The following is a 55,326-nucleotide window of genomic DNA, read 5'->3' as shown; positions in this document are numbered from 1 at the left end:
CAAGCTATGAGAAGAGACGGATCAACAAGCTCGCCCGCCGCGATCATTTCCCTGACATGGGACTTCTTAACGCGCCGACCTGCTACTCGTTCCCAAGGGTCGTCTAGAGCAGCCAGGCCTTCCTCGGCGACTTTGGCGAGAAACAAATAAACCGGCCAAGCTGACCGTCCAGGATTTGGGAAGAAGTGTTGAAGGGCCACTATGGAATCAATGCTTAGTCCGAGCTCTTCCTGCACTTCACGGCGCGCGGCAATCTCAGGAAGTTCTCCTTCCTCGCCGGCACCTCCCGGTAAGTCAAAAATCCAGGCGTTTAGAGGGAAGCGGTACTGGCGGGTCAAAAGTATTTCATCGTCTTGCTCGATCAGCACGGCCACGGCAAAGGGCATGCTCTCGTCAACTTCGTAATGGCCCAACTCGCCGCTGGGCAGGCGAACGAGGTAGTCGGTCAACTTCACGCGACCTGCGTACGCCCTGGTCGCCTCCAGCCGGTCCCAGTGAGCTTCATTCATAGGTCTTCTTCTTTCATCAGGGCGTCGACGCGGAGGAACGTTTCTTGGGGGGTCTCGACCGACACAACATGCGCTGCGGAGTTGCGGATGGGCTCGTCGTTACCTCCAGGCCCGAAGTCATCACCCATATAGGTCAGGTCTTCAAGGGCAATGCCCCATCTCGTCGCCAGCCATTCCAACGCTCGCAATTTATTCCAATTGTCGGCTACGACAGAGACCGACCGCTGTCCCGCCCGGTAGACGTTAACTCCAAGGTTGGCCCGGCCTGCAAGAAGAAAATATGCGTCGCGTGCTTGGCCCTCGCGCGATTGTTGCGCCGCGGTCTCGGATGTGAAGGACACGAGAAGCTGACTTCCGGACATCGAGAGCATTGGGTTTGGAAGGCCGAGCTCGCGGGCAACCGAGTTAGCGAGGGCCGTTAGGGAATCAACGGAGCTAGCAGATGGTCCGGGGGGCTCGGGCGAGGGCTGCCCCTCCGGAATCCGAGAAGTTCCCCCGTCAGGCAAAAGAATCAGATTATCGGAACATGCAAACGTCCATAAAACCGACGGGATGCGTTTCCGAAGGTCTTTCGCGGGCGCGCTCGTGATGATGCCCATGCACGTTCTTCCGACGGAAAGAATCAGGCCAAGCCGATCGGAGATGTCCTTCCCAATTGGAGCTTTCGGGTACGCCAAAGTGCCGTCAAAATCGAAGACAAGCGACCGATTCCGAACATCAGGTGGCATGAGCAGCAATCCTCTTGGAGATTGATAGGTAGGGGCCCAGCACAGCTATCGCGTGGTCAAATCCGTCTTGGCGAGTCGTGGTGAGATGGTTTGCAATATTGCCTAGGACACGAAAGCCCCGGTAAACGTCGAACCGCGCCCGCCAATGCGCGTCGTTTCGAAGCCATGCTTGGAGCGCGATGGATTTTAAGGCGGCCGTCAAAACTTCGCCCTCCCTAAAGGGATGGCGCATGGGCGTGGCAAATCCAGAGTCCGCCAGAGCTGGCCAAATCGACTCTGCAAAGACACAGAAAGATGCCAGATCCATGATTGGATCCCATAAAGGGACCCCTTGATACCAGACCCCACGCACGTCTAGAAACGTCGTTTCTGGCCCATGGAGAATGACGTTTGAGGGCACAAAATCACCGTGAACGGCTATTGAAAGTCTGGCCCGTTGATCCACATTTTGGCTGTCGATGGCACGCGAGACCCAGTTCGAGGAGTCCGCTACGACCTGATCGAGCAGCGAAACGAGAGATCGCGTCGACGGTTTCAAGGATAGGTGTGTCTTGGCGATGGCTCGCTTAAACCGGCCCCGCCGCTCCAGTGCTTCTGCGCGAAGGAAGTTGATCCTATGCTCGGCCTCCTGGTGCCACGGCTTCCGTAGCGTGAGAGCAAGATCGAATAATGCGTCAACAGCATTGGCAATGGCGTCGTCCGCATGACTGGATTTATCGAGGTACGAGGACAACGTTTCGCCGCGCACAAAAGTCATGTCAAAGCCAGTGTCGAAGGTCCGAATGACCTCTGGGTACATGCGCAGATTGTGGGTGTCATGAATGTAGTGCAGGTGTCTCGCCTGTTCCAGCAAAGGGGAGGCGTCCGCCCCTTCTTCTGCGGTTTTACGCACGATGAGATTTCGCGCGTCAACACCCGCCAGAATTTCTACTTTTCGCCCTGCGTCCGTAGGGATCACACGAGACGCGACATTCATCTGACAGCGGGGGGAAAGTGCGATGGAACGCGGGTTACGAACTGGCCTTCCAGCCAGAGGCCGTCGAGAGGCATTTCATGGAGGGCACGGAGCGCCTGGAGAGGAGTCTCGACAATGGGCTCACCACGCCTGTTGAACGACGTGTTTACCAGGATCGGCACCCCTGTGATGGCAAAGAACTCGCGAAGCGTTCTTGTAAGAAAGCTGTCTCCTTCTGAGGGCACCGTTTGAACTCGCGAGCCGCCGTCAATATGAACTACAGCAGGAGCTGATGCCTTGCAGAGTTCAGTTGCCTGCGCGACTTTCAGCATGAAAGGGTCCGCTGCACTCGACGGCTCGAAGTAGTCGCTAAATTCACTATCCAGGATGAGAGGAGCTATGGGGCGGAAAGGCTCCCGATATTTGATTTGACGGTTAATTCGCTCCCTGACCATGCTTTTGCGCGGGTCGGCCAGAATTGAGCGGCCGCCAAGGGCGCGAGGTCCGAATTCGGATGAACCCTCGAATACAGCAATGATTTCTCCATCTGCCAAACGGGCAGCCAGTTGTTCAGGACTCATCAGGCTCGGCTCAACAAGAAGATCCGGGTAGAACATTCGTACTTCTGCGCGGGCCGCATCTGCAGCGTACGTTTTGGACGGCCGAGCGACCCGATCATCGACTGCTTTACCTCGGAAGGTGACCTGAACTTCGGCATCACGTTCCTTTGCGAAGAGATAAAGGGCGCCAAATGAAAGACCGGCATCGCCGGAGTGAGGTGGGATAAGCACTCTCCTCCCGTCGGCTGCTGCCCGTGCGGCAAGAACTCCGTTGGCAACCGTGTTGAGCCCACAACCGCCCGCAATTGCTAGCGTTCCAGTGGGGGCCTCGTCGCGAAGGAGCTCGTACCCGCGCAGCAGCACCCTCTCGAGAATCGTCTGAACCGTCGCTGCCAGATCCGCATGAGTGGCGAAAGTGTCACCATCGCGGTCTTTAATTGCTTGAAGCTCTTCTAGGAAGCCATCGAAGGGGCTGAATTGGAAGAGCGAGTCCAGCGAGTCTCCAATCCGGGCATGCTTAGCAAATTCATCCAAGTACTGAGGACTACCCCAGCCTGCTAGCCCCATCGTTTTGCCTGACTCGAGGCCGGCGAACCCAACAGCTGCATTGACGATCTCGTAAATCTGTCCTACCGAATTGGTGTAGCCCATTGGAAACATTGTGTGTTCGACAAATCCTTCGCCGTACGTCCCACCAACACGGGTGAAATCGCCTAGCGAGGACACTGCATAGAACGTGAACGTCTCACGCTTGGCGCGCATATCCGGGCCCGGATGTTCGGCGACCGACCCAAGCCCGTCATAGACGATGACGCCTCCTTCTTCTCCTGGCGAAGTCAGGAGCCACGCGGATGCCGCGTGAGAAAGGTGGTGAGGGTAGAGGGTTAACTGGTCCGCCGCGAACATTGAGCGGACCCGATGCGGGAGCAAATCGCTTGAGACAACTGAATGAATATCGTCTAGTCCGATTCCGGCGTAATCCAAGCAATACTGAATGGCTCCCCGGATAGGGTTTTGGAAGCCGTTACCGAGGCCGTACTTAACCCGAGAGATGCGTTCCTCTTCGATAGCAACAATGATGTCGTTGCCGTGCATGAGGGCAGCTGAGTAGTCGTGCGAAGATCCACCAAGGCCAAGAATCCAGTCAGCCATTTACGTGTGCCTCCGTCTTGTTCGTTGTCTTTTGCGTTGCGGATTGGTAGCCCTCGATGCTCGAGCGGAGCGCGTCGAGTATTTCGATATCAACGGACGGCTGTCCCATCTCGGCGCGTCTTCGGTCGACCTCGTTTCGAATCCGCTTCCCAGTTTCCGAACTGAATATGTAGTGTCCGGACAAGATGGCGAGCGTTTCGGGATCGTATGTCTTGCCTGCCACGATCCAGGACTTCCATCTGCCTGATTCCACTGCAGCACTGACGAAAGCCTCACGGAGATCACGGGCATCTAGGTCCCGCATGGCTTGGAGAAGGACACGTGTCTCGATGACCCCGAACTCAGGCGCAACGTTAATGGCATCTACGCCGGCCGTCATGAGCTGAGTGACCTCGGCGGGGTCTAAATAGTCAACGTTGTGAGCCTTCAGCTGGACAGAGGCGTCATGGCAGAGCGCTGAAAGGACACTGATTCCGTCGAGGACCCTGTTCCGGTCACCCCGCACCAGGGCGCCGGTATTCTTGTCCTCGACCACCTTCGTGCCCGTCTGGGCAACGACAAAGACAGGCATCGGCAATTCTGCTGCGGAAAGACCATCAAGGGCTCGGTTCAGTTCCACTTGAAATTGCCGGGGATCGTTCATCTCCTCGCCTTGAACCTCAAAGCCAATTTCGAAGGAAATGTCTCGACCCTTGAGGCGGGCATGCTCCCAGGCCCCTCTGTAGAGCAGAGTTAGTCGATCGAGGGCGCTCTCGATATCGACTGAACCGCTCGACGCCTTGGACGTGTCGATATGCAGAAGGTTGAAGCCCGCGTCGATATCGCTCCGGAAAGAGGCGAGTGCATTCTCGAGCTCCACCACTGGATCAGCAGACCATTGAAGTGGTTGCTGCCAAGGTCCTCCGTGGTCGCGGCAGATTGCAATGAGGCCGGAGGGGTCATTTGCCGAAAGAGAAGAGGCGAACTCGGCCGAGGTCCAATTTTCCACATACCCGCCGCCTGCCTCTTTATGGTCAATCTGGCGCCGACTTGCAATCGCCATGATTGGTGCCTGTTGCCGATAGGCAACATCAGTCATGGCTTGAACGGTAAGCCGCGACATTGGACCTACCCCAAGGCGTGGCAACTGGGAATTAAATGGATTATTCAACGGGTCCCCATAACTTATCCGTATGTTTACTCGATGCGTCTGGCTCGGAAAATTATTCCCGAAGGGTCAAGCCAGACCGTCGTCCATGCGAACGGTCTTAATGACACCAATCATTCTTGTTCCGTTTACCGAAATTTACTCTAACACGTCGTTGAGGGGTCGCTGCAGAAAACGGAAATTACAATGGAATAATGCCGACTGTAAGCCTGATCAGAAGTCATAATAAAGAAATAGGAGGATTTGGCGTCATGATCGCCGGGATACCATCACTGTATTTTGGGGGCACTGCATGTAAGGGTAATCCAGCGACCGGTCATACCCAGGATGCCGACCTGGTTTCGGCTGTAGAGCGCTTCAACCTCGACGTCCGTGACGTAGCTGAGCGTTCGGCCGGTTAGCTGACCAGTCCCATCAGCTTCTTCGGCCGATGCGGGTCAACGTGACGCCGGCAAGTGCTTATGACGCTGACCCTGAAGCGCAGCGCAGAACATCGACGCCTGCGTTAACAGTGGCCTGGCTGGCGGCCACCGCCGATGCAAGCCGTGCCGCCGTAATGTTGCGCAGGTCACACCGTGCACATACGCTGGGGACGCTGCAGCGTGGCAGCAATCTGATGAAAGGCAGAACATTGACCAGCGAGAACCTCTCCGTCGTTGTTCGAGGCGACGTTGACGTCGAACAGATCCAGATTGCCGCAACCGGTCACGTCACTACTTCGAGCGTGCAGGGCCTCTACCCCGTGGTGCAGCGAACCAAGAGCCTTGGCGGCGGCCTGAACGTCGAGATGGACCTTTCCGAAGCCACCGTTGACACGGACGCGCTCGGCGAGCTTCAGGTCTACGCGGAACTCTTCGAAGTTCCCGTCCGCTTGAACACTGAGTCGAGCAACGTCACTGAACTGCCGTCCCGTCGTCGCCTGGCAACGGCGGCAGCCTAAAAGGAGAACCGATGCGCAAGGTAACCGCCGGCCTGTTCCACTCCGTGGATGGCGTAGTTCAGGACCCGTTCAAGTTCCAGTTCGACAGCTTCGACGACGAACTGGGCAAGGGACTGACCAAGATGATCAACACTGTGGACACGGTGGTTCTAGGCCGAATCAGCTACCAGGAGTGGGCCGGATATTGGCCGAATGCTTCGCAAGACGAAGATTTTGCCGCCTTCATCAACCCCGTGGAGAAGTTCGTGGCATCTCGCACGCTGTCCGAGCCCCTCGAATGGGAGAACTCGCACCTCATCGATGGGCCGCTGGAGCAGTTCGTCACTGACCTGAAAGGGCGTGACGGTGGAGAGATCGCAGTCTGCGGCAGCATCTCCGTAGTGCGACAACTGCTGTTCGCGGGCGTCCTGGATGAGCTGACCCTCATGACCCACCCCGTGGTTGCCGGCAGTGGACGGCGACTCTTTGAGGACGGCGACCCATTGAGCCGCCTCGTTCTGGAGGATCAGTACGCCACGAGCAAAGGCAACGTTGTGAGCACTTACAGCCGACGCCAGGACTGAAACGCCCCGCGCGGCGGCCCGGCCTAAACCCTACTTCTTCCCCGCCTTCAAATCAGCGACAGCCTTCGCGATCCGCCGAGCCCGGGTCTCCTCCGTTTTGGCGTCCCCAATCGGTTCCACGTATCGGCGCTGGGCACTGTAATTCAACGTCCCGTAGAAGGCTTTCGCCTCGGGCTCCGCCTCAAGGGCCGCAGCGAGGCCGTCCGGAACCTCGATTACACGCGGTTGGGTGTCCACTTCCAGATTCACGTCCACGGTGTCGCCTGCGGACGCCCCAGTCAGGTCCCTGTTCGCAGAGCTGACACCCACCATGTATTTCCCACCCATCACCGCAATGCTGCTGCGATAGCTCTGGCCGTTGATGGTCACAACTACCGGGGGCCGTTTGCCGGCATCGAGCGCACTAACAATATCCTCAGGAACTTCAATGCCAGCCTTGTTGCCATCGCCGACGATGGTCGTGGTGAATTTCATGTCCCAAGTATGCCGTCGGCCACCCGTAGACGCACCCCGCCAGCCGGACTACGTTCTGTATAAGCAACTACCAAGTGAACCAAGGAGAGTGAACCATGGACGAGCAGGATCTTCTGGAACGGATTCAGTCACTCGTGGAAGAGGAACACCGGCTGCGTGATGCAGCGGTGGGCGGCGGAATTGAGGACGATGTGGACGGCGACAGCAGCCGCGCCCGCTTGGCGCAGCTCGAGGCTCAACTCGACCAGTGCTGGGACTTGCTCCGCCAAAGGCGGGCCAAGAAGAAGGCTGGTGAGAATCCCGACGATGCCGAACCCCGCCCGATCAGCGAAGTCGAAGGCTACAGGCAGTAGTCCGGCCCAGGGACGAACCCAGCGACGAAGAAGCTACGCCCCCTCAAGCACCTGGCTGGTAGCCCACGCAACGTACTTGGCTGCATTGGCAACGGCGTCGGCGACGTCCGGAACACCGTCCTTGCGCTGAGCGACGTCCAACAACTGGGCCGCTGCCACGATCCCGTGTTTGGCGAGATCCTCGGGTGTGACCGTGATTCGGCCTGCCACAGCCACCACGGGAATGCCGTGCACGCTTGCGGCGTCGGCCAAGGCGATGGGCGCCTTACCCGTGAGTGACTGCTCATCCATGGAACCCTCGCCCGTAATCACGAGGTCCGCCTCGCTGAGGTGCGAAGCCAAGCCGGTCAGCCCGGCGACCAGCGCGAAGCCGCCTTCGAGCGCGGAGTCGGTAAAGGCAAGGAACGACGCCGGGAACCCGCCTGCCGCTCCGGCTCCCGGAACGTTGACGTCTCTGCCCGTGGCTTCCCGAAGGAGCGAAGCCCAGTTACGAAGACCGGCGTCGATCCTTTCAACGGCATCTTCATCGGCTCCCTTCTGGGGGCCAAAAACATGAGCGGCACCGTCCGCACCGAACAGCGGGTTTTGGACGTCGACGGCGATCCGGAACTTGGCTTGCGAAAGCCGCGGATCCAGCCCGGAAACATCCAGGGCAACGACGTCCGCAAGGAAACCTCCGCCGAGGGGCACTACATTTCCGGCAGCGTCCACGGGCTTGAGCCCCAGCGCACGCAACGCGCCACTTCCGGCGTCGGACATTGCTGAACCACCGAGTCCCAGCACAATCTCGGTGGCACCGGCGTCGAGCGCCGCCGCAATGAGCTGTCCGCAGCCGTAGCTGTGGGCGCGCAACGAATTCTCGGGGGTGGGTTCCATGAAGGCCAAACCGGAAGCCTGGGCGGTTTCGATGACGGCCGTGGCTCCGCCGAAGGAATCTTTGCGGATGGCCCAGGAAGCTCCCACCGGCTTGAGAATTGGACCCACAACGGCGTGGTTCCGCTCTTCGTAACCAGCGGCGATGGCGGCGTCGAGTGTGCCTTCGCCACCGTCAGCTACGGGAAATTGGGTGGTTACAGCGTCCGGATAGACGCGCAGTGCGCCCTCGGCCATGGCTGATGCGGCTTCCGCGGCGGTCAGGGATCCCTTGAATTTGTCCGGGGCGATGAGGATACGCATGGGTCCATCTTGCCAGCTTTGCCCGGAAAGCGATTGCCGGTTACGAAGATTGCGTCACTCGTTCAGCGGACGAACGGGGGCACCCTCGAGCCACCCCTTGACGTCCTCGAATGCACCGCCGTAAAACTGCCGGTAGCTCTCATGCGTCACGTAACCGATGTGCGGCGAGAGCACGGTTCGCGAGGAATGAAGCAAAGCATGTCCAGCGGGCAGGGGCTCCTCGTCAAAGACGTCCATGGCAGCGCCACGAATCCAGCCTTCCTCCAGCGCACGAATCAGCGCTGCCTCGTCCACCAGTGGCCCGCGCGCAGTGTTGACGAGCACGCCCTCGGGACCCAGGAGCCTCAATTCTTCCGCTCCTACGATGCCCTCGGTCCGCTCGGACAGCCGCAGGTGCAACGTCACCACATCGGACTCCCGGAACAGTTCCTCTTTGCTCACCTTTCGAACGCCCGCGGCCTCGGCCGTCTCCGCCGTGAGATTCTGGCTCCACGCCAAAACGTCCATGCCAAAGGCTTTCGCGTAGCCCGCAATGCGCTTCCCAATCTTGCCGAGGCCGACGATTCCCAGCGTCTTGCCTTCGAGTTCAAACCCGACGGCGGTCTGCCAGTCGCCTGCCCGCAGCGAGTTTTCCTCCACAACCAGGTTGCGGGCAAAAGCGAGCAGCAGCGCCCACGTCATTTCCGGTGCCGCTGCCGGTGACCCACCGGTTCCGCACACCAGGATGCCACGCTCCGATGCTGCCTCAAGGTCGATCGCGGCATTGGCCATGCCCGTGGTCACGAGCAGTTTCAGGTTGGTCAATGACTCAAGCACGCGACGAGGGAAGCGCGTCCGTTCGCGCATCGCCACAATGATGTCGAACGGCGCCAAAGCTGCCACGGCCTGCTCTTCGGAAACGAAAGGTGCGCTGAAAACGCTGACCTTCACGCCGTCGTCGAGCAGTGAATCCCAAGGGGCGTAGTCACTGGCGACCTGCTGATAGTCATCAATGATGGCCAAGCGGAAACTCGTCACGTCATTCTCCTCGCGCGGCAGCTAGTGGTAGAAACACCATCTCACGTCACGATTCCTATTTGGCGGCCACAGACAATGCGACGAGCGACAAGTTGGCGCCGTACAGAGAGTACGCCGGCGGGTGGGTGCACATTTTCCAGTAATGCGTTTGACTGGAAAATGAACCCTTCCCCTTCCGAAGGAGATGCGTTGACAGAGCCAAATACGATGCCGGCCCTTCCCAAGCCCGAGCATCCCCGCCCCCAACTTGTCCGCGACAACTGGATGAACCTCAACGGAATCTGGGGTTTTGAGATCGACGCCGGCGACTCGGGTTTGGAGCGCGGACTCGCCAGACGCGAGCTCACCAGTGAGATTCTGGTGCCGTTTGCCCCGGAATCGGTCCTTTCCGGAATTGAGCACGTGGATTTCATGGAAGCTGTTTGGTACCGACGTACAGTGACCATTCCCCAAGAGTGGACCGGGCAGAACGTCCTCCTGCACTTCGGCGCCGTGGATCACGACGCGACCGTGTGGGTCAACGGCCTTGAAGTTGCCCGCCACAGGGGTGGTTTCACCCCCTTCACGGCCGATCTCGGTGGAGTGGCCGAGCCCGGCACGGAAGCGGTGATCGTTGTCCGGGCCCGCGATTCGAGGCACGAAATGCAGGCACGAGGCAAGCAGGCAACCTGGTACAACAACACTCATTGCCAGTACACCCGCACCACTGGAATCTGGCAGACGGTCTGGATGGAGGCTGTCCCCGAGGTCCATATCAAACGCCTCCGAATGACTCCCAACCTGGCCGACTCAAGCATCACGATTGAGGTTCCGATCAGCCAGAACCGCGCGGGGCACACGGTGACCGCTGTCCTCAGCGATAAGGACGATGTAACCGCGGAAGCCACGGCGAAGGCTGACTTGGATCTCACGCCAACATTGCGGCTGAACATTCCCGCCGAATCCCTGCGCCCTTGGTGCATTGAGGATCCGTTCCTTTACAACCTTGAGGTGGCAGTTCGGGACGCTGCCGGCATCGTCGTTGACCGCGTCAGCAGCTACGCAGCCGTTCGTTCAGTTGCCCTTGACGGCAAAGTGGTTCGTCTCAACGGCAAGTCCGTGTTCCAAAGATTGGTGCTGGACCAGGGATATTGGCCGGACTCGCTGATGACCTCGCCGGATGACGCTGCGCTGGTCAAGGACATCGAGTTGTCCATGGCGGCAGGATTCAACGGTGCACGACTCCACCAAAAGGTGTTCGAAGAGCGTTTTCTCTACCACGCAGACCGACTCGGCTATCTGGTCTGGGGCGAGTTCGGCGACTGGGGCGTCTCCGGAGGAGGAACCATTGGCCACAACCAGAAGCCGACAGCGAGTTTCGTAGCCCAATGGCTTGAGGTGATTCAGCGCGACTTCAACCATCCCTCGATCATCGGATGGTGCCCGCTCAACGAAACGCACCAGGTCCTGCACGATCGACTAACGGTACTGGATGATGTCACCGAGGCCATGTTCCTTGCCACGAAATTGGCCGACCCCACGCGGCCGGTCATCGACGCATCCGGATACTCCCACCGCATCCGCGAAACCGACATTTACGACTCCCATTCCTACGAGCAGAATCCGGAGAAGTTCCGGATCGAGCAGCAGGGCCTTTCGGACGGGAAGCCCTTTGTAAACCGGAATCCACAGGGTGAGGAATACTCCGTGGCTTACGCTGGCCAGCCGTATTTCGTGTCCGAATTCGGCGGCATTTGGTGGAACGAATCGGAGGCGCGCCAAGCGGCGGCAGAAGCGGGCCTCGGAACTGATGTATCGACGTCGTGGGGTTACGGCCAGCGTGTCAGCAGCGAGGAGGAGTTCTACGCCCGTTTCGACGGACTATGTAGCGTACTCCTGGATAACCCGGACATGTTCGGTTACTGCTATACGCAACTGACGGACGTCTTCCAGGAAAAGAATGGCATCTTCACTTTCGAACGCAGAAGCAAGTTCGATCTCGAGCGGATCCGAGCCAGCCAGGTACGTAAGGCTGCCATCGAAGCCCACAACGAATAAAGGCAATCGCCCAAAGGAAAGGCCAGGGCGCGGCGCCCTGGCCTTTCTGTTGGAATGGTCATGCGCCTCCCGGCCGTTCCGGTCCAGTAGGCCACCGCAGCAGGGCGGCCACCTGGACGCCATCAGGCAACGCCGCGGAGGGGACAAGTTGAACGCGGGCATCCGTTAGCGCCGCAGCATGCACCATGGCCGCCGGAGCAGGGACTTTCCCTAGAACTTCAGCTCCCAACGCTTCTTCCTCAGAGCTGGCGATCCACGGCTCAGCACCCAACGCAAGCAGGGTGTGTTCGGAGAGCGCTTGATCATCGAGGATCAGGACATCCACTTGGGCTTGCTGAAGGGCGTGAACCACAGCTCCGTTTCCTGTAGCCGACTCGGGGTTCGCCTGCCCTTCCTGCTCGGCCAAGCGCTCCATCAGCTGCTGCTGTTCTTCTGCCCACTGCTGGGCGACCAAGGAGTTAACCTCGTCGTCGAACTTTTGACGATCGGAACCAGGGGCCAGAGTATGGGCGTCAACCATTCGCAGGATGGCCTTGCTCGCCTCGGACAATTGATCGGCCACGAGTTGCCGCGCAGGATGTCCCCGGCAAGGACCAAGAGGCGAGCCTGCTTTTCCCTCACTACCTTGTCAATTTCATTCACCACCTGATCGGCATTACGCCGCCAAATCTCCTCAGTGTGGTGCTGATACCGGCCCTGAGACCACCCGCCACTTGGAACCTTTTTGAGATTCTCGTCCGAGCCCTGGACATGCTGGCGCTCCTCAGCTTTCTGCCTGCCGGCCCGATGTAATCGGATTTCGCCTTCTTCGCGGCTGACTTCTGCCACAACGTAAGGGAATTCGTCCGGCTGGTGCTTCATCAAAGGCAGCAGATCGGGAATGGAGTCCATGGAAATTCTTTCGGACCCAGACAGTGGCCCGGGCAACAGCTCGTTAACCATCACCTGCCCATCCCGCACCAACACAAAACGGCTCACCGGCGCTGGTAGGCCCATGGCCGGTTGGATGGCCGATTCCATTGCCGCCAGATCTTCCTTGGACGCCCCCTGCCCCGCCAACGCATCCCGAACATTGTCGGGTTGGACGTCCCCGGCTTCCAGGCTGTCCACAGTTCCGGTACTCGCCTCGAGGTACGCCAAGCACCATGGTCCAGGCTGCCGGTAAAGATCCGCGTACTTTTTCAGCGCTTCACTCACTTGACTCTCCCTCCTCCGCTGCGGCGTCGGCAGGGGTATTCGGGTTCAAGGCCTCACGGACTTCCGGCGCATCCGTTTCATCAGGGAAGGGCTCGGTCTCCCGCCCTTCCTCTACGTGGGCTGGTTTGTTGCCCCTGATCATTCCCTCGGTTTCGTGCTGCATCTGATCATCCAGATGCGATCCGTGCTTTGAGTTTCCTCGCTCAGCCACGGTAATCATCCTTCCGATGTACTCGACTTACGTTTTCGTCGCGCCTAACGGCTCACCAACTTGAAAAAGGTGCTGTCTTCGCCGCTGGCCTTTTTTGCTTGGTAGAGGAAAGCAAGCTTGCTCTCCTCGAACTTGTCGAACCATTCATCCCAACTGATGTGCTCCAGGGAATCTTCTCCAGCTCCGCCAGGAAAATCGATGCGCAGGATACCCACGTCGTTCTTGTCCCCGGTCTTTTTGACGCTGGCCGGTTTACCGTCGTTGCTTTCAACCCACTTGCGGATCTCGTCGTGATCCGTGGTGGTGTGAGATTCAGAGGCCATGTCAGATTTCCTTTCCTTCCCGATGCCGGCACCTGGTTGGCGTGCCATGTGCCAACGAGGAGTATGGACAATTCGACCCTAGTCCCGGTCTACCCAAAATAGAAAGGGTACTGAGTATGTTCCCATCGAGATGGCATTGAACCTTTAAACCCACTGCCCCCGGCGCACCAAAACGTCCTTCAGCAGGTCCAGCCGGTCGGACACGATACCGTCCACACCCAGATCCAAGAGACGCCCCATTTCAGCGGGATCGTTGATGGTCCAGACGTGAACCTGGATGCCCAAGCGGTGGGCGCGACGAACAAAACCTGGAGTCACCACGCGGAATCGCCCATAGTGGACCGGCACTTGGAAAGCATCGACGCCGGTGAGCACCTTGCGGGCCAAACCCGCCGGCAGCACGGGTCCAAGAAGTACGAAAAGCGCGGTCAGGGTGCTGCCAGCGGAAGAAGCCGTCCGCTGGCTGAGGAGTTTCAAGACTGCACGACGACGCCGGTCGGAGAAACTCGTAACCAGCACCCGGCCATGGATGCCATGCTTCTCGATAGCCTCGGCCATCGGTTTAACGGAATTCCAGTCCTTCACGTCCAGATTCAGGCGGGCATCGGGGAAGGCTGCCACCAGCTCGTCGAAAGTCGGCACGGGTTCCACTCCGCCAATGCGGGCCCGCGCCACCTGGGCTGCCGTGAGCTCGTCGATCCGGCCAGACGAATCTGTGACCCGGTCCAAGGAAGAATCGTGGAAAACGAGGAGGACGCCATCGGACGTGGTGTGCACGTCAGTTTCAAGGTGCAGGGTGCCCAAGTCAACGGCGGCACGAAAAGCAGCCATGGAGTTCTCCAAGCCATTCATGGAGAATCCGCGGTGAGCGAAGGCCAGGGGGCCCACAGTGCCGTCCTTGCGGAGGAAATATGGCAGCGTCACATCCGAAGCGTAGCCCATTGCGCATAGGCGTTTACGACTCCTCGGTGACCTTCCCCTTCTCCAGGGGGACCACCGCCACGCCATCGCTGATGTGCACCAGCGTGCGGCCCCGACCGCCGTCGAGCTCCACCCAAACTGCCGTTGCATCACCGGTAACGGCGTCCACTATCCCAGCCGATTCGTACCCCGGCGTCAGGGTCAGGCTCACGCGGTCACCCTGGCGAAGCGACCTCCAGTGGTGATCCGGTTCGATCCGGTGCAATGGTGCGGTGTTGAAGTCGTTGATCCTACGCTTGGCCATGATGATTCCCCTATATCCAACAAGCTAAACGGGTCTGTGGCTGAAAGCCTACGGGCGCAAGTTGAACGCGGGTTGTATGGAGACTGGGAAGTTGGTGACAGCTTGGCGGAGCGTCAGGGCTGCCAAACTGGTTGCATGACTGTATTGATTGCCGGGTGCGGCGACCTTGGAACGGAAGCCGGCCTGCGTTTCGCAGAGCTGGGCCATGAGGTGATTGGGCTCCGCCGTTCTCCGGAAAAGCTCCCCGCGGGGATCCGGGGCATGCGCGCGGACCTCTCACGTGACGTCCCGGTCATCCCAGCAGATGTGAACATCGTTGTGGTCGCCGTCGCCGCCGATTCTTCCACCGAGGAGGCATACCGGGCAGCGTACATAGACGGACTCCGAAATACTCTGGACGCCTTGGATCGCGATTCTATTGAACCGGAACGCATACTGTTCGTCTCCTCCACAGCCGTATATAAGGACTCCGACGGAGCGGTGGTGGACGAAACCACACCCACCGAGCCCACGCGCTTCAGTGGCAAAGTGCTGGTGGAGGCTGAAAATATGCTGCTTGCCCGCACCCGGGGAACGGGAACTCAACCCATCATCCTTCGGCTCGGCGGCATTTACGGTCCGGGCCGAACGCGACTGATCGACCAAGTCCAGGCAGGGCAAGCCGTGATTCCAGCACGACCCCGGCACTCCAACCGTGTTCACAGGGACGACGCCGCGGCCATGATCGTCCACCTCAGCACCATGGATCAGGACCCCGATCCGGTCTACGTAGGCGTAGACGACCATGCGGCCGAGATGGGTGACGTCATGCGGTTTCTTGCTTTGGAAATGGGAAACCCTGAACCCCCGACGGCGTTGGAAGACGCCCACGCCGGCCCCGGAGACAAACGCTGCTCCAATCAGAGGCTGCGCGGCACTGGCTTCGAGTTCGTCTTCCCCACATACATGGAGGGCTACCGCGCAGTGCTGGCAGGTCGCGGCGTCCGTCATCCGTGAAACCTCAAGGAACAAAATCGGGCTTTCAGATGCTGTGCCGAGCCTATTTTGCCGTGCAGGCAGCCGCCGGTCTTTCTTGGTGGATAGCCGTCTTCCTGTCACCCGTGGTGCGGCAAGCCACCCTCGGTAGCCTCGATCCCGTCGCCGTTGCGATCTTTGACATTCCCCTTTTCGTCATCGCCTCCGCCCTTGCGGCAATCGGCGTGAAGGCCGCCGCCTTTGTCGCCACTGCTTGGACGGGAATCGTCGCCACTGCCCTCGGGGTCTACGCCACGCTGACAACTGAGGCAGGGTTGGGCGTTTTGATCATGATTGCGGCTGCCGCTTGTTCCCTGGCCGCCCTCAGCATCGTCGTCCTGGGCGGGATTCCCACGGCCTGGATTACTAGGGGCCCCTTCGCTTTCCGTTCAGCCGCTGGCCGTCGCACGGCAACAAACGTGAGCGCAACCATCGGCCAAATGATCCTTTTCTGGGGATTTTTCCTGGCTGTGATCCCCTTGGCCCTGACGTTCCTTGAACAGCGATGGGAAGTGTCCCTGCCATTTCCGTCGATGGCCGCCCCTGCCGGAGCGCTGCTTCTAACGCTCGCAAGTGCGCTGGGCGTGGCCTCCGCCGTGACCATGTCTTGGCTCGGAGCTGGCACCCCGTTGCCCTCAGCCATGCCCAACCGCTTGGTCATCGCCGGACCGTATCGCTGGCTTCGTAATCCCATGGCTGTTGCGGGCATTACCCAAGGTGCCGCAGTCGGCCTCATTCTCGGGTCCTGGCTTGTTATCGCCTACGCGGTTCTTGGCTCCCTGCTTTGGAACTATGCCGTCCGGCCGCTGGAGGAAGCCGATCTCGAAGAGCGGTTTGGTGCAGAATTCATCAGATACCGTGCGTCGGTGCGGTGCTGGATCCCTCGTGTGGGACGTGGCTAGACCGTTTGCTCCGTCAGTTTCGCCTCGAGGATCTGGGCCACACCGTCGTCGTCGAAGTGTGGCGCCTGCTGCCCCGCGGCGAGGATCGCTTCCGGGTGGCCGCTGGCCATCGCGTAGCCGTGACCTGCCCAGCGGAGCATCTCGATGTCGTTGGGCATGTCCCCGAAGGCCACGACATCCGCGGCCTCGATTCCCAACGACTCGGCGTACTTCGCGAGGGTGACGGCCTTGTTGATGCCGGGCACGGACATCTCAAGCATTGCGGTGCGCGGTGCCGAGTGCGTGGTGCTGACCAGATGGGCGACGGCCGGCTGAACTTCGGCAAGGAATTCGTCCGGGGTGCCTTTACGGGTTATCGCCAGGAACTTCACGACGGCGTCATCCGCCGTTAGCGTCTGGTCCAGCGGTGCGGGGGTGAACTCCGCGAGCAGCTCGCTGGTTTCGTTCTCGAGGAAGCCTGGCTCAAGTTGGAAACCAGTCAACGTTTCCACGGCGAACAAAGCATCCGGCCGCAGGGACTTGATGATGCGTCGCGCCTCAAAAATGGATGTGATATCCAATGTGCAAGAAGAAATGGGCTTCTCAGTTTCGAGATCCCACACCACCGCGCCGTTGGAGCAAATCACGATACCGCTGTGTCCGAGTTGTTCCTGCAGCGGATACAACCACCGCGGCGGCCGGCCCGTCACGAACACAAGCTCCACCCCAGCGTCCCGGCATGCTTTGAATGCCTTGACGGTCCGATCACTGATCTTGCCGTCATGACCGAGGATGGTGCCGTCAATATCACTTGCTACGAGGCGCATCATGTCAGTCTACGTGGCTGTTGAGAACCCAAATGCCGCAGCTAACGCTCGAACATACCCGTGATGGTTCCGCGCGCCAACGTATGCGCAGGAAGGGCTGAAGCAAGTATGCGCGCCTCGGAATCCTTTTCGATGCCCAGGTCCTCCACGTCCAGCGCGTGTACGGCCACTATGTACCGATGCGGTCCGTGCCCTCTGGGAGGTGCCGCCCCAACATAGCCGCTGCGGCCGCCGTCGTTCATTAACTGGAACGCGCCAGCGGGCAACACGTGGCCGTCCCGGCCGCCGGCACCAGCGGGAAGGCTTGATACCTCAGGAGGAATATTAAGTACCGCCCAATGCCAGTAGCCCCCACGGCCGGGAGCATCGGGATCCCACATAGTGACCGCGAAACTCCTGGTTCCGTCCGGAGCACCACTCCAGCTCAGCTGGGGAGAAATGTCTTGGCCGCCCGCACCCAGAATCCCGCTCCGCTGATCGGGGCCGAGAGTATCGCCGTCGGTGAATGACTCGCTCGCAACCTGTAACTCCGGCGCGGGCGTCGCGGCGTAAGGATCGTGGTCCTTCATGGCGCACCTCCTCTTGTCCGGACTTCGCCGGCAACAGTTTTAGCTAGCAACAGCCTTATGGTTGAGCTCGGCCCGCGTCGGCGGATTGGCGCCAGCCCGCGACACCGTAACTGCGGCAGCACGAGTCGCATGGTCCATGATGGCGGCAAGGGTCTCGGCCGGCATGGCTCTGAGTGCCCCGCGGTTTTGCGCACCGTCCAGCCCGCGGTCCACTATCGCTGACAGCAGCCCCGCCATGAACGAATCGCCGGCACCAACGGTATCCACCACCGTCACGGAAGGCGCCGGGACCTGGGTCTCGCCGATGGCCGTGATTCCCCACGGACCACGCGCGCCCCGCGTCACCACCACCAGCGCGGGTCCTTCCGTACCTCCCAGCGACAACCAGCGGCGTGCCGACTCCAGCGGATCAACGCCCGGATACAGCCATTCGAGATCTTCGTCAGAAGCCTTCACGACGTCGGAGAGCACTACGAAGCGTTCGGCCTGCCTCCGTGCGTAATCGCGATCGGTAATGATGCTGGGGCGGCAGTTGGGGTCGAAGCTGATAGTGCTACCCGGATGGGCATGCTCGACGGCGGCAAGCACGGCCGCGGCACCTGGCTCCAAGGCGGTGGCTATCGAACCCGTATGCAGCAAAGTGGCCCCCTGCAGCATGAGCGGCAACCGCTCCCCGAGGCCCGGCAAATCCCAGGTGAGATCGAAGGTGTAGGTGGCGGCGCCGTCGTCGTCGATCACAGCCGTGGCTACGCTGGTGGGTTTGCCGTCGGGCGGAAGAGGAACCATCACGGAACTGGACCGGAGGTGCGCCGCCACGGAATCGCCGTATGCGTCATGGCCAAACCGCCCGATGAACTGCACGGGGTGGTCCAAACGCGCCAAACCAACGGCGACGTTGAGCGGGCTGCCCCCTACGTGCGCCTCGATTCCGCTGGGGCGCTGCACAACGTCAACCAAGGCCTCGCCAATCACAGTCAGCATGGGACCACTCTGCCAGAGGAAGGGCAGGCGCTACCAGTGATTCAGGAGAGCAGGCGTTGTACCAGTTCGCGGCATTTCTTGTAGGCCACAGCTTTGGGATCTATGAGATCGAAGTGATCCCCAGGGACACGCAGCAATTGCGCTGCGCTGCCGGCCGCCGTTGCCGCCGCGACGTAGGCCTCGGACTGACTGACGGGAACGTCTTCGTCGTCGGTGGCATGGACGGCGAAAACCGGCACATCAAGGGGCAGTGAACTCATGGGATCCGCGTATTTATGCCTTTTGGGGTATCTGGCAGAATCGCCACCCATGAGGTTGCAGACGGCACCGTTACTGAGGTTCAGTTTTTCCGCGGCAGCCAGGTTCAGCAGGCCGGACTGGCTGACGACCCCTGTCAGGTGGACGGCGTTGTCCTCCGATCCACGCACGAGTTGGCGGTCGGCGTCGGGCGTTCCGATGGCCGAGAGGCGCTGCCGTCCGGCGGCCCACACAGCCAGGTGACCGCCAGCCGAGTGGCCCAAGGCCACTACCTTGCCGAGGTGGAGCTCGTGCTTTCCGGCGATTTCAGCGAGATGATCAATGCCGGCCAGGATGTCTTCGAATGTATGGGGCCAACCACCGCCGTTGCCGGCACGTCGGTATTCAAGGTTCCATGCGGTAATTCCATGCGCCGCGAGGTCCCGGGCCAGGGGCTCGCCGAGCTCGGCGCCGTACTGTGAGCGCCAGTAGCCGCCGTGGATCACAACCGCGACACCACCCGCGACGGCTGATGCGCCGCGATGGTTTCCGTTGTTCGGTTCAGGTATGAAGAGTTCGCCCCATTGACTGGGGTGTTCGCCGTAGCTGTACTTGTGCCGCAACATTGCGCCCTCCTTTGTACCGAGCCTATCGTGACGTCCCGCAACTTTGGCTAGGGCACCCCGACGGCGGGTGCCCGCCCCAGTGTCGGACCCGCCCCGTAAGCTGGGGGCATGGCAAGCAATTGGGACAGCCTGGACCAGGACCAGCGCGACGCAGTGGACGCGAACGTGGCGCTCTATGAGCGTGTTCGCCCTGCCCTGAAGCGGGTCACACGGGATGTGCTGCTGACCCTTAGGGACATGCTCAACGATGCCGAGGTCACTCCCCTGTTTGTCACCGGGCGAACCAAAACGGTGGAGTCGTTCCGCGAAAAAATCTCACGCACGGATGATCCTTTGGAGCCGGGCGGCCCGCGGGTCCTTAAATTCCCGGACCCTTTCCGCACCTTGAATGACATGGTGGGCATCCGCGTCATCACCAAACTGCCTGCCGAGAACGCTGCGGTGGCCAACATCATCAAGCGCCAGCGGCAGCTCTTCGATTGCCGTGGAGACCGTGAGAAGGACATCGGTTCCATCGAATCGGGCACGTACGGCTACTCCAGCCGGCACCTCATCCTGCGAACCATCCAGAATGAGGCCGTCAAGGAGTATCAGCACGTCTTCAACCCGGATATGCCTGCCAACGGCAGCTACTTCTTCGAGTGCCAGATCCGCACTGTTTTTGCGCACGCCTGGAGCGAGATCGAGCACGATATCCGGTTCAAGGCGGAGGATCCAAGGGCCTGGACCCCCCATTTCGATCGCCAGTTCACGGCCACTGCGGCCATGTTGGAAACCGTGGAGAGCGCCTTCGCCGACCTCCACGAGCGCTATGAAGAGGTCCGCAGTTATTGGGACCTGCACGGTGAGGGTGCCTCCCCGCTGACTCCCAACCGGGTTCGGGACGTCTGGCGTACGCTCCTGCCCCACGTTGACCGTAAAGTTGATGACGACTGGGGGTGGGCTGCCGAACTTCTGGCCGCCCACGGACTCACCAAAACCGTGGAACTTGCGGGGCTCCTAAGCGCCAACCGGATCACGGAGGTCCGCAAGGCCCTGGATCACCGTTACTCCCCGGGCCCCGACCGCCTCCTGGATGACCTCCTGCTGTGGCAGTACGGAACCGAACATATTGACCTCACCGCTGAGGCGCCCGACGTCGTTCCGCACCCGCGGCGCGATAGCCTCCAGCGGCGTCTGAAGCAGATTGAGCGTTACCGCCAGACTGCACTGTAAGGACGCCATGACTCCCGAGCAACTCATGTCACTGCGGGTGACCTTCCGCTCGCCCCGCCGCCTGCTGACGGAATCCCTGGCTGGACTGGTGGTTGCACTGGCGCTCATTCCGGAGGCCATCGCGTTCTCGATCATCGCGGGCGTTGATCCCAGGGTCGGGTTGTTCGCTTCCTTCACCATGGGCGTGGTGACGGCCCTTGTTGGTGGTCGCCCAGCCATGATCTCTGCAGCGACAGGCGCTGTGGCTCTCGTTATCGCTCCCGTGATGAAGGAGCACGGGCTCGACTACCTGATTGCCACGATCATCCTGGCGGGTGTCTTCCAGATCATCCTGGCTGTCCTCGGCGTCACGCGGCTCATGCGCTTCATTCCGCGGTCCGTGATGATCGGCTTCGTGAACGCACTGGCAATTCTGGTGTTTATCTCGCAGATGCCCGAACTCTTCAATGTCCCGTGGATGGTCTATCCAATTGTTGCCGTGGGACTCGTCATGGTCTTTGGCCTACCCCGCCTGACCACGGCTATTCCTGCGCCTCTCGTGGCGATCGTGGTCATTACTCTGGTTACCGTTCTGGGGCACATCGATGTTCCAACTGTCAGTGACAAGGGCGAGCTCCCCCACAGCCTGCCCGGGTTCTTCCTGCCCAATGTCCCGCTGAACCTGGAGACGTTCCAGATCATTGCGCCCTTCGCATTGTCCATGGCCCTGGTTGGCCTGCTGGAATCACTCCTGACAGCCAAGCTTGTGGACGACATCACGGACACGCGGTCCAACAAGACACGGGTTTCCTGGGGTCAGGGGGTGGCCAACATCGTCACGGGATTCCTTGGTGGACTGGGTGGGTGTGCCGTGATCGGACAGACCATGATCAACGTCAAGGGATCCGGCGCGCGGAGCCGGCTCTCAACGTTTTTGGCCGGCGTCTTCCTGCTGGTCCTGGTGGTTGTCCTGGGTGATGTTGTGGGGATGATTCCCATGGCGGCCCTTGTTGCCGTGATGATCTTCGTTTCCCTGATTACCTTCGAGTGGCATTCTGTTCGGCCATCCACCCTGAAGCGGCTGCCCAAATCAGAGACCGCCGTCATGCTGATCACTGTTGCCGCCGTTGTGGCGACGCACAATCTCGCGGTGGGTGTCGGCGTCGGCGTTTTGACCGCGATGGTCCTGTTTGCGCGCCGCGTGGCTCATTTCGCTACTGTCGAGCGGACCGAACTGGAGCTCAACGGTGAAACAGTGGCCACCTATACGGTGGACGGCGAACTCTTCTTTGCCTCGTCCAATGATCTGTACACCCAGTTCGACTATGCAAAGGATGCCTCGGAAGGCATAGATCGCGTCGTCATCGATCTCCATAACTCGCACCTTTGGGACGCATCCACAATTGCCGTGCTGGATTCCGTCACCGAAAAGTACCGGAACCACGGGCGCGAGGTGGAGTTCATCGGGCTCAACGAGGCAAGCGTTCGGATGCGCGAACGGCTGGCGGGAAAGCTGAACGGCTGATCCATGTTTCGAAACAGCGGTCATCTGACATATATGCCGGATTGGAAGTAACGAACTCTGTCATGCCACGGGACCAATGTGAGCATGGATGAATGCTTGAGGCAACGAACTCCCAGACAGAAACTTCAGGAGCCGAGGCTCCCGTCAACGCAGCTCTCGCCGCAGAGGCCAAGATCGCGCGGATAGCCGTGACGGTGTTCCCGCTCCTGGTTGTGGTGGCTGGCGTCCTCGGGTTCCTCCTTCCGGAAGCGTTCAAGCCGATGGGCGTCGCTGTTCCCTATCTGCTCGGCGTCATCATGTTCTGCATGGGCCTCACGCTGACGCCGCCCGACTTCGCTTCTGTGGCGCGTCGTCCGTGGGCTGTGGCACTCGGAATCGTGGCGCACTACGTGATCATGCCTGGGGCAGGCTGGTTGATTGCCGTCCTGCTTCAGCTTCCGCCCGAGCTCGCCGTCGGCCTTATTCTTGTGGGCTGCGCACCATCCGGTACTGCGTCCAACGTGATGGCGTTCCTCGCCAAGGGTGACGTGGCATTGTCTGTCGCTGTCGCCTCGGTTTCCACATTGATCGCTCCCATCGTCACGCCGGCACTGACTCTCCTGCTGGCCGGTTCGTTCCTGCACATTGATGCTGGCGCCATGGTGCTGGACATCGTGAAGACCGTGTTGCTTCCGGTCATCGCAGGCCTGCTTGCTCGACTCTTCCTGTCCAAGCTCGTCGCAAAGGTGCTTCCGGCACTTCCGTGGGCGTCCGCCGTCGTGATTTCACTGATCGTGGCAATCGTCGTGGCCGGCAGCGCCAGCAAGATCGTCGCAGCAGGCGCCATCGTGTTCCTGGCAGTCGTCCTCCACAATGGCTTTGGGCTGGGCCTGGGCTACCTGGCAGGCAAGCTGGGCCGCCTGGATGACAAGGCCCGCCGCGCCTTGGCCTTCGAGGTGGGCATGCAGAACTCCGGTTTGGCCGCGACCCTTGCCACGGCGCACTTCAGTCCGCTGGCTGCGCTGCCCTCTGCCGTCTTCTCGCTGTGGCACAACATCTCCGGCGCGATTGTCGCGGCATGGCTGGCTCGCCGGCCGCTGAAGGACTAGCGTCCCTCGGCTCCAGCTAAGACTGCATCAACCAGTTGGACGCCTCTTGACGCAATTAGTTGTGAACGTTAACAATTGCGGGAGCCGATAAGTCACCGAGCGGGAAGATCATTCAATGAAGAACTGGGCAGGAAACCTCGAGTATTCGTCCGCCGAAATCCAGCGGCCCACCTCCGTAGACCAGCTGCGCGGGCTTGTGGCCAACGCGCCGCGGATCAAGGCCCTGGGTTCCCGCCACTCGTTCAACAAGGTCGCAGACACTGATGGCATTCACGTTCTTCTGGATGCATTGCCCCAGGAAATCTCACTTGATGCCGGGAAGGGCACCGTCAAAGTCAGCGGCGGTATCAGCTATGGCGCACTTTGCCGGGCAGTCGAGGAACAGGGTTATGCCATCCACAACCTCGCTTCACTCCCCCACATCTGGGTAGCGGGAGCCATCCAAACCGGGACGCACGGCAGTGGTGTCGGCAATCCCTCCTTGGCTGGCGCGGTTGTAAGCATTGACCTGGTGCGTGCAGATGGCGAGCTGGTGACGCTTACTCCGGACGACGACGAGTTCCTCGCCAGCGTTGTGGGAGTCGGCGCCCTGGGGATCGTCACAGGACTGGAACTGGCCGTCCGGCCGAGCTATCAGATGCGGCAGCGCGTACTCACGGGCCTGCCGTGGGAGCGGGCGCTGGCTGACTTCGCGAACATCGCGTCGGCCGCGTACAGCGTCAGCTTTTTCACCGATTACACCGGCGGGTCCATCCCGCAGGTCTGGCTCAAGGCACTGGACACCGAAGCTCCGTTGCCGGACCTGTTCGGAGCAACCGCCGCTACTGCCGCTCTCCACCCGCTGCCCGGGATGTCGGCGGAGAACTGCACGGGTCAGCTGGACGAGCCCGGCAAATGGCTGGACCGGCTGCCGCACTTCCGCCACGAATTCACTCCTAGCAATGGCGAGGAACTGCAGAGCGAATTCTTGCTGCCCCTGGAGCATGCACCCGCCGCACTTGAAGCTGTCCGAGAGCTCGCGGACAAGTTGGCACCCCTGCTGTTCATCTCCGAAATCCGTACCGTAGCCGCGGATGAGTTCTGGCTCAGCCCGTTCTACCGGCAACAAAGCGTCGCTCTTCACTTCACATGGAAGCCACTGCAAGCCCAGGTGGAAGCGGTACTCCCGGAACTGGAGGAAGCACTGCGCCCCTTCGGCGCGAGGCCGCACTGGGGCAAGCTCTTCACGCCAAGCCTGTACGACTTCGCCACTCTCTACCCACGCTTCGAGGACTTCTGCAGCCTCGCCGTCACCAACGACCCCTCGGGCAAGTTCCGGAACGGCCTCTTGGACAGCATCTTGGGAGCGACAACCTCGTTGCTTGGCCGCTGATCCTTTGCTGCCCAGCGATGAAATAGCAGGCTAGCGACGTTCCAGCGACCGTCCTGACCAGTGGAACACGACGGCGGCCCGGCCCCCTCACGAAGGGCTGGATCGCCGTCGGGGTTAAGTCAGCCCGACTACTGGATGTGCGCCAGCACGGCTCCCGCAGTCACCATACCGCCGGGTGCCGAGAGCACCTCCGAGAGCGTGCCCGCACGGTGTGCTGCCACCTGCGTTTCCATCTTCATGGCCTCCACCACCAGCAAGGGGTCACCTGCCGAGACCTCGGTGCCGGGCTCCACCAGCCACTTCACCACTGTGCCGGCCATGCTGGAAACCAGGGCTGATTCCGCTGGCGAGGCTCCCGCTGAATTGGACGCTCCCACGTAATCGCCCTGCAACCCCGTGACCACCGCGCCTGAGGGGAGTCCCTGCCCTGACCGGGCCCAACCCTCCAGCAGATCAGCCGGGAGTCCAACGGCGAGCCGCTTGCCGTCGACGTCCACGGTGATGGTGCGCCGCACGCCACTTGGGGCAACCACGTTGTATTCGGAATCAACGGGGATCTGGTCTGCGAAGTCTGTCTCGATCCACCGGGTGTGAACGCGCAGCCCGGCTACGGATGTAAAGTCATCGGATTCCACAACCGCGCGGTGGAACGGCAACACGGTGGGCAGTCCGGTGATCTCCATTTCGGCAAGTGCTCGGCGTGCGCGGCGCAGCGCTTGCTGGCGGTCGGCACCAGTAACAATCAATTTGGCCAGGAGCGAATCGAACTGCGGTGCAATAAACGAGCCCGCACGCACGCCGGTATCCAAACGAATGCCGGGACCCGTGGGCGCTTGGAACGATGCCACTGTGCCCGGGGAAGGCAGGAATCCGCGGCCAACGTCCTCGGCGTTGATGCGGAACTCAAAGGAATGGCCGCGGGCTATGGGATCCTCGGTAATGCTCAAGGGCAGGCTGGCTGCAATGCGGAACTGTTCCTGAACGAGGTCAATCCCAGCCGTTTCCTCGGTTATCGGGTGCTCCACCTGCAGGCGCGTGTTTACCTCGAGGAAGGCCACGGCCCCATCTGCGGAGACCAGGAATTCAACAGTCCCGGCGCCGTAGTAGCCGGCCTCGCGGACGATTGCTTTGGCGGCGTCATAGATCTGTTGCTGCTGGGACTCGGTGAGGAAAGGTGCAGGTGCCTCTTCCACCAGTTTCTGGTGCCGGCGTTGGAGGGAGCAATCGCGCGTACCCACCACAACGACGTTGCCATGGGTATCCGCGATGACCTGCGCCTCCACGTGCCGCGGCCTGTCAAGGTACTGTTCCACGAAGCATTCCCCACGCCCGAACGCTGTGATGGCTTCACGCACTGCCGAGTCGAAAGCCTCCTCCACTTCGGCGAGTTCACGGACAACCTTGAGCCCGCGACCACCGCCGCCAAAGGCCGCCTTGATGGCCACCGGCAGTCCGTGTTTCTCGGCAAATGCCCGGGCTTCAGCAGCAGTAGCAACCGGGCCATCGCTGCCGGCCACAAGGGGGGCACCAGCACGGACAGCGATCTCGCGGGCTGTAACCTTGTTGCCCAACTGCCGGATCGACTCCGGTGACGGACCGATCCACTCGAGTCCGGCGTCCAGGACTGCTTGCGCAAAATCGGCGTTTTCCGAGAGGAAGCCATACCCGGGGTGGACGGCGTCAGCCCCCGACTGTTCGGCAACGGCTAGCAGCTTCGCGACGTTAAGGTATGTATCAGCGGGGCTGTTTCCGCCCAAGCTATAGGCTTCATCCGCGGCACCCACGTGCATTGCGTCGGCGTCGATGTCCGCATAGACGGCCACCGAGGAAATGCCGGCGTCATCGCAGGCTCGGGCGACTCGAACAGCGATTTCTCCGCGGTTCGCAATCAGGACCTTTCGCATCAAATACTCACTTCTCTGGGGTCTTGGTGAAGTCGGGGGAATCGGGGACCATCCGGAACCGGATCCGTCCGCCAATGGGGACCTGCCCGGCAAGGTCAAGGTGTTCGTCGCGAACCACGCCGATCACGGGGTATCCACCGGTGATGGGGTGGTCGGCCAAGAACAGCACGGGAAGTCCGGCGGGCGGGATCTGGAGGGCACCAGCCATAGTCCCCTCGCTGGGAAGTTCACCCTCGCGAGCGCGCTGGAGAGGAGTACCGTCCAGTCGCATGCCCACGCGATTGGATTGTGGTGTGACCAGCCATTCCTGACTTGTCAGGGACTCGATGGCGGACTGATCGAACCAATCAGCACGGGGTCCGGGAACCACATCGAGAACGGTGACACTGGTACCCGGAAATTCCGGTTGCAGCTCCGGACTTCCAACCGCAGTAGACGCCGTGGCGTCGCCCGCCGGGAGCTCCTGCCCAACCACCAGCGAGGCAGGTCCGATCCCGGACATCGTATCGGCCGAACGACTCCCCAGAACTTCGGGAACCGCTATGCCACCGCGGATTGCAACGTAGTTCCGGAACCCGGCCTCGGGCGGTCCGAGGGTAAGTACTTCGCCGTCGAGCAAGGCGAATGGAGCAGCAATCGGGACGCTGCGCACTGCGTCCCGGGCGTCGCCGTCAGACTCCTCATATTCAGCCGACGACGGCGACTGGACGGTAAGGGTGGTAGGCGCACCTGTCACGGCAATCACCTGGTCGCCGACCGCTTCCACAGTCAGCCCACCGTTGACCGTCTCGATGGCGGCAGCCGAGGAACTGTTGCCGACGAGGCGGTTGGCGCGGCGCAGCGATGCCCGGTCCAACGCACCGGCCGCCGAGACCCCCAAGTTCCCGTAGCCTCTCCGGCCAAGATCCTGGATAAGGCTTTGCGCCCCGGGGTTGAGGATCCGCAGGCCGGAGTCCGTGTGGTGATCAGCCTCGGGTTCAGCTTGATGCTCCGCGCTGGCCGTGACAACCTCCCGAACAGCGCGGTACTGCACCCTGTCACCGGGCCGAACCAGGGCCGGTTGGGGACGGTCGAGATCCCACATACGGGCTCCCGTTCGGCCAATCAGCTGCCAACCGCCGGGAGAACGCCGGGGATAGACAGCCGAGTACTGGCCGCCGAGGGCCACGGATCCAGCGGGAACAGCCGTGCGGGGTGAGGAGCGGCGGGGAACCGTGAGGACTTCATTCTCGCCCACCATGTAGCCGAATCCGGGAGCGAAGCCGGCGAAAGCAACAGTCCAGATCTGGCCTGTGTGGGCCGAAATTACGCCCTCCACGCTCAGCCCGGTGAGTTCCGCGACATCGGCGAGGTCATCGCCGTCGTACACGGTATCGATGACCACCAGCCCGGAATCGGTAACGTCCGTCGCGATGAGTTCCAGCTCGAGCAACCGGGCGCCGATGGCCCGCGTTGCCGCAGCGGATTCGCCAACGACCATAACCGTTTCGGCTGCTGCCAGGACGTCTACCTGGCCAGGGAGCGGAGACTTGTAGAGCATGTCCTGCAGAGCCAGTACGTCCTGCAGCCCATCCAGCTCCGCAAGTACGGCACGGGTGCCGACGGGTCGCACGGAGCGGACCTTTTTCGCGGTGGTCGATTGCTTCGCTGTGGCAGTTTGCTTCGCGGTGGTCGTTTGCATCACGGTCTCCATCATCCGCTTCGCCGCCATTTAGGCGGGCGACTCCTGCAGCAGGCGAACGTCTTCTTCAGGCTTCGGATCCCGGCCCAGGACCATGCCCACGATGGTGACGACGGCTGTCAGGACGAGGTACCCGGCGATCAAATACCAGCCGCCGGATGCTGCGCCGTAGAGAGCCGTGAAGATGATGGGCGCAACGGCTCCACCAATCACGCCGGCCAGGGTGTACGCCAGTGAGCTGCCGGCGTAGCGCAGGCGGGCTGGGAACTGCTCGGTGATGAAGGCGGCCTGCGGGCCGTACATGAACGCGTGCAGCGCCAAGCCGATCACCGTGCCGATGGTCAGCATGACCACTGATTTGCCCTGGATCATGAGGAAGAACAGGGGAATATAGACGGCTGTAGCGGCTGCTGTAACGCCGTAGACAAGGCGGCGGTTGAAGCGGTCGGTAAGAGCGCCAGCCAACGGAATGAGGAACAGCTGGAATGCCGATCCGATGAGGATGGCTGCCAGGACATTGCCCGTGGTCATGCCAAGTTGCTTGGTGGCATACACAGCAACGAACACCGTGAACAGCGCGTAAAGGACGTCAGGGCAGACCCGCGAGAGCGCTGCCGAAACCAGGGCCTTGGGTTCGGTGGTGAAGACCTCCTTGATGGGTGCTTTGGGCCGTTCGCCGTGGGCCTGGATTGCCTTGAAGACCGGGGTTTCTTCGAGCTTGAGGCGGATGATCAGGCCAAAGACCACCAGGAGTGCGGAGGCGAGGAAGGCGACGCGCCAGCCCCAGGAGAGGAACGCCTCAGTGCTCAGCGAAGCGGCAAGGATGGCGAGGACGCCGTTGGCCATCAGGTTGCCTGCGGGCGGGCCGATCTGCGCGGCGGAGGACCAGAAGCCACGCTTGTTGGGGTCGCCGAATTCGCTGGACAGCAGAACCGCTCCACCCCATTCACCACCGACACCGATGCCCTGGGCGAGGCGAAGAAGAACCAGGATGGTGGGCGCCGCCACGCCAATCACTGAGTAGTCAGGCAGCGCACCTATGAGGACGGTCGCGACTCCGATAAGCACGAGCGTGAACACCAGGACGTACTTGCGGCCAATCTTGTCGCCCAAACGCCCGAAGATGACGCCGCCGATCGGACGGGCCAAGTAGCCCACCGCAAAAGCTGAGAAGGAGAGCAATAGTGCAACGAATTCATCGTTGCCGGGGAAGAAGATCTTGGGAAAGACGAGGGCCGAAGCTACGGAGTAGATAGCGAAGTCATAATATTCAAGCGACGTGCCGGTGAGGCTGGCTACGTAAGCCTTCAGGGCGCCGGCCGGTGGCTTCCTTGTCACGGCCTTGGCTGCGTTGGTGCTGGTCATGGTTTCCTCCGGGGGGATGAGGGGGTTGTGCTCAAGCTTGGGGATTTAGAGGAACGAGCCGATGCTGACGTCGGCGTCGTCGAGAGCGGACTTCACAGCAGTAGCCATCGCGACAGCTCCTGGTGAGTCACCATGCACGCAGATGCTCTCCGCGCGGATCTTCAGGATGGAACCATCGATGGTCCTGACGGACTGTTCGGTGGCCATCCGCAAAACGTGTTCCGCCACTTCAGCGGGATCGTGTAGGACGGCGCCTGCTTGGGTGCGTGGGACGAGGGTTCCGTCCGGGTTGTAGGCGCGGTCCGCGAAAGCTTCGGAAACACCACGAAGTCCGGCTGCGTCTGCAAGACGGAGGACTTCGGAACCGGGGAGACCGAGGATCGGGAGGGTGGGGTCAACTGATTTCACGGCGTCGACCACGGCCTTTGCCTGAGCGGTGTGCTTGACGATCGCGTTGTAGAGACCGCCGTGGGGCTTCACGTACTTGACGCTCGCACCCGTCGTGGCAGCCAGCGCCTGCAGGGCGCCGATCTGGTAAACGACATCGTCGGCCAGCTCCATGGGATCAACGTCCAGGAAGCGACGGCCGAATCCTGCAAGATCCCGGTAGCCGACGTGGGCGCCAATCACGACGCCGGCCTCAGCCGCCTTCTTGCAGGTGCTGCGGATAACGCTGGGGTCGCCAGCGTGGAATCCGCACGCAACGTTGGCACTGGAAACGGATTCGAACATGGCTGCGTCGTCGCCCAGCGTCCAACGTCCGAAGGACTCTCCGACGTCGCTGTTCAGGTCGATGATTGCCATGGTGTGATTCCTGCCTCGTGATGTGCGTTACATCAAGGATGCACCAGATTACCGGATTGTTCAACAATCCAGCGATCCTAATTTTTGGCAATCGTGTAATTTTGGTGTCATGGCCAGTGCAGATCAGGAATCCAGCGAAAGAACTGGCATCGACGGCGCCGGCGCCCGTATGCGCCTTCGGGTGCCTTCAGTTGCCGAGAGGGTTGCCGAGGAACTGCGCTACCAACTGGCCGAAGGCTTCCTTGTGCCAGGGGCCAAGCTCACGGAAGCAACCATCGCCGAGGACCTGGGCGTTTCCCGCAACACCGTCCGTGAAGCCTTCGCGGAACTAGCCAGCGAACGGCTCCTGGTCCGTCTCCCCAACCGCGGAGTGTACGTCGCCACACTGGAAGCAGGGGATATTCACGATGTCTATACGGTCCGCCGCGCCATTGAGGTCAGTTCCATCCGTGCCGGCGGTTCCGCAGAGCGCATTGCCGCCATCAGGGCCGCCGTCGAGGAGGGAAAGCGCGCAGCAGCCGCCAACGACAACGAGGGCTTGGGCAGCGCCAACCAGCATTTCCACGGGGCCATCGTTGCCCTGGCCGAAAGCGGGAGATTGAACACGATCATGGCCCAAGTGCTCGCTGAGATGCGTCTGTACTTCCACAAGGCCACCATGAACGCGCACTTCTACAGCGACTGGCTCAAGGAAAACGAGCAGATTTGCTCAGCGCTCGAATCCGGCGACCTGGAGCGCGCCGGGGACCTTTTGCTCGCCTACCTCAACAGATCAGAGCAGCAGCAGGCCGCAATCCACGGTGAATAACTAGCGCTTGCCCTTCTTGCGCGAACCCTTGCCGCGGCCCTTGTCCGGATTCGGGGCGTAGCGCTGCGCGACGGCAGGCTTCTTGGCCCCGCCCCCGCGACGATCCGGCTTGGGCGCCTTCTTCGGCTTCTCCTGCTGAGCGGACGGCTGGCGTGAACTTTGCGCAGTCCGGCCGCGCACAATCCCGATGAACTCCTCGATCACCGGACTATCCGTACCAGCAAGCCACGCGAGGCCAATCTGCGTTCCAGGAGCGCCAGTCAATAGCCGCATGATGGTCTGCTTGTTGTTCAGGTGCCGGGCAACCGACATGGGCAGGATGGCCAATCCGGCTCCGGAAGCCACCACCTGCAAGGCCATATGGGGCCCGCCCATTTCCTCCACGTCCAGGAAGTTCTCCTCGGACAGGTCCTCCAGCGCCACTTCTTCAAACACGGAGATCTCGTGCCCCTTGGGAGCGACCACCACTGGCTGCTCTTCATAGAGGGGAATGACGTTCAGGCCTTCCCGGTCCACGGGCAGCCGAACAAAGCTAAGGTCAGCGGAACCGTCGCGCAGAACCGAAAGCTGCGCACCGTCGTCGGACATAAACGCATGCAATGGCACGTCCGGCATCCGCTCTTCCCACCGCCGGATCCATTTCCCAGGCGTCACACCGGCAACATAAGCGAAGCGAAGCTCGGTGGGGGGCTCGGTTATTTGGGCGGATTCTTCAGCGGCTGGCACACACTCACAGTACCGGCCAGATACCCTTGAAGCATGACGTCCTCGAACTCCCAGTCCATGAAGCCGGCAACCGTTGCCAAGAAACTCGGCATCTACCTGCCCGCGACACCCCAGGAGTTCCAGGATTCGTCCATCTCCCGCGAAGAATTCGCCGAACTCCAGGCCAACCCGCCGGAGTGGCTCGCCGAGCTCCGCCGCAACGGCCCGCACCCGCGCCCGGTAGTGGCACAGAAGCTGAACGTCTCCATCAGCGGCCTCGCCCGCGGCGGCGTTGAAGAAGCACTCACGACGGCGGAAATCACCGAGCTGCTGCAGGCGCCGCCGCAGTGGTTGGTTGTGGAGCGTGCCACCCACGCCGCAGTCCGCGCCGAGGCCCAGAGGGTCAAGGACGAAGCTGCGAAGAAGGCAGCTACTAAGGAAGCCAAGGACAACGCAGCCGCCAAGCGCGATGCCCCGAAGACGTCAAAGCGCGATCACGCATAGTTTTCAGCTGACTGTGGCCGGGACCCTTTGGTCCCGGCCACAGCTGTTTAACTAGTCCTGGTGGAGTTGGACGAAGTTCCCGCACCCGTCGTCGAAGACGGCGCTGATCCCGGAGAAATCCTCACTGGGTTCGCCCTGGAACGTCACGCCGGCAGCCAGCAGACGCTCATATTCAGCCTGGACGTCAGGCACGCCAAAGGTGATCGCTGCCAACCCGGCCTCATGGAGGGCGTTCATGTAGTTAGCGCCGATCGGGTTGTCGCTGGGCTCCAGCAGGAGTCCCACCGAAGTGTTGTCCGCGCCGGGATCCTTAATGATGAAGAGGTTGTACTCGGGCATGGCCATCAAGGTTTCGAAGCCAAGCGTTTCCGTATAGAAAGCGTGGGCCGTAGCGGGGTCCTTGACGTGGATGCTGCACATTTTCAGTCTCATGGTGCCTAGGCTACGCCCGGGGAGCGGTGAATTGTCCGTACGGAGGTGTTGCCCGGAAACACTCAGGCGCATACTGAAATCACAGCAGCGCGTACTCGCCTGGAGGTGGTCCAATGCCCGCCATGATGCTCCTGTGGGGCGTAGCCTTGGTGCTCGCAACAGCGGCAACCACGTTCGTCCTCCACAGAAAACTCACGCATGGGCGCGGCCCGGAACCGGACACGATCTTCTGGGATCTCTTCGCGGGCCTGGTGGTGATTCTTCCGGCCATCTTGGTTCCCGCAGTGGAATGGGCGCCGGCCGGACTTATCATGGTCTTCATCGCGATGGCCACTGCAGCAGCAACGCTGGCGACCAGTCGCAGGGTGGAGCGTCTCCACTCAGCCGAGCCCCGGCGTCGTCCTGGTTTTGCTGAAGCTGCCGCCCGCCACGCGAGCGTCCTCCAGCAGTGGCAGCGCTACGAACTCGATCCCGGGCAAGCAATAGATTTCCCGGCAATGACGGACGTCAGAACGGCCGAGACAGCTGCACTTGCCCGCGCTATGCGGGAGGCTGAGCACTGCCGGGTGACACCCGGGACTGACTATCAGGCCGCCGTCGAGCGTCTGGCCCAAGCACTCATCGAAGCGGAGCGAGCCGCAGGCGTGCCGAGAGCCGGACAAGCCGCGCCGAGGTGACACTTAACACCGATCCCAGGCGGGAAAACGGGTGTTAAGTGCCATCCCGGCGCAACGCCCTAGCCGACCGGCAGCGCGCTCAACTTGTTGGCCTCGACGATGCGGGCTGCGGTCGTCTGGCCCATCCGGACCGCGCCGTCCACGTGCTGGTAGCCCTCGGCCGCGAGATCGGACGAGGACCAGTAGATCGGTCCCACGTTCGCGTGCTGGTCCTTGCCGTAACGGTGCAGGCCGCCGAGATCGTAGCTGGAAGCGTATGCGCCGCGGGTCCATTCCTCGGAGCCCCAGTCTGATTCGTAGTAGACCTCGGGGGTGAGTGCCTTGTCGCCGAGGAAGCCGGCGATGGACTGGAGGACGGCCTTCTTGCGGTCTTCGGCGCTGAGCTCGAACACGGCGTCGGCCTTTTCGTCGGAAATGAAGCCCACCAAGGTGCCGCGGGAGTCGCCGTGGTTGGTGTTGTCGTAGACCTCCTGGACCAGGGCGCCGGCGCTGAAACCGGTGCCGGAGAGGCCTTCTTCGCGCCAGAACGGCGTGCTGTACACGGCGTGCACCTTGATGACCAGGCCCAGTGACTGGTGCTGGTGCATCTGGTGCTGGCGGCGCGGCAGCGGCGGGTTGAAGGAAACGCGTGAGTACAGGTTGGGCGGCACCGCCATGATGACATACCGCGCATTCACTGTGGCTCGCTCAGACTCAACCGTCACGCGGTCGACGTCCCAGTTGATGGTGCGAACCGGGCTGTTAAGCACGACGTCGGAACCCAGCTCGGCTGCCTGGAGCAGCGAAACCTGCTGCATGCCACCAATAACGCGCTTGTCCAGGATGAAGTCTTCGTCCGTCAGGTGTGTGAAGGACCCTGCGGAAGCGGCCATGAGAACAGCCTGCAGCGCAGAGAAGGCGTGGGCGGGCTTAGTGAGCATGCCACCGGCGATGAAGAGCCCGATGTTATTGCAGGCTTCCTCGTCGTTGGAGTTCTGGCGGAGCCAGTGGTGGAAGGAGATGGTGTCCAGTTCGCGGGCCTTGGGGTGCGCCCAGGGCTCGGTGGGTCCGATCTCCGCGGCTAGCCCGTCCAGGATGGCAACGAGCTTGTCCATCTCGGCCTTGGTGTGCTCGTTTACGGGGAAGGTGTCACCCGTGTACTGGACGCGTTTGCCGTCGGCACCGATGTAAACGGACTCGCCGTCGCGGTAGCGCGAGTACATTTTCAGTCCCAGCTCGTCCAGCAGGTCCATGAGGGCCGTCTGGTCCGGGGAAACCCACTGGCCGCCGATTTCCAGCATGGCGCCGTCGATCGTGTCGGTCCAGGTGCGGCCCCCCACGCGGTCGCGTGCTTCAAGCACTGCAACGCTGAGTCCGGTCTTCTTCAATTCGCGTGCCGCCGTCAACCCTGACGGTCCGGCACCGACGATCACAACGTCGCGATCAAGATTCTGCATGATGTCCTCTCCGTGGCCGTCCGTGGTGGCTGACCAATAAATGAATGGCGTTCATTTATATTTGATAATAGCGGCCAAGTCCGTGACTGGGAAGACCTGATGGAATAATGCTGGAGATACAGGCAGCAGAAAGGCTTCCGATGCCCGCACCCACACCCGCTCCAGAACCCGAGCCGGGCGTTGCCCCCGCTCCTGCCAGCAAGGCACGGCGGCGTGCCGGACGGCCCATGGCGCGCATCCTGGACCAAAACGGCATCACGACGGCGGCCCTGGACTTAATTAGCAGCAAGGGTTACGACGGACTCACCATGGCAGCCCTGGCACGCTCGCTGGGCGTGGCGCCATCCGCCCTTTATAACCACGTAGCCTCCAAGGACGACGTGCTCTTGCTGGTGGAAGACCACTTGGCCGCGATGGTTGATGTGTCCGCTTTTGGCGTGGAGCCGTGGGACGTGGCCGTTCGCCGCTGGGCGTGGTCCTACCGGGACGTGTTCTCCGAGCACACGCCGCTGATCCCCGTCATTGCGGTGCTGCCGGTGGCGAATGCCCCGAAGACCCTGGCTATGTACGAGGCCGTGACCGCCGGATTCCGCGACGCCGGCTTCCCGGAAGAGAAGATCATTTCGGCGATTGTTGCTTTGGAGGCCTTCGTCTTTGGGGCCGCTTACGATGTCACTGCGCCGGATGACATCTTCGACGCCGGCTCCCTCGCCGACCAGGTACCCAACTTCACCGCCGCCGTCGACAGACTTGCCTTGGAGCAGCACCCGCGGCCAACGGACGTTGCTTTTAACCTGGGGCTCGAGGCCCTGATCGGCGGGTTCGGGGCGCTGCGGCGGTAGATTCCAGCCAGCCATTCCTTGTAATACAAGTTAATAACTTATATCCTAAGCTTCAGGCAAAGATGCCCATCCCTTAGGAGAACCATGAGTCCCGTAGATCTCATTCGACACATCAAGCTGTCAACGGCACGTTTGCCCCTCACCGTGCCCATCAGCGACGCCAAGGTCTTCACGGGCCGTCAGAAGCCGATGACGGAAGTCGTGTTCCTCTTCGCCGAGATCACCACGGAGCAGGGCCACAGCGGCATCGGATTCAGCTATTCAAAACGCGCTGGTGGTCCGGCCCAGTACACCCACGCCAAGGAGGTCGCGGAGGGCATCATCGGCGAGGACCCCAACGACATCGGCAGGATCTACACCAAGCTTCTCTGGGCCGGAGCTTCAGTGGGCCGCTCGGGCGTTGCAACCCAGGCCCTGGCAGCAATAGACATCGCACTTTACGATCTCAAAGCCAAGCGCGCCGGACTCCCCCTGGCCAAACTGCTGGGCTCCTATCGCGACTCCGTGCAGACCTACAACACCTCCGGCGGCTTCCTCAACGCCACGTTGGAAGAGGTCAAGGCAAGCGCAACGCAGTCCATCGAAGAAGGCATTGGCGGCATCAAGATCAAGGTGGGCCTCCCGGACTCCAAGGAAGACCTCCGTCGCGTGGCCGGCGTCCGCGAACACATCGGCTGGGACGTGCCGCTCATGGTGGATGCCAACCAGCAGTGGGACCGGGCGACTGCCCTGCGCATGGGCCGCCAACTTGAGGAATTCAACCTCATCTGGATCGAAGAGCCGCTGGACGCCTACGATTTTGAGGGTCACGCCCACCTTGCCCATGTATTGGACACGCCCATCGCGACAGGTGAGATGCTGGCCTCCGTCGCGGAACACAGGGGCCTTATCAACGCCAACAGTTGCGACATCATCCAGCCCGATGCACCACGCGTTGGCGGCATCACCCAGTTCCTGCGCCTCGCAGCCCTTGCCGACGAACGTGGCCTTGGCCTGGCTCCGCACTTCGCCATGGAGATCCACCTCCACCTGGCTGCCGCCTATCCGCGCGAGCCGTGGGTGGAGCACTTCGACTGGCTGGATCCATTGTTCGAGGAACGCCTCGAGACCAAAAACGGCCGCATGATCGTTCCGGACCGCCCCGGCCTCGGCGTGACGCTGAGCGGGCAGGCCCGTGCCTGGACCACCGAATCCGTGGAATTCGGCGCGTAATCTTGAACCCATGAGCCGAAACCTGACTGCGGATCTCGCCGCCGACCTTCGCAACCGCATCGTCGACGGCGTCATCCAGCCAGGTGAGAAACTCCCCAGCGAAAATACCCTCATCAGCGAATACGGCGTCAGCCGGACAGTAGTCCGCTCCGCCCTGACACGTTTGCAAGCGGAGGGACTTGTCGAAACCGAGCGTGGGCGGGGCAGCTTCGCACTGACCCCGCCATCGGAGGGCCCTCTTCAAGCTCCGGGCACCAGGCCGGTTGTCAGTATGGAAGACCGGCTGCAGATGCTCGACTTCCGGATCGGCGTGGAGACTGAAGCCGCTGCGTTGGCGGCCCTGAATCACACGGAGCATCAATTAAAGGCAGTGCACGGCGCCCTGGAGCAATTCACGGCAAGTTCCGGCCACCCGGCCCACTCCATGAAGGCTGACTTCGAATTCCACCGGGCCGTTGCTGCAGCCTCAGGCAATCCCTTTTATACGGACTGCATCAGTGCGCTGGGCCAAACGATGATCACCATGCCCCGCACACGCCTACTGGCCAGTGACGAGGAGGACTCCCGGGAACGCTTCGAACAAGTGGTCCACGAGCACTCCTCTATATACGCGGCCATCGCCGATGCCGACCCAGCCGCTGCCTCGGCGGCCATGCGCCTGCACCTGAGCAATTCGCGACGCCGGTTCAAAGGTTCGCCGCGCAGCTGACAGTTGGGCTCGGGGTCCGGACAAAACAAAAGAGCCCCGGTCCTAAGACCGGGGCTCTTTCAATTGCGTGCGCGAGGGGGGATTTGAACCCCCACACCCTTTCGGATACTGGCACCTGAAGCCAGCGCGTCTGCCGTTCCGCCACTCGCGCGCAACTTCTTTTTCAGGACGTTCCACCGGTCTCCCGGCTTCGTTTCCTTCAAAAGCAGCGAGATCAAGCATAACGGACATTCCAGACAAAACACCAATCGAGTCCCTGCCGGGTGTGGACAACGCGGCCGTGAGGCGCCCAAGGCGTACAACTTCTGCTTAACGGCACGGAAATTTCACCCCCTCGCTCCCCCGTCAGGACGGGCCGGAGTCGAACTTTTCCGCGTCGTAAGGCGTTGTGGATTAAGGCCATTCCCAGACACTCCCAGTAGTATCGGGAAGTGGAAGGGCCGTTCGGCGCTCACTTTGCTGTGTGCGTGGACGGGTCGAAGCACGGAGTATTGAACCAGGCACAGCGGGTGCCGCGGCGAGGAAAGGAGAAGGACCATGGGTTTGCTGGACAAAGTCGAGCGCGGCATTGAAAAGGCTGTCCGCAACGTCTTCTCCACGGGGTCGCGGGCACGTGTTGAGCCGGTGGAAATCGCGAGCAAGCTACGGCGCGAGCTGGACAATAAGTCCATCACCATCGCAGCCGGGCGCACTCTCGCCCCCAATGTGTTCGATGTCCTCCTCAGCGAGGAAGATTTCGGACGCGCCCAGGAGTGGGGGACTCCGCTGGCAGAGGAACTGTGCGATGTGGTCATCCAGCACGTTCGCAGCCAGGGCTACACGCTCCAGGGCTCGGTCCGCATTTCGTTCCGTCGAAATGAAGAGGAACGCGCCGGACACTTCGAAATAACTTCCCGGACCGAGAAATCCTCCGACGACGCCGCTGCCGCGCCACAGGCCCCACGGCCAAATGTTCCAGCTGCACCCGCCCGGCAGCCCACCCGGCTCCAGCCTGTCCTGGACATTGCCGGTCAGCGGTATTCCCTCAATGCCCAGTCGGTCGTCCTGGGCCGCTCTTCGGAAGCAGACATCCTGGTGGATGACACCGGAGTGTCCAGGAAGCATCTTGAGGTCCGCACCCAGAACGGCACTACGTGGGCCGTTGACCTTGGTTCCACCAATGGCAGTTACGTCAACGGTCACAAGGTGGACGGCAGCGTGGAGCTCACTGACGGCTCAACCATCACGATGGGACGTACCAAGATCATTTTCCGCCTCCTTCCCCAGACCCTGGGTGGCCACGCGTGAACGACATCAGCGAACTGACCATCACGGCCCTTCGCTTCGGTTTCCTGCTGTTGCTGTGGGTCTTGGTCTTCAGCATCGTGTCCACCATGCGCCGCGACTTCCAGATTGGCCGCAAGGCCGTGACCGGGGCCCCCACAGCGCGCGAGGTCCGCAAGCACCCCGAATTGGCCGCCTCCCCGGCGCCCGCCATCCAGCATGCGCGCAATCTGGTGGTGACTGAGGGCCCACTCAAAGGCACCACGCTTCCCTTGGCGGCAAGCCCTATCCTGTTGGGCCGCGCTCAGGAAGCCACACTGGTCCTGGAAGACGACTACGCTTCCGGCCGGCATGCACGCTTGTTCCCGCAGGGCAGCCGCTGGTTCATTGAGGACCTCGGGTCCACCAACGGCACCTACCTGGCCGATCAACAGCTCACCCGTGCCCTGCCGGTGGAGCTTGGCGTTCCCGTGAGAATCGGCAAGACGGTTATTGAATTGAGGCCGTAGTCCATGGCCTCTCCCGAGACCCCGGAAGGCAAGGAAACGCCGGCGGAGCGCCCACTCATCATGCGCTACGCCGCGCGATCCGACGTCGGACGGATCCGCTCCAAGAATGACGACTCCGCGTATGTGGGCCGCCATCTTGCAGTCGTTGCCGATGGCATGGGCGGTCACGCGGGCGGAGACGTCGCCTCGGCCTCCACGGTGCTGGACATGATCCACCTCGATCATGATGACTACCCGGACGGCGCCGACACGATCCTCGCCGATGAGATCCAGACCGCCAATTCGTTGCTGTCTGAGCTGGTGCATCAGAATCCCAAACTCTCCGGCATGGGCACCACCGTCACAGCCCTGCTCCTTGAGGGCCGCAAACTGCATTTCGCCCACATCGGCGATTCCCGGGCCTACCGCCTGCGGAACAAGAAGTTCGAGCAAGTCAGCATTGACCACACGTTCGTTCAACGCCTTATCGATGAAGGCCGGCTCCGCCCCGAAGAAGCCGAAACACATCCCCACAAAAACGTTCTGATGCGCGTCCTGGGTGACGTCGACGCCAGCCCTGAGCTGGACTTGGATGCCCTCGACGTCGAGCCGGGCGAACGCTGGTTGCTCTGCTCAGATGGCCTCAACTACGTGGCAGGACACGTGGTGGAGCGGGTATTCCGGGAAACCAATGACCTGCGGGAATGCGCGGAAATCCTGGTTAATCTCACGTTGGAAGCCGGCGCCCCGGACAACGTCACCGTGGTCGTGCTGGAGATTGTTGAGGAGACCGACGACGACGTCAACACGGCCGCCGTCGACGTCGTTCCTCCCGCGGCGCTTGCCGCGCTGGACGAGCCGGAATCGTCTGCTGCAGATAAGCCGACGGAAGGTCCCTCCGCCACCAAGCCCGCAGACGCCAGTCCGGGCGAGCTAAAGGCAACTGCGCCCAATGATGGCAAGATTGCCGACGCCGGTTCATCCTTCAGCACCAGCGACCCAACCGCGGAGAAGGCTGAGTCGGCTGACGAAGCCGGAACCTCCAAAGAGCCGCCCACCACTACTGACCCGCACCTGGGTGAGCACCTGTCCGCTGAGGTCCTCCGCGAAGAGCTCGCCAGCCGTCCCCATGAGCTTGTGGGTGCCGCAGCTACAGCCGCCGAAACGGGATCAATCCCGACGGTAGCGGGCCGCACTGTTGCCCGACGCGCGGCTACGGTCTTGACCCACAAAGCCGAGCAGGACCGCTTGGAAGTCGAAGAACCGGCACGACGCCGCATTCGCTGGCTCATGCCCGCTGTTGCTGCTGTTGTTGTGCTCGGCGTCGTGGTGGGCCTTTGGCTTGGCTACGCTTGGACGCAGACCCGCTATTACGTTGGCGAGTACGATTCCCGTGTAGCAATCTTCAACGGCATTTCGCAGCGGCTCGGACCCATCCAGTTGTCCCGGCTTGAGGCTGTCACTGACCTCCGTGTTGAGTCCCTTCCCGAGTACGGTCAACAGAGTGTTCGGCAGACCGTTCCTGCCGGAGACCTTGACGATGCCCAGCGTATTGTCGAGAACCTGAAGAACTACGGCAGTACGTCGGGAACGTGCCCCAGCACCACTCCTGCCCCCACTCCGTCAGCGACAACAAGTGTTCCAATTCCAAGTACAGCGGCCGTTGCCAGCCCCACGCCTTCGCCCGTACCGACTCCCTGTGAGGCGGCAAAATGATCCAGACTGAGACCGCGCCCAAGCCGCGCCGCAATGTTGAGCTGGTGCTCATCCTGCTTGCGCTTGCCGTTGGCATCGGCGCCAGTGCTCTGGTGAGCATCAATTCCGAAAGTGGACTGGACAGCGACTTCTGGTTCCAATCCAGCCTGCTTGCTGTGGCTGCCTTTGCCTTCCACGTTGTTCTGAGACTGCGCGCTAAGTATGCCGACCCAGTAATACTTCCGATCGTCGTTGCCTTGAACGGGCTCGGCCTCGCTTTGATCCACCGCATGGACGGCCCCGGCGACGATACCGGTAATAATCAGCTCCGTTGGACGCTTATCGCGATGGCAGTATCCATCGCTGTCATTTGGTTCCTCAAGGACCACCGCGTCCTTCGCCGGTTTACCTACATTTCCTTGGCAGCGAGTGCATTCCTTCTGATTTTGCCGCTCGTTCCCGGCATCTCTGCCGGTGAAGTACTGGGTGCGAGCGTATGGATCAAGATCGGCCCGATGACGTTCCAGCCCGGTGAAATTGCCAAGATCACCCTGGCCATATTCTTTGCCGGGTATCTGTCTTCCAACCGGGACCTCATCCTGCTGGCCGGAAGGAAAATCGGCCCCATGCAGTTCCCGCGGTTCAAGGATCTGGGTCCCATGATCACTGCCTGGTTGGTGAGCATTGGCGTCCTCGTATTCCAGCGCGACCTTGGATCGTCAGTCCTCTTCTTCGGCCTCTTCATTGTGATGATCTACGTCGCCACAAGCCGCATCTCATGGGTGGTGATCGGCCTGGCCCTGATCCTTGGCGGCGGCTTCATCGCTTCCAAGATCTTCTCGCACGTTGCCTTCAGGATCGACAGCTGGATCAACGCCTTCACTCCGGAGGTGTTTGGCAGGTCACCCGGTGGCAGTGGCCAGATCGTCCAGGGCTTGTTCGGCATGGCTGATGGCGGCCTGGTGGGCACGGGCCTTGGCCAAGGCAGGCCGGACCTGGTGCCCTTCGCCAACAGCGACATGATCGTGGCACTCATCGGCGAAGAACTCGGCCTCATTGGTCTGTTCGCCGTCGTGATGCTCTACCTGTTGCTTTTTACCCGCGGTTTCCGTGCCGCGCTGGGCACCCGGGATGCGTTCGGCAAGTTGCTGGCTTGCGGGCTCTCCTTCGCAATCGCACTCCAGTGCTTCGTGGTCATCGGAGGCGTCACCAGACTTATCCCACTGACGGGCCTCACCACGCCGTTCCTGGCCGCCGGTGGATCCTCGCTTCTGGCCAACTGGATAATCGTCGGCCTCCTGCTCATGATCTCCAACACGGCCCGCGGGCCCATAGACACCACTCCGATGGTCAACAAACCTCCTGCAAGCAGCACCAACCCCGCCGCCCGCAAGTCGGCCGCCGTACCCACACCGGGCGCACCCACGGAAGCGGTGAAACACCCATGAACCAGGCAATTAGAAGTTCGTGGATGGCTGCCGTCGCCATGTTCGCGTTGATTTTCGGCGCCATCAGCTACGTGCAGGTCATTGGCGCTGACGACCTCAACGCCAATCCATGGAATCAGCGGGCCATCCTGGCAACGTTCTGCAACGACCGCGGGGCGATCATCGTCGCCGGTAAGCCGATTGCAGAGTCCGTTCCGGGAAACGAGTCCTGCGCGTTCCAACGCAAGTACACCCAGCCGGAACTTTATGCGGGCATCACCGGATACTTCTCCAGGGGATTTGGTTCTACGGGGCTCGAGCAGTCCCTGAGTGACCAGTTGGCCGGAAACTCTGACCAGCTGTTCCTGGACCGCGTCAGCCAGATGTTCCTGGGCAATGAGCCCAAGGGCGCCTCCGTGGAACTCACGCTCGATCCCGCCATCCAGCAACTTGCCTACGACCTCATCCCAGAGGGTCAGCGTGGCTCGATCGTTGTGACCAACCCGAAAACCGGCGCCGTCCTGGCCATGGTTTCCAAGCCGTCCTACGACCCCAACCTGATCGCTACCCATGACACCGCTGCCGCAGCGGCCAATTATGCCGAGCTGAACAAGATTCCCGGCATCAACTTGAACCAGAACGTCAGCGGGCCCACAGGTAACTTGTTGTCCCCAGGCTCGGTGTTCAAGCTTGTCGATACTGCGGCCGCCCTGAATTCCGGCAAGTACAACAAGGACAGCGAACTGCCAAACCCCAGCAGCCTGCCCCTCCCTGGATCCAGTGCGAGCTTGCCCAACTACGCCGGCGGCAACTGCAACGTCCGTGAAACGGCAACGTTCTCCTTCGCCCTGGAACAGTCGTGCAACACACCCTTTGCGAGCATCGCGCTGGACCTGGGCCAGGACGCCATTCGGGAGCAGGCAGAGAAGTTCGGTTTCGGGGACACCTTCGGCGAGCAGCTCAAGCTCCAGCAGGCCGTCAGTGTCTTCCCGAAGGATCTGGACCAAGCGCAGCTAGCCCAGTCGTCAGTGGGTCAGCGCGACGTCAAGGCAACCCCGCTGCAGATCAACCTGATGACTGCGGCAATCGCCAACGGCGGTGTGCAAATGAAGCCCAACCTGGTCAAGACAGTCCGTGCACCCGATCTCCGGGTTATCAGCGAGTTCAAGCCCGAGGCACTCCGTACAAGCACCACCCAACCCATCGCGAACCAGATCACCCAGTGGATGAGCAGCGCGGTCTCCAACGGCATCGCCAGCGGCGCTGCCGTCCCGGGAGTCCAGGTAGCCGGTAAAACCGGTACCGCCGAGCTCGGCGATTCAGGTTTGAACAATTCTTGGTTCACCGGGTTCGCCCCGGCGAACGATCCGCAAGTGGCCGTCACCATCGTCATGGAAGGTGTGGATGTGCTCACAGGCGCCAAGCTAACCAGTCCGAACGCAAAGAAGATTTTTGAGGCGGTGTTGAATAAGTGAGACCTACTTCGGGAATCACACTCGGCGGCAGGTTCCAGCTGACCAGTCGCATTGCGATTGGCGGCATGGGCGAGGTCTGGAAGGCCAAGGACCAGATCCTGGGCAGGATCGTTGCCATCAAGGTGCTCAAGGAGGAATACACCGGGGACCCCGGCTTCCTCCAGCGTTTCCGCGCTGAAGCCCGCCACACGGCACTCCTTAACCACGTGGGTATTGCCAACGTCTTCGATTACGGCGAAGAAGCCGGCTCTGCGTACCTGGTCATGGAACTGGTGCCCGGCCATCCGTTGAGCGGCATCCTCGAGCGCGAGCAGGTCCTGTCGCCTGACATGACCCTTTCGATCATCTCCCAGACGGCGCGCGCCCTGGCCGTGGCCCATGCCCAGGGCCTGGTCCACCGTGACATCAAGCCGGGCAACCTCCTCATCACGCCTGACAACCGCGTCAAGGTCACCGACTTCGGTATCGCCCGCCTGGCTGACCAGGTGCCGCTGACCCAGACCGGCCAGGTCATGGGTACCGCACAGTACCTTGCTCCCGAGCAGGCAACAGGACAAACTGCCACTGGCTCGTCTGACATCTACTCGCTGGGCGTCATCGGTTACGAATGCCTCACCGGCCACCGTCCGTTCTCCGGTGAATCGCAGATCGCCATTGCGCTTGCACAGGTCAACGACGCTCCGCCACCGCTTCCGGAGACGCTGCCTACTCCGGTGCGTGCCCTCCTGATGTCCATGCTCGCCAAGGATCCCAAGAACCGTCCAGCCAACGCCATCAAGCTGGCTGAGGCAGCCGAGGCTATCCGCAACGGCGACATAACCACTGCCCACGCCGCGGTGCCGGGAATGCTTCTCTTCGAAGCCGCTACTGGACCCATCACGGCACCTGTCAATACCGCTACGGCCCCCACCGGCGTCGTTACCTCGCCGTTTGGCAAGGAGCATTCCACGACGTCGACTTCCGCACTTCCGGTGATCGGCGCCACCGCCGCTGTTGGAGGCGCAGCAGGGGCTGCCCTTGGAGCTGCCGGCGCTTCCGCCGACAACCCTTTGTCGCGGGCGAATGCACTTGAGGCAGAGCGGCAGCTGAACGACGAAGAAGAAGTTATCTACAGCGATGACGACAACTACGACGACGTCGAGCCGGAGCGTAAGAAGCGGAGCCCCTGGACCTGGCCACTCGTTGCCCTGATCCTGCTGGTGCTCTTCGCACTAGTTGGTTTCCTGATTTCACAGTCGGGCTTCTTCTCCCCGAATCCCGGTCCGAGCGAGTCCACATCCGCAAGCCCAAGCCGGAGCGCAAGTCCAACGTCGCAATCGGCCACCCCAACGCAGACGTCCCAGGCCCCCTCACCGACACCGACGCAGTCCACTCCCCAGAAGATCAACCTCATCCCTGAGGAGTATCTTGGACAACCGTTTGAGACTGTCCGCAGCCAGCTCGTTGGATTGGGCCTGCAGGTAAACGGGCAGGAAGTGTTCAACACTGCCGCGGTGGGCACGGTAACCGACCTTAACCCCACCGGTCCTGTTGATCCAGGGGAAGTTATCACTGTCCAGTACTCCAAGGGTCCGGAAATGGTGTCCGTGCCCAGCATCGGTGTAGGCCTCAGCGAGGACGAGGTCCGCGGACTGATCGAAGCCGCGAACCTGCGGTGGGTCCCGGGCGATCCCGTGAATGGTGCCGTTGGCCAGAAACCAGGCACCTTCGTACGGTCCGAGCCAGCCCCTGGAACAAAGGTTGCCGCTGGTTCGGTAGTCACATACCACCTGTCCAAGTCGCTTGTACCGAGCAATCCAACGTCCCCGAGCGCCAGCCCCAGCGGCTCCGGCAGCCCGAGCAATTAAGTAGCCGCCATGTCTACGCCACGGCCCGGTCCAGCGCACCGAGAGGAGAGCACACCTGTCTCTTCGCAGCGCATCCTCAACGGTCGCTATGAACTCGGTGACCTGATCGGCCGTGGTGGCATGGCAGACGTCTACCGTGGGTCAGATACGCTGCTGGGGCGCACCATTGCCGTCAAAGTCCTGCGCGCTGACCTGGCCCGCGATCCCCAGTTCCAGGCCCGTTTCAAACGCGAGGCCCAGGCTGTCGCGGCACTGAACCACCCTTCCATCGTGGCCATCTTCGATACTGGTGAGTACTCTGTCCCGGGCGGACCGGGTGAGGACGTGCGTGTCCCATACATCGTGATGGAGTTCGTCGCAGGACGGACCCTGCGGGACATGATCAAAGCGCACGAACTCGGTGTTGAAGACTCCATCGGCTACACCCTTGGCGTCCTCGCGGCGCTGGAGTACAGCCACCGGGCGGGCATTGTGCACCGCGATATCAAGCCGGCCAACGTCATGGTCTGTGCTGATACCGGGGACGTCAAGGTCATGGACTTTGGCATCGCCCGCGCCATGGCTGACTCCGCTGCCACCATGACGCAGACGCAGGCTGTGGTGGGAACAGCCCAATATCTTTCCCCCGAACAAGCACGGGGCGAGACCGTTGATGCCCGCAGTGACCTCTACTCTGCCGGCTGCCTTCTGTATGAACTGCTTACCAGCCGGCCACCATTCGTAGGCGACAGCCCGGTTTCAGTGGCCTACCAGCACGTCCGGGAGACGCCAGACCTTCCCAGCGTCCATAACCCCGAAGTTTCCGAGGCTTTGGATTCCGTCCTTGCCAAGGCCCTGCAAAAGAGCCGGTCGGACCGATTCCAGGATGCGGCTGCTTTCCGGCGGGCACTCAGGGCCGCGAGCAATGGCATCCCCGTACCCGCTCTTCCCGCCAGCGAGGCACCCACCGATCCGAACGACCTCATTTCATCCGAAGACCCGGACACGCAGCTCTTGAGCGCAACAGCCGTTGGATTCCTGGATGTCGAGCACTACAAGGACGTCCCCCAGGATCCCATAGAGGAACCGCTGGACGAACCGCTTCCCTTGGACCTCCCACCCGAACGTGAGCGGACCGCGCGCCAGAAGTCCCGGCGTCGGACTTGGGCGGCGACGCTGGCAATCTTCACTATCCTTGTTCTCGCAGGCGCCGGATTCTGGATCTACAGCCTCGTCAACGCGCCCCCCGCGACACCGGCCAAGGTGGCGGTTCCCTCGGTGACCAACATGTCGGAGTCCCAGGCGCTGCAAGAGCTCTACTCCGCAAAGCTGGTCCCCAAAACAGCACGTGTGGCCAGTGACAAGGTTGCCAAGGACATGGCGATCGGCACGGCACCCAGTGCGGGCTCAATGCTTGAACAGAACGCTGAGGTCATCCTCAACATCTCCAGCGGTCCCAGCTCGGTAACTATCCCTGCAGACATTGTGGGCCGAACAGAGTCAGATGCCCGCGACACCCTCCGGCGCCTGGGAATCACGGGCAACATCTCCAGCGTGAGGACGCATAGCCCCACCGTTCCGATCGGACTCGTCATCACCACGGGTCCAGCCCCGGGGGCGCCCATAGCCGCAGGTTCCAACGTTGAGCTGCAGGTCTCCTCCGGCAAAGTGCTGATGCCCCAACTGATCGGTCTTGCCCAGTCGGAAGCCGAAGCGCTGCTGAAGGAGAACGGCCTCGTCATGACCGTGGTGGAGCAGGAAAATTCCCAGGTGACCCCCGGCAAGGTCACGGCGCAAAGCGAAACCTTCAATACTGAAGTGGACCAGGGCAAGACAGTAACGGTAACGGTAGCCAAAGCCCCGGCTCCGACTCCCACACCTACGCCAACAGATACCTCGAGCCCCAAGCCGACGCCCACCAAGAGGGACTAATCAGTCGCCGCCCCCTGGCTACACCTCAGTGCTGGATCAGCGGGCTCAGCTTCGAAGCACGTTCCGCGGCGCCGTTCATGCCGAGGGACTCCAGCCAGTTGCCCAGCATCTGGTAGCCGCCTTCGGTGAGGACTGATTCCGGGTGGAACTGCACACCGCAGAGGGGAGCGGTCTTGTGTTGCAGGCCCATGACCACACCGTTGGTGGTCTCGGCTGTGATCTCCAGGACGTCCGGAATCGAGTCGCGAACCGCAGCGAGTGAGTGGTAGCGCGTAGCCGTCACAGGCGACGGAAGCCCGACAAAGACGCTCTTGCCTTCGTGCTGCACAGGCGAGGTTTTGCCGTGCATCAGCTCGGGCGCATGGGTGACCACGCCGCCATAAGCTTCGGCAAGGGCTTGGTGGCCAAGGCACACTCCGAACATAGGCTTGGCGGCCTCGCCACACCACTTGATGAGGTCGATGCAAACACCAGCTTCTGCCGGCGTTCCTGGACCGGGAGAGATGAGGACTCCATCACGGGCTGCGGCAAGCTCTTTGGCTTCTGCGAGTGTCACGTCGTCATTTCGGACCACGGTTGTCTCGGCGCCGAGTTCTTGCAGGTAGCCCACCAGGGTGTAAACGAAGCTGTCGTAGTTGTCCACGACGAGGATTTTTGTTGAGCTCATGGCTGCTGCACTAAACCAATCGTTGAGTCGGTCAAAGAAGTGAATTGGGAGAACCACGGGAAGAGGAACTCCACCATCAGGACGAGGGCTACGGCCACAAGCGCCACCGATGTCAGTATCCGCACCCACAAGGGGCCGGGCAAATTCCTGAAGATCCAGGCATACATCCGTTACCCCTTTCCTTGGGCTTGGGCTACTTGGGCGGCGATTTCCGACGGCGGTCCCGCCGAGGCCGGTCGCCACCCCTCAAGGACGGAGTAGGCGATGATGCGTTCCTGGGATCCGAAGCGCGGGTTGCAACTGGTCATGGTCAGGATGCTTTCACGGGGCGTGACTCCGGGTTGGGTGGGGACCGGCATCAGGACGTCGGTTTGGCTGGGCAACACAATCTGGTTGTTGCGGAAGACATAGGTGTAATAGCCGTCTGGCGTCTGGACGTAGATTTTGTCACCGGGGACCAGTGTGTGGATGTTATCCAGTACAGCGCCGTGGGTCTGCCGGTGTCCCGCGACGGCAAAATTGCCCAGGGCTCCGGGCATGCTGGTGTTTCCGTAGTGTCCCAGGCCCAGTGTGTCCAGGACCTCCTGGTCTGTTCCCTCGATAATGGGCCGCGTGTAGTCCGGACCGAATCGCGGGATGTACATGATCCCGATCGTTTTCCCATGCGCAGGAGCTGTCCCGACGACGGGCGGGCCGTAGTCCGTAGCCTGGCTGGCAGCCGGTGTCACCGGTCCCGCAAATTCCTGTGCAAAACTCTTCACGGCTTCAGTCTGCTTGGCGTCGGCCTCCACGTTGGTCCACCATAGCTCCCAGCCCACAAAAAGCAGGAGGACAATGCCTGCGGTGATGAGCAACTCGCCCAGTACCTGACTGATTTTGCGCATAACGTCCGAGGCTCTGAGCCGGGCGCGGGGGGGTTTTCGCTGCGTCCCGCGGGCGGACGGCACGGCTGCAGCCGCCGTCGTCTGCTGGTCCGCCACAGGGTCTCCTCGTATAGGGCGCGGGCGGCGCTGGCCTACCCCGGTTGCGGCTAGACTTGACAGCTAGTAACAACCCGGAGCACCGCGTGGCCGTTGACCGCTGGATTTTTTCCTTCCTGCAGGATACCAAGGCCGGCAGCATCGGGTTTCAATCGAACAGCCAAGGAGGATCCGTGCCCGAGTCCAAGCCCCGCAAGCGGCCTGCCCGTCAGGCCCAGCAGACTTCCGCCGCGCAGCAGTACAAGCCGAATCCCGTTTGGTACAAGCCGGTCATGTTTGGCCTCATGATCATTGGACTGATCTGGATCATCACGTTCTATATCACCGAAGGCCGGTTCCCCGTTCAGGAATGGGCTTCGTGGAACATCGTGGCTGGGTTCGGCATCGCAATCGTCGGATTCCTTATGACCACGCGCTGGCGCGCCTAGGAATCCCACACCTCACATTTCGGTGCCCGCGAACGTCTACAGGATATGAACACCAGGCACACCACCATGGATTCCCCGCTGGGACAGCTGACGCTGACTGCCCGTGGGGAGTTTTTGACGGGCATCTTTTACGAAGGCCATTGGCACATGCCTCCGCCGGACTACTTTGGAGTCCCGGCAGGGATCGAGGAACCACTCTTCGATCAGACCCGCGGCGAACTCGGTGAGTACCTCGAAGGAAAGCGCACCCACTTCGACGTTCCCTTTGAAGCCCGGGGCAATGCCTTCCAAGAGAAGGTCTGGGAGCGGCTCCAACACATTCCTTTTGGGGAAACCATCAGCTACGGTGAACTGGCTCTCGAGATGGGCGATCCCCACCTGGCCCAGGCTGTCGGGTCCGCAGTGGGTCGAAACCCCATCAGCATCATCATCCCGTGCCACCGCGTGGTGGGGCGCAACGGGCAACTCACCGGCTACGCGGGTGGCCTGCGCAACAAGCGCTTCCTCCTCGAGCTCGAAGAGCCTGCCGCCGTGAAAGAGAGCAAGCTCTTCTGATGCAGCGCCGGCAGCAGGCCCACACCAAGAGGCCGTTCGAAGCAGTCGTCCAGGAACATGGCGGCACTGTGCTCCGGGTATGCCGTGCAGTGGTGGGTCTTCACGATGCCGACGACGCCTGGTCCGAAACCTTTCTTGCGGCTTTGCAGGCTTATGGCGCCCTCCCTGCAGATGCCAACCTTGAGGCCTGGCTCGTCACTATTGCGCATAGGAAATGCATCGACCTCATCCGTTCCACCAATCGGCGCGCTTTGCCTGTCGATCAGCCACCAGAGCGGCCTTCGAAGATTGGCATTCCGGGTGACAATCAAGCGGAGCTACTCAACGCCGTCGGGCAGTTGCCACCTAAACAACGCCAGGCAGTGGCCTACCACTATTTGGCGGGCCTCCCATATCGGGAGATTGCGTCACTTCTGGGCGGGACACCAGATGCCGCACGACGTGCGGGATACGACGGTGTGAAAGCCCTCCGTTCCATGCTCCGCGACGAGCCCGAATCCGTCCGAGCGTTCCTGGTTCATTCCACGTCCGTGACTACATCATCGGTCCCAGCATCGGCGAAAGGAGAAATCCGATGACTCTTGAATCCCTTTCGGACCGCGCCGCGGTTGCCGCACTCCTTCAACCCCTCGACGCCGGAATCGAGCCTGCCCTGGCCAGCCTCCACGCGCGACTTGTCCGCTCTGCACAGGAAAGTCATTCCCTGGACATCGCCTACACAGTGGTGGACTCTCCTGTGGGCAAGCTGCTCCTGGCGGCTACGGAGCATGGCGTGGTGCGGGTAGCGTTCGAGCTTGAGAACCACGACGCCGTATTACAGTTACTGGCCAACACGGTGAGTCCCCGCATCCTGCATGCACCTTCACAACTTGAGGCCGCTGCCCGCCAATTGGACGAGTACTTCAGCGGCACCCGTAAGGATTTCAGCCTTCCCCTGGATTTCCAGCTCGCACGCGGGTTCCGCCTGAACGTCCTTCACCAATTGCCGCGGATCGCCTACGGCAGGACCGAAAGTTACGCACAGGTGGCTCAGGCCGCCGGCAGCCCCAAAGCTGTGCGCGCCGTTGGAACCGCCTGCGCTACCAACCCGCTGCCGGTCATCGTTCCTTGCCACCGCGTGGTGAAGTCCGACGGCACTTTTGGCGGTTACCTCGGTGGAACCGAAGCGAAACGAAGGCTCCTGACGCTTGAGGCTGCAGCATGAGCGAGGACGCCCTGTTTCCGTTGACGCTTATCCAACCTGACACCCACGACGCCGCCCCTCGGGTTATAGCTCCAGGCGCCGTGCACGTGCCGGGCTGGCTCAGCCTGGAGCAGCAGAGGTGGATCGTGCAACGCTTTGGCGACTGGACGCACGGGCCGGTGCCCCTCCGGGCAGCAACATTGCCGGGAGGGCATCAGATGTCTGTCCGGACCCTTTGCCTTGGCTGGCATTGGCAGCCCTACCGCTACACGCGCGAAGCTACGGATGTAAACGGCCAGCCCGTACTCGAGTTCCCGGAGTGGATGGTTCGCTTGGGCAGGAAGGCCGTATCCGATGCTTACTCGTCAGGGCCGGAAGGCAACGAGGCCCTCGCCGAGCTCGCTGTCAATTACACACCCGATGCAGCACTGGTGAACTTCTACGATCGCGGCGCCGCCATGGGGATGCATCAGGACAAAGATGAACGTTCCAATGCTCCGGTAGTGTCCCTCAGCATCGGGGAGACGTGCCTCTTCCGCTTCGGCAACACCCAGACGCGTACCAAGCCATACACGGACGTCGAACTCCGATCCGGAGATCTTTTCGTTTTCGGCGGGGCATCAAGGTTCGCGTATCACGGCATCCCAAAGGTTCTCCCGGGAACCTGCCCGGAAGGGTGTGGGCTCTCCCATGGACGGATCAACATCACGATGCGTGTCACCGGACTGTCCTAGGGACCGGATCGCCGCGGCTAAATGTCCCAGGCGGGCAAAATGTCACAGCCAACGGGCAGAATGTCCCTAAAGGCAAGAGCAAAGGTTGGCGTCCGCGGGACGGCCGCAGAGGAGCGTTCATGACCACGGAAGAAACCGGCATCATCATCGGCCAGGATGGCCTGGCGCGGCCGCTGTGGGCTGCCTCGGATCCCCTGATGCAGGCTTACTACGATCACGAGTGGGGCATGCCGGTCCGGGACGAGCAAGGAATGTATGAGCGCATCAGTCTCGAGGCATTCCAAGCCGGCCTGTCATGGGCAACCATCCTTCGGAAGCGGGATGCCTTCCGGAAGGCTTTCCTGGATTTCCACCCTGAAAGCGTCGCTGCTTTCACGGACACGGATGTCGAGCGGCTCATGCTGGACGCAGGCATCGTCAGGAACCGCTTGAAGATCCAGGCGGCCATCACCAATGCCAAGGCCACCATCGCCCTGAGGGCAGAGGGCGGCTTGGTGGACTTCGTGTGGTCCTTCAAGCCGGAAACCACCCCTGCGCCCCGATCCTACGCAGAAATCCCCACTACCTCGCCGGAATCCATTGCATTGTCCAAGGCGCTTCGCAAGAAGGGCTTCGCGTTCGTTGGCCCCACCACCATGTATGCGCTCATGGAAGCTGTAGGGATCATCGATACCCACTTGGTTGACAGCCACAGGCGGGGTACGTCCGGCGTTTGGATGGAAGAAGGCCAAAAGTAGGGCTTCGCCCTCCCACGGACGCCCACAGTTCTTTTCCACAGAAGTGCGTAACTTTTTCCACAGGCGTGGATAAGTTCTGTGGACATCCACGTACTTTCCCCAGAAACCCCCGTCGCATTACCGATCCTGGACCCATGATCGACGGGCAGGAGTTATGCCCACTGTGCGTGTCGCTGTGGATAGTGGCCGCATCTTCATTGAAAGTTCACCGGTGGAGCATTGCTGGATTTACTCACCAGCGTTTTAGCTGGCCACCGAAGCGCAAAATGATCTCGAAGCAAGCCTTCCTCCCTCAGTAATCACCTTCACGGCCTGGGGAGTTACCCACTTAACAACAACCCCCTACCCACAAGTTATCCACAGGTGGGGAAAACTTGTGGGTTTCCGGTGCTGGATCCGCGCGCTAACGGTCTAAAAGGAGCCGTGACGGTCGGGAACTACACGCGTGTAAGTTATTAACATTGTTGATAAGCCTGTTGATAGAGGCCCCTGCACGCCATGATTAACAGCTTTATCCACAGCTCGCTTGGAAATGGTCCGGTTGTCCACAAATCAGTAAGGTATGGGCACAAAGTTATCCACAGATGTGGATGAACCCATGCCTTTCGGGGGATATCTACCGCCCTGACCGGGTTTACAGCACTCTAACGACCTAACTACACATATGTAAGTTACGCACACTGTGGACAACGCCTGTGGATAACGTCATCAACGCCGACACCAGGGGAGTGGGATTACTTGCCAATGAAAGTGGACTTCAAAAAGCACATCGAAACCTACAAGGCTTCGCATGGCAGGTTTTCCGTGGTGACGGTTCCAGCCCTGCAGTTCCTCATGGTCGACGGTCATGGGGATCCGAACACCTCCCAGGACTACAGAGATGCGCTGGCAGCGCTCTATCCGGTTGCTTACAAGATGAAGTTCTTCAGCAAACAGGAGTTGGGTCGCGACTACACTGTGATGCCGCTGGAAGGCCTCTGGTGGGCGGACGACATGGATACCTTCACAAGCGCCAGGGATAAATCACGCTGGGATTGGACCCTGCTGAATATGGTCCCGGATTGGCTCACCCAAGATCACTTCGAGGAAGCGCGTCAGATCGTAGGCAAAAAGGGCCAGGGCGCGGCAATTGACGGTCTTCGATTGGAAACATTCCATGAAGGGCTCAGCGTCCAAACCCTCCACATCGGCCCCTACGATGACGAGGGTCCGGTGCTCGCGGAAATGCACAACGGCTTCATTCCCGGGGAGTCGTTGATGATGTCGGGGAAGCATCACGAGATCTACCTAAGCGACCCTCGCCGTACTGCATCGGAGAAACTCAAGACGATACTGCGGCAACCGGTCACGGCTGCAGGAAGCGCGGCAGCTAGCCGGCAGTGATGCGGAACCACGTGACCACGGCCAAAAGGCCTGCAACGAGGATGAGGCCGCCTGTTTGGAGCAGGGCCTGGCTCTTGCCCCGCGGGGAATAGGCGATGGCGGCCGCAGCGAGGCCGCCGGTGATCAGGCCACCTAAATGGGCTTGCCAGGCGATGCTGGGAACAAAGAAACCGATGGCCCCATTGATCGCAATCAGGATCCAAAGTTGTTTGGTTTCACCGCCGCGATGACGCTGCACCACGAGCATGGCACCGAAGAGGCCAAAGATGGCGCCGGAAGCTCCTACAACGCCAACCTCGGGGTAGGTGGGGGTCAACAACAGATAGCCCACAGACCCGCCAACGGCGGAGAGCAGGTACACGGCGAGGAACCGGATCCGCCCGAGCAAAGGCTCAAGGGCTTGTCCGAAAATCCACAGCGTGTACATGTTCAGGACAATGTGGAGCAGGAATCCTTGCGAATGAAGGAAGGCCGCCGTAAGCATCCGCCACGGCTCGCTGGCAGCCACAGAATTTGCGAATGCAAAATTCTGGAATACCGCGTCGCCAGGAACAATCCATTGAAGGATGTAAACCAGCACGCACAGCCCGATG

General features: G+C 61.2%; 58 protein-coding genes and 1 tRNA gene (2 of these 59 cut by a window edge). 30 read left to right on the top strand and 29 right to left on the bottom strand.

Going from position 1 to position 55,326, the window contains the following annotated elements:
• The 5 genes from AC1DD5_RS08115 to AC1DD5_RS08095 all read right to left on the bottom strand — a co-directional run.
• On the bottom strand, positions 1-455 hold the 5' portion of the coding sequence (locus tag AC1DD5_RS08115; protein ID WP_442005195.1) for an NUDIX hydrolase. Its footprint begins 37 nt before the window's first position; only the first 455 of its 492 coding nucleotides appear in the window; the start codon lies at positions 453-455; its stop codon lies off the left edge, out of view.
• Positions 456-505: 50 nt separating this feature from the next.
• Entirely contained in the window at positions 506-850 is a 345-nt protein-coding gene (locus tag AC1DD5_RS08110) for an HAD hydrolase family protein (protein ID WP_442005196.1), read from the bottom strand.
• 376 nt (positions 851-1,226) lie between these two features.
• On the bottom strand, positions 1,227-2,129 hold the full coding sequence (locus tag AC1DD5_RS08105) for a phosphotransferase family protein (RefSeq protein WP_477521112.1): 903 nt from the start codon (positions 2,127-2,129) through the stop codon (positions 1,227-1,229).
• An 80-nt stretch (positions 2,130-2,209) separates the two neighbouring features.
• Entirely contained in the window at positions 2,210-3,847 is a 1,638-nt protein-coding gene (locus AC1DD5_RS08100; RefSeq protein ID WP_442005198.1) for a carbamoyltransferase C-terminal domain-containing protein, read from the bottom strand.
• Positions 3,848-3,896: 49 nt separating this feature from the next.
• Positions 3,897-4,946 (bottom strand): hypothetical protein, encoded by a 1,050-nt coding sequence (locus AC1DD5_RS08095; RefSeq protein ID WP_442005199.1) that lies wholly within the window; start codon positions 4,944-4,946, stop codon positions 3,897-3,899.
• A gap of 736 nt (positions 4,947-5,682) precedes the next feature.
• Here AC1DD5_RS08095 and AC1DD5_RS08090 point away from each other — a divergent pair.
• Both AC1DD5_RS08090 and AC1DD5_RS08085 read left to right on the top strand, forming a co-directional pair.
• Positions 5,683-5,991, top strand: a complete 309-nt coding sequence (locus AC1DD5_RS08090) for a hypothetical protein (RefSeq protein ID WP_442005200.1) — start codon at positions 5,683-5,685, stop codon at positions 5,989-5,991.
• A gap of 11 nt (positions 5,992-6,002) precedes the next feature.
• Positions 6,003-6,554 (top strand): dihydrofolate reductase family protein, encoded by a 552-nt coding sequence (locus AC1DD5_RS08085; RefSeq protein ID WP_442005201.1) that lies wholly within the window; start codon positions 6,003-6,005, stop codon positions 6,552-6,554.
• Between the two features lie 30 nt (positions 6,555-6,584).
• Here AC1DD5_RS08085 and AC1DD5_RS08080 read toward each other — a convergent pair whose 3' ends face one another.
• Positions 6,585-7,028, bottom strand: coding sequence for a YdeI/OmpD-associated family protein (locus tag AC1DD5_RS08080; RefSeq protein ID WP_477521111.1), 444 nt, complete (start codon positions 7,026-7,028; stop codon positions 6,585-6,587).
• Positions 7,029-7,123: 95 nt separating this feature from the next.
• Between AC1DD5_RS08080 and AC1DD5_RS08075 the strand changes: the two genes are divergently transcribed.
• Positions 7,124-7,381 (top strand): DUF2630 family protein, encoded by a 258-nt coding sequence (locus AC1DD5_RS08075; protein WP_431117397.1) that lies wholly within the window; start codon positions 7,124-7,126, stop codon positions 7,379-7,381.
• A gap of 33 nt (positions 7,382-7,414) precedes the next feature.
• On the opposite strand, the gene AC1DD5_RS08070 is transcribed toward AC1DD5_RS08075, so the two are convergent.
• Positions 7,415-8,557, bottom strand: coding sequence for a glycerate kinase (locus AC1DD5_RS08070; RefSeq protein WP_431117396.1), 1,143 nt, complete (start codon positions 8,555-8,557; stop codon positions 7,415-7,417).
• 54 nt (positions 8,558-8,611) lie between these two features.
• On the bottom strand, positions 8,612-9,574 hold the full coding sequence (locus AC1DD5_RS08065; RefSeq protein ID WP_431117395.1) for a D-2-hydroxyacid dehydrogenase family protein: 963 nt from the start codon (positions 9,572-9,574) through the stop codon (positions 8,612-8,614).
• Between the two features lie 207 nt (positions 9,575-9,781).
• On the opposite strand from AC1DD5_RS08065, the gene AC1DD5_RS08060 reads away from it, so the two are divergent.
• Positions 9,782-11,611: a glycoside hydrolase family 2 protein gene (locus AC1DD5_RS08060; protein ID WP_477521137.1), complete on the top strand. Its 1,830-nt coding sequence runs from the start codon at positions 9,782-9,784 to the stop codon at positions 11,609-11,611.
• A gap of 58 nt (positions 11,612-11,669) precedes the next feature.
• Here AC1DD5_RS08060 and AC1DD5_RS08055 read toward each other — a convergent pair whose 3' ends face one another.
• From AC1DD5_RS08055 to AC1DD5_RS08030, 6 genes are all read right to left on the bottom strand, one after another.
• The gene (locus AC1DD5_RS08055; protein ID WP_477521110.1) at positions 11,670-12,131 is read right to left on the bottom strand and encodes a hypothetical protein; all 462 of its coding nucleotides are present in this window, start codon (positions 12,129-12,131) and stop codon (positions 11,670-11,672) included.
• Complete coding sequence (locus AC1DD5_RS08050) at positions 12,026-12,721, bottom strand: baeRF2 domain-containing protein (RefSeq protein WP_477521109.1); 696 nt, start codon at positions 12,719-12,721, stop codon at positions 12,026-12,028. The genes AC1DD5_RS08055 and AC1DD5_RS08050 overlap by 106 nt, the downstream gene beginning before the upstream one ends.
• 79 nt (positions 12,722-12,800) lie before the next feature.
• A complete protein-coding gene (locus tag AC1DD5_RS08045; protein WP_477521108.1) occupies positions 12,801-13,019 on the bottom strand; it encodes a hypothetical protein in 219 nt (72 codons plus the stop codon).
• 44 nt (positions 13,020-13,063) lie between these two features.
• Complete coding sequence (locus tag AC1DD5_RS08040; RefSeq protein ID WP_442005208.1) at positions 13,064-13,342, bottom strand: hypothetical protein; 279 nt, start codon at positions 13,340-13,342, stop codon at positions 13,064-13,066.
• 144 nt (positions 13,343-13,486) lie between these two features.
• Positions 13,487-14,284 carry a glycerophosphodiester phosphodiesterase family protein gene (locus AC1DD5_RS08035; RefSeq protein WP_477521107.1) on the bottom strand — a complete coding sequence of 266 codons (798 nt, stop codon included), beginning with the start codon at positions 14,282-14,284 and terminating at the stop codon, positions 13,487-13,489.
• Positions 14,285-14,297: 13 nt separating this feature from the next.
• Entirely contained in the window at positions 14,298-14,567 is a 270-nt protein-coding gene (locus AC1DD5_RS08030) for a hypothetical protein (RefSeq protein ID WP_431117393.1), read from the bottom strand.
• Between the two features lie 135 nt (positions 14,568-14,702).
• Here AC1DD5_RS08030 and AC1DD5_RS08025 point away from each other — a divergent pair, with 135 nt between their 5' ends.
• Together AC1DD5_RS08025 and AC1DD5_RS08020 are read left to right on the top strand one after the other, a co-directional pair.
• The gene (locus AC1DD5_RS08025) at positions 14,703-15,563 is read left to right on the top strand and encodes an NAD-dependent epimerase/dehydratase family protein (RefSeq protein ID WP_477521106.1); all 861 of its coding nucleotides are present in this window, start codon (positions 14,703-14,705) and stop codon (positions 15,561-15,563) included.
• Between the two features lie 29 nt (positions 15,564-15,592).
• Positions 15,593-16,483: a methyltransferase family protein gene (locus AC1DD5_RS08020; protein WP_477521105.1), complete on the top strand. Its 891-nt coding sequence runs from the start codon at positions 15,593-15,595 to the stop codon at positions 16,481-16,483.
• Here AC1DD5_RS08020 and AC1DD5_RS08015 read toward each other — a convergent pair.
• From AC1DD5_RS08015 to AC1DD5_RS08000, 4 genes are read right to left on the bottom strand one after another with little or no spacing between them, the layout of a single operon-like run.
• Positions 16,480-17,289 (bottom strand): HAD family hydrolase, encoded by an 810-nt coding sequence (locus AC1DD5_RS08015; RefSeq protein WP_431120083.1) that lies wholly within the window; start codon positions 17,287-17,289, stop codon positions 16,480-16,482. The two genes, AC1DD5_RS08020 and AC1DD5_RS08015, sit on opposite strands and share 4 nt — an antisense overlap.
• Positions 17,290-17,330: 41 nt before the next feature.
• A complete protein-coding gene (locus tag AC1DD5_RS08010; RefSeq protein WP_477521104.1) occupies positions 17,331-17,858 on the bottom strand; it encodes a YbhB/YbcL family Raf kinase inhibitor-like protein in 528 nt (175 codons plus the stop codon).
• A gap of 39 nt (positions 17,859-17,897) precedes the next feature.
• The gene (locus tag AC1DD5_RS08005) at positions 17,898-18,839 is read right to left on the bottom strand and encodes a carbohydrate kinase family protein (RefSeq protein ID WP_477521103.1); all 942 of its coding nucleotides are present in this window, start codon (positions 18,837-18,839) and stop codon (positions 17,898-17,900) included.
• 41 nt (positions 18,840-18,880) lie between these two features.
• A complete protein-coding gene (locus tag AC1DD5_RS08000) occupies positions 18,881-19,702 on the bottom strand; it encodes an alpha/beta hydrolase (RefSeq protein ID WP_477521102.1) in 822 nt (273 codons plus the stop codon).
• Positions 19,703-19,810: 108 nt separating this feature from the next.
• Between AC1DD5_RS08000 and AC1DD5_RS07995 the strand changes: the two genes are divergently transcribed.
• From AC1DD5_RS07995 to AC1DD5_RS07980, 4 genes are all read left to right on the top strand, one after another.
• Entirely contained in the window at positions 19,811-20,917 is a 1,107-nt protein-coding gene (locus AC1DD5_RS07995) for a GTP pyrophosphokinase (protein ID WP_216924310.1), read from the top strand.
• A gap of 7 nt (positions 20,918-20,924) precedes the next feature.
• The gene (locus tag AC1DD5_RS07990; protein ID WP_477521101.1) at positions 20,925-22,421 is read left to right on the top strand and encodes a SulP family inorganic anion transporter; all 1,497 of its coding nucleotides are present in this window, start codon (positions 20,925-20,927) and stop codon (positions 22,419-22,421) included.
• 92 nt (positions 22,422-22,513) lie between these two features.
• Positions 22,514-23,509 carry a bile acid:sodium symporter family protein gene (locus tag AC1DD5_RS07985; protein ID WP_477521100.1) on the top strand — a complete coding sequence of 332 codons (996 nt, stop codon included), beginning with the start codon at positions 22,514-22,516 and terminating at the stop codon, positions 23,507-23,509.
• A gap of 115 nt (positions 23,510-23,624) precedes the next feature.
• The gene (locus AC1DD5_RS07980; RefSeq protein ID WP_477521099.1) at positions 23,625-24,881 is read left to right on the top strand and encodes a D-arabinono-1,4-lactone oxidase; all 1,257 of its coding nucleotides are present in this window, start codon (positions 23,625-23,627) and stop codon (positions 24,879-24,881) included.
• Positions 24,882-25,009: 128 nt separating this feature from the next.
• Here the strand turns inward: AC1DD5_RS07980 and AC1DD5_RS07975 are convergent, their stop codons facing one another.
• From AC1DD5_RS07975 to AC1DD5_RS07960, 4 genes are read right to left on the bottom strand one after another with little or no spacing between them, the layout of a single operon-like run.
• On the bottom strand, positions 25,010-26,785 hold the full coding sequence (locus tag AC1DD5_RS07975; RefSeq protein ID WP_477521098.1) for an acetyl/propionyl/methylcrotonyl-CoA carboxylase subunit alpha: 1,776 nt from the start codon (positions 26,783-26,785) through the stop codon (positions 25,010-25,012).
• Positions 26,786-26,792: 7 nt separating this feature from the next.
• Positions 26,793-28,466: a 5-oxoprolinase subunit B/C family protein gene (locus AC1DD5_RS07970; RefSeq protein ID WP_477521097.1), complete on the bottom strand. Its 1,674-nt coding sequence runs from the start codon at positions 28,464-28,466 to the stop codon at positions 26,793-26,795.
• Positions 28,467-28,496: 30 nt separating this feature from the next.
• On the bottom strand, positions 28,497-29,831 hold the full coding sequence (locus tag AC1DD5_RS07965) for an MFS transporter (protein ID WP_477514246.1): 1,335 nt from the start codon (positions 29,829-29,831) through the stop codon (positions 28,497-28,499).
• A gap of 45 nt (positions 29,832-29,876) precedes the next feature.
• Positions 29,877-30,635 carry a LamB/YcsF family protein gene (locus AC1DD5_RS07960; RefSeq protein ID WP_431117383.1) on the bottom strand — a complete coding sequence of 253 codons (759 nt, stop codon included), beginning with the start codon at positions 30,633-30,635 and terminating at the stop codon, positions 29,877-29,879.
• Between the two features lie 109 nt (positions 30,636-30,744).
• Between AC1DD5_RS07960 and AC1DD5_RS07955 the strand changes: the two genes are divergently transcribed.
• Entirely contained in the window at positions 30,745-31,443 is a 699-nt protein-coding gene (locus AC1DD5_RS07955) for a GntR family transcriptional regulator (RefSeq protein ID WP_477514244.1), read from the top strand.
• On the opposite strand, the gene AC1DD5_RS07950 is transcribed toward AC1DD5_RS07955, so the two are convergent.
• Positions 31,444-32,169: a LysR family transcriptional regulator substrate-binding protein gene (locus AC1DD5_RS07950; protein WP_477514243.1), complete on the bottom strand. Its 726-nt coding sequence runs from the start codon at positions 32,167-32,169 to the stop codon at positions 31,444-31,446. It lies immediately after the preceding gene.
• 33 nt (positions 32,170-32,202) lie between these two features.
• Between AC1DD5_RS07950 and AC1DD5_RS07945 the strand changes: the two genes are divergently transcribed.
• Entirely contained in the window at positions 32,203-32,652 is a 450-nt protein-coding gene (locus AC1DD5_RS07945; RefSeq protein ID WP_223935217.1) for a DUF5997 family protein, read from the top strand.
• A gap of 51 nt (positions 32,653-32,703) precedes the next feature.
• Here the strand turns inward: AC1DD5_RS07945 and AC1DD5_RS07940 are convergent, their stop codons facing one another.
• Positions 32,704-33,084, bottom strand: coding sequence for a VOC family protein (locus AC1DD5_RS07940; protein ID WP_477514242.1), 381 nt, complete (start codon positions 33,082-33,084; stop codon positions 32,704-32,706).
• Positions 33,085-33,197: 113 nt separating this feature from the next.
• On the opposite strand from AC1DD5_RS07940, the gene AC1DD5_RS07935 reads away from it, so the two are divergent.
• The gene (locus AC1DD5_RS07935; protein WP_477514241.1) at positions 33,198-33,761 is read left to right on the top strand and encodes a hypothetical protein; all 564 of its coding nucleotides are present in this window, start codon (positions 33,198-33,200) and stop codon (positions 33,759-33,761) included.
• A 59-nt stretch (positions 33,762-33,820) separates the two neighbouring features.
• Here the strand turns inward: AC1DD5_RS07935 and AC1DD5_RS07930 are convergent, their stop codons facing one another.
• Complete coding sequence (locus AC1DD5_RS07930; protein ID WP_477521136.1) at positions 33,821-35,239, bottom strand: flavin monoamine oxidase family protein; 1,419 nt, start codon at positions 35,237-35,239, stop codon at positions 33,821-33,823.
• 65 nt (positions 35,240-35,304) lie between these two features.
• Between AC1DD5_RS07930 and AC1DD5_RS07925 the strand changes: the two genes are divergently transcribed.
• The 3 genes from AC1DD5_RS07925 (at position 35,305) to AC1DD5_RS07915 (ending at position 37,960) form a co-directional block, all read left to right on the top strand.
• The gene (locus tag AC1DD5_RS07925) at positions 35,305-36,039 is read left to right on the top strand and encodes a TetR/AcrR family transcriptional regulator (RefSeq protein WP_477521096.1); all 735 of its coding nucleotides are present in this window, start codon (positions 35,305-35,307) and stop codon (positions 36,037-36,039) included.
• An 84-nt stretch (positions 36,040-36,123) separates the two neighbouring features.
• Positions 36,124-37,251, top strand: a complete 1,128-nt coding sequence (locus tag AC1DD5_RS07920) for an L-talarate/galactarate dehydratase (RefSeq protein WP_477521095.1) — start codon at positions 36,124-36,126, stop codon at positions 37,249-37,251.
• 10 nt (positions 37,252-37,261) lie between these two features.
• Complete coding sequence (locus AC1DD5_RS07915) at positions 37,262-37,960, top strand: FadR/GntR family transcriptional regulator (protein WP_477521094.1); 699 nt, start codon at positions 37,262-37,264, stop codon at positions 37,958-37,960.
• A 68-nt stretch (positions 37,961-38,028) separates the two neighbouring features.
• On the opposite strand, the gene AC1DD5_RS07910 is transcribed toward AC1DD5_RS07915, so the two are convergent.
• Positions 38,029-38,111 (bottom strand) — tRNA-Leu (locus AC1DD5_RS07910).
• Positions 38,112-38,497: 386 nt separating this feature from the next.
• Here AC1DD5_RS07910 and AC1DD5_RS07905 point away from each other — a divergent pair.
• The 7 genes from AC1DD5_RS07905 to pknB are packed head-to-tail and all read left to right on the top strand — an operon-like array spanning position 38,498 to position 48,066.
• Positions 38,498-39,247, top strand: coding sequence for an FhaA domain-containing protein (locus AC1DD5_RS07905; RefSeq protein WP_477521093.1), 750 nt, complete (start codon positions 38,498-38,500; stop codon positions 39,245-39,247).
• Positions 39,248-39,252: 5 nt separating this feature from the next.
• The gene (locus AC1DD5_RS07900) at positions 39,253-39,732 is read left to right on the top strand and encodes an FHA domain-containing protein FhaB/FipA (protein ID WP_477521135.1); all 480 of its coding nucleotides are present in this window, start codon (positions 39,253-39,255) and stop codon (positions 39,730-39,732) included.
• A gap of 3 nt (positions 39,733-39,735) precedes the next feature.
• Positions 39,736-41,427, top strand: coding sequence for a PP2C family protein-serine/threonine phosphatase (locus tag AC1DD5_RS07895; RefSeq protein WP_477521092.1), 1,692 nt, complete (start codon positions 39,736-39,738; stop codon positions 41,425-41,427).
• Positions 41,424-42,854, top strand: a complete 1,431-nt coding sequence (locus AC1DD5_RS07890) for an FtsW/RodA/SpoVE family cell cycle protein (protein ID WP_477521091.1) — start codon at positions 41,424-41,426, stop codon at positions 42,852-42,854. The genes AC1DD5_RS07895 and AC1DD5_RS07890 overlap by 4 nt, the downstream gene beginning before the upstream one ends.
• A complete protein-coding gene (locus tag AC1DD5_RS07885; protein ID WP_477521090.1) occupies positions 42,851-44,308 on the top strand; it encodes a penicillin-binding transpeptidase domain-containing protein in 1,458 nt (485 codons plus the stop codon). The genes AC1DD5_RS07890 and AC1DD5_RS07885 overlap by 4 nt, the downstream gene beginning before the upstream one ends.
• On the top strand, positions 44,305-46,155 hold the full coding sequence (locus AC1DD5_RS07880) for a protein kinase domain-containing protein (protein ID WP_431117371.1): 1,851 nt from the start codon (positions 44,305-44,307) through the stop codon (positions 46,153-46,155). The genes AC1DD5_RS07885 and AC1DD5_RS07880 overlap by 4 nt, the downstream gene beginning before the upstream one ends.
• Before the next feature lie 9 nt (positions 46,156-46,164).
• A complete protein-coding gene (gene pknB, locus AC1DD5_RS07875; RefSeq protein ID WP_431117370.1) occupies positions 46,165-48,066 on the top strand; it encodes a Stk1 family PASTA domain-containing Ser/Thr kinase in 1,902 nt (633 codons plus the stop codon).
• Positions 48,067-48,091: 25 nt separating this feature from the next.
• Here pknB and AC1DD5_RS07870 read toward each other — a convergent pair whose 3' ends face one another.
• Both AC1DD5_RS07870 and AC1DD5_RS07865 read right to left on the bottom strand, forming a co-directional pair.
• A complete protein-coding gene (locus AC1DD5_RS07870) occupies positions 48,092-48,733 on the bottom strand; it encodes an aminodeoxychorismate/anthranilate synthase component II (RefSeq protein WP_477521089.1) in 642 nt (213 codons plus the stop codon).
• Positions 48,734-48,903: 170 nt separating this feature from the next.
• Positions 48,904-49,728, bottom strand: a complete 825-nt coding sequence (locus AC1DD5_RS07865; protein WP_477521134.1) for a class E sortase — start codon at positions 49,726-49,728, stop codon at positions 48,904-48,906.
• A gap of 158 nt (positions 49,729-49,886) precedes the next feature.
• Between AC1DD5_RS07865 and AC1DD5_RS07860 the strand changes: the two genes are divergently transcribed.
• The 7 genes from AC1DD5_RS07860 (at position 49,887) to AC1DD5_RS07830 (ending at position 54,733) form a co-directional block, all read left to right on the top strand.
• The gene (locus AC1DD5_RS07860) at positions 49,887-50,141 is read left to right on the top strand and encodes a cell division protein CrgA (protein ID WP_216924354.1); all 255 of its coding nucleotides are present in this window, start codon (positions 49,887-49,889) and stop codon (positions 50,139-50,141) included.
• A gap of 45 nt (positions 50,142-50,186) precedes the next feature.
• A complete protein-coding gene (locus tag AC1DD5_RS07855) occupies positions 50,187-50,696 on the top strand; it encodes a methylated-DNA--[protein]-cysteine S-methyltransferase (RefSeq protein ID WP_477521088.1) in 510 nt (169 codons plus the stop codon).
• Positions 50,696-51,274, top strand: a complete 579-nt coding sequence (locus AC1DD5_RS07850) for an RNA polymerase sigma factor (protein WP_431117368.1) — start codon at positions 50,696-50,698, stop codon at positions 51,272-51,274. The genes AC1DD5_RS07855 and AC1DD5_RS07850 overlap by 1 nt, the downstream gene beginning before the upstream one ends.
• Positions 51,271-51,900, top strand: a complete 630-nt coding sequence (locus AC1DD5_RS07845; RefSeq protein ID WP_431117367.1) for a methylated-DNA--[protein]-cysteine S-methyltransferase — start codon at positions 51,271-51,273, stop codon at positions 51,898-51,900. The genes AC1DD5_RS07850 and AC1DD5_RS07845 overlap by 4 nt, the downstream gene beginning before the upstream one ends.
• Positions 51,897-52,613, top strand: coding sequence for an alpha-ketoglutarate-dependent dioxygenase AlkB family protein (locus tag AC1DD5_RS07840; RefSeq protein WP_431117366.1), 717 nt, complete (start codon positions 51,897-51,899; stop codon positions 52,611-52,613). Before AC1DD5_RS07845 ends, AC1DD5_RS07840 begins: the two co-directional genes overlap by 4 nt.
• A 119-nt stretch (positions 52,614-52,732) precedes the next feature.
• The gene (locus tag AC1DD5_RS07835) at positions 52,733-53,350 is read left to right on the top strand and encodes a DNA-3-methyladenine glycosylase I (RefSeq protein ID WP_477521087.1); all 618 of its coding nucleotides are present in this window, start codon (positions 52,733-52,735) and stop codon (positions 53,348-53,350) included.
• 744 nt (positions 53,351-54,094) lie between these two features.
• Positions 54,095-54,733: a GyrI-like domain-containing protein gene (locus tag AC1DD5_RS07830; protein ID WP_477521086.1), complete on the top strand. Its 639-nt coding sequence runs from the start codon at positions 54,095-54,097 to the stop codon at positions 54,731-54,733.
• Here AC1DD5_RS07830 and AC1DD5_RS07825 read toward each other — a convergent pair.
• Positions 54,720-55,326: the 3' portion of a rhomboid family intramembrane serine protease gene (locus AC1DD5_RS07825; protein WP_477521085.1), read on the bottom strand. It continues 248 nt past the right edge of the window; the window shows 607 of its 855 coding nt (coding positions 249-855); its start codon lies off the right edge, out of view; the stop codon is at positions 54,720-54,722. The two genes, AC1DD5_RS07830 and AC1DD5_RS07825, sit on opposite strands and share 14 nt — an antisense overlap.

The sequence above is a fragment of the Paenarthrobacter sp. 10L420 genome, from assembly GCF_056395385.1.
Note: the sequence above shows the minus strand (reverse complement) of the source record. Positions and strands in the feature narration are given on the sequence as shown.

Excerpts from the sequence above, each read along its gene's own strand:
- AC1DD5_RS08100 (WP_442005198.1), bottom strand. The coding sequence starts at position 3,847 with ATGCACGGCAACGACATCATTGTTGCTATCGAAGAGGAACGCATCTCT.
- AC1DD5_RS08095 (WP_442005199.1), bottom strand. The coding sequence starts at position 4,946 with ATGGCGATTGCAAGTCGGCGCCAGATTGACCATAAAGAGGCAGGCGGC.
- AC1DD5_RS08085 (WP_442005201.1), top strand. The coding sequence starts at position 6,003 with ATGCGCAAGGTAACCGCCGGCCTGTTCCACTCCGTGGATGGCGTAGTT.
- AC1DD5_RS08080 (WP_477521111.1), bottom strand. The coding sequence starts at position 7,028 with ATGAAATTCACCACGACCATCGTCGGCGATGGCAACAAGGCTGGCATT.
- AC1DD5_RS08075 (WP_431117397.1), top strand. The coding sequence starts at position 7,124 with ATGGACGAGCAGGATCTTCTGGAACGGATTCAGTCACTCGTGGAAGAG.
- AC1DD5_RS08070 (WP_431117396.1), bottom strand. The coding sequence starts at position 8,557 with ATGCGTATCCTCATCGCCCCGGACAAATTCAAGGGATCCCTGACCGCC.
- AC1DD5_RS08060 (WP_477521137.1), top strand. The coding sequence starts at position 9,782 with ATGCCGGCCCTTCCCAAGCCCGAGCATCCCCGCCCCCAACTTGTCCGC.
- AC1DD5_RS08055 (WP_477521110.1), bottom strand. The coding sequence starts at position 12,131 with ATGGTTGACGCCCATACTCTGGCCCCTGGTTCCGATCGTCAAAAGTTC.
- AC1DD5_RS08040 (WP_442005208.1), bottom strand. The coding sequence starts at position 13,342 with ATGGCCTCTGAATCTCACACCACCACGGATCACGACGAGATCCGCAAG.
- AC1DD5_RS08035 (WP_477521107.1), bottom strand. The coding sequence starts at position 14,284 with ATGGGCTACGCTTCGGATGTGACGCTGCCATATTTCCTCCGCAAGGAC.
- AC1DD5_RS08030 (WP_431117393.1), bottom strand. The coding sequence starts at position 14,567 with ATGGCCAAGCGTAGGATCAACGACTTCAACACCGCACCATTGCACCGG.
- AC1DD5_RS08025 (WP_477521106.1), top strand. The coding sequence starts at position 14,703 with ATGACTGTATTGATTGCCGGGTGCGGCGACCTTGGAACGGAAGCCGGC.
- AC1DD5_RS08020 (WP_477521105.1), top strand. The coding sequence starts at position 15,593 with ATGCTGTGCCGAGCCTATTTTGCCGTGCAGGCAGCCGCCGGTCTTTCT.
- AC1DD5_RS08015 (WP_431120083.1), bottom strand. The coding sequence starts at position 17,289 with ATGCGCCTCGTAGCAAGTGATATTGACGGCACCATCCTCGGTCATGAC.
- AC1DD5_RS08010 (WP_477521104.1), bottom strand. The coding sequence starts at position 17,858 with ATGAAGGACCACGATCCTTACGCCGCGACGCCCGCGCCGGAGTTACAG.
- AC1DD5_RS08005 (WP_477521103.1), bottom strand. The coding sequence starts at position 18,839 with ATGCTGACTGTGATTGGCGAGGCCTTGGTTGACGTTGTGCAGCGCCCC.
- AC1DD5_RS08000 (WP_477521102.1), bottom strand. The coding sequence starts at position 19,702 with ATGTTGCGGCACAAGTACAGCTACGGCGAACACCCCAGTCAATGGGGC.
- AC1DD5_RS07995 (WP_216924310.1), top strand. The coding sequence starts at position 19,811 with ATGGCAAGCAATTGGGACAGCCTGGACCAGGACCAGCGCGACGCAGTG.
- AC1DD5_RS07990 (WP_477521101.1), top strand. The coding sequence starts at position 20,925 with ATGACTCCCGAGCAACTCATGTCACTGCGGGTGACCTTCCGCTCGCCC.
- AC1DD5_RS07985 (WP_477521100.1), top strand. The coding sequence starts at position 22,514 with ATGCTTGAGGCAACGAACTCCCAGACAGAAACTTCAGGAGCCGAGGCT.
- AC1DD5_RS07980 (WP_477521099.1), top strand. The coding sequence starts at position 23,625 with ATGAAGAACTGGGCAGGAAACCTCGAGTATTCGTCCGCCGAAATCCAG.
- AC1DD5_RS07975 (WP_477521098.1), bottom strand. The coding sequence starts at position 26,785 with ATGCGAAAGGTCCTGATTGCGAACCGCGGAGAAATCGCTGTTCGAGTC.
- AC1DD5_RS07970 (WP_477521097.1), bottom strand. The coding sequence starts at position 28,466 with ATGCAAACGACCACCGCGAAGCAAACTGCCACAGCGAAGCAATCGACC.
- AC1DD5_RS07965 (WP_477514246.1), bottom strand. The coding sequence starts at position 29,831 with ATGACCAGCACCAACGCAGCCAAGGCCGTGACAAGGAAGCCACCGGCC.
- AC1DD5_RS07960 (WP_431117383.1), bottom strand. The coding sequence starts at position 30,635 with ATGGCAATCATCGACCTGAACAGCGACGTCGGAGAGTCCTTCGGACGT.
- AC1DD5_RS07955 (WP_477514244.1), top strand. The coding sequence starts at position 30,745 with ATGGCCAGTGCAGATCAGGAATCCAGCGAAAGAACTGGCATCGACGGC.
- AC1DD5_RS07945 (WP_223935217.1), top strand. The coding sequence starts at position 32,203 with ATGACGTCCTCGAACTCCCAGTCCATGAAGCCGGCAACCGTTGCCAAG.
- AC1DD5_RS07940 (WP_477514242.1), bottom strand. The coding sequence starts at position 33,084 with ATGAGACTGAAAATGTGCAGCATCCACGTCAAGGACCCCGCTACGGCC.
- AC1DD5_RS07935 (WP_477514241.1), top strand. The coding sequence starts at position 33,198 with ATGCCCGCCATGATGCTCCTGTGGGGCGTAGCCTTGGTGCTCGCAACA.
- AC1DD5_RS07925 (WP_477521096.1), top strand. The coding sequence starts at position 35,305 with ATGCTGGAGATACAGGCAGCAGAAAGGCTTCCGATGCCCGCACCCACA.
- AC1DD5_RS07920 (WP_477521095.1), top strand. The coding sequence starts at position 36,124 with ATGAGTCCCGTAGATCTCATTCGACACATCAAGCTGTCAACGGCACGT.
- AC1DD5_RS07915 (WP_477521094.1), top strand. The coding sequence starts at position 37,262 with ATGAGCCGAAACCTGACTGCGGATCTCGCCGCCGACCTTCGCAACCGC.
- AC1DD5_RS07905 (WP_477521093.1), top strand. The coding sequence starts at position 38,498 with ATGGGTTTGCTGGACAAAGTCGAGCGCGGCATTGAAAAGGCTGTCCGC.
- AC1DD5_RS07895 (WP_477521092.1), top strand. The coding sequence starts at position 39,736 with ATGGCCTCTCCCGAGACCCCGGAAGGCAAGGAAACGCCGGCGGAGCGC.
- AC1DD5_RS07890 (WP_477521091.1), top strand. The coding sequence starts at position 41,424 with ATGATCCAGACTGAGACCGCGCCCAAGCCGCGCCGCAATGTTGAGCTG.
- AC1DD5_RS07885 (WP_477521090.1), top strand. The coding sequence starts at position 42,851 with ATGAACCAGGCAATTAGAAGTTCGTGGATGGCTGCCGTCGCCATGTTC.
- pknB (WP_431117370.1), top strand. The coding sequence starts at position 46,165 with ATGTCTACGCCACGGCCCGGTCCAGCGCACCGAGAGGAGAGCACACCT.
- AC1DD5_RS07870 (WP_477521089.1), bottom strand. The coding sequence starts at position 48,733 with ATGAGCTCAACAAAAATCCTCGTCGTGGACAACTACGACAGCTTCGTT.
- AC1DD5_RS07855 (WP_477521088.1), top strand. The coding sequence starts at position 50,187 with ATGAACACCAGGCACACCACCATGGATTCCCCGCTGGGACAGCTGACG.
- AC1DD5_RS07850 (WP_431117368.1), top strand. The coding sequence starts at position 50,696 with ATGCAGCGCCGGCAGCAGGCCCACACCAAGAGGCCGTTCGAAGCAGTC.
- AC1DD5_RS07845 (WP_431117367.1), top strand. The coding sequence starts at position 51,271 with ATGACTCTTGAATCCCTTTCGGACCGCGCCGCGGTTGCCGCACTCCTT.
- AC1DD5_RS07840 (WP_431117366.1), top strand. The coding sequence starts at position 51,897 with ATGAGCGAGGACGCCCTGTTTCCGTTGACGCTTATCCAACCTGACACC.
- AC1DD5_RS07835 (WP_477521087.1), top strand. The coding sequence starts at position 52,733 with ATGACCACGGAAGAAACCGGCATCATCATCGGCCAGGATGGCCTGGCG.
- AC1DD5_RS07830 (WP_477521086.1), top strand. The coding sequence starts at position 54,095 with ATGAAAGTGGACTTCAAAAAGCACATCGAAACCTACAAGGCTTCGCAT.